This is a genomic window from Salinibacterium sp. SWN248 (assembly GCF_015864575.1).
In the GTDB taxonomy this organism is placed as follows: domain Bacteria; phylum Actinomycetota; class Actinomycetes; order Actinomycetales; family Microbacteriaceae; genus Rhodoglobus.
Map to the genome: position 1 here is coordinate 741,036 of NZ_JADYWW010000001.1, position 57,671 is coordinate 798,706.

General features: G+C 61.3%; 50 protein-coding genes (2 of these 50 cut by a window edge). 26 read left to right on the top strand and 24 right to left on the bottom strand.

The window, feature by feature from the left end:
- The 8 genes from I6E73_RS03410 to I6E73_RS03445 all read right to left on the bottom strand — a co-directional run.
- Nucleotides 1-271, bottom strand: the 5' portion of a protein-coding gene (locus I6E73_RS03410) for a DUF262 domain-containing protein (protein WP_197123155.1). It extends 1,556 nt beyond the left edge of the window; only the first 271 of its 1,827 coding nucleotides appear in the window; it begins with the start codon at nt 269-271; its stop codon lies beyond the left edge, outside the window.
- A 209-nt stretch (nt 272-480) separates the two neighbouring features.
- The gene (locus I6E73_RS03415; RefSeq protein ID WP_197123157.1) at nt 481-930 is read right to left on the bottom strand and encodes a (deoxy)nucleoside triphosphate pyrophosphohydrolase; all 450 of its coding nucleotides are present in this window, start codon (nt 928-930) and stop codon (nt 481-483) included.
- Nucleotides 927-1,592: a hypothetical protein gene (locus I6E73_RS03420; protein WP_197123159.1), complete on the bottom strand. Its 666-nt coding sequence runs from the start codon at nt 1,590-1,592 to the stop codon at nt 927-929. The genes I6E73_RS03415 and I6E73_RS03420 overlap by 4 nt, the downstream gene beginning before the upstream one ends.
- Nucleotides 1,593-1,793: 201 nt before the next feature.
- Nucleotides 1,794-2,561 carry a hypothetical protein gene (locus I6E73_RS03425; protein WP_197123161.1) on the bottom strand — a complete coding sequence of 256 codons (768 nt, stop codon included), beginning with the start codon at nt 2,559-2,561 and terminating at the stop codon, nt 1,794-1,796.
- Nucleotides 2,562-2,724: 163 nt separating this feature from the next.
- Nucleotides 2,725-3,585 (bottom strand): DNA-formamidopyrimidine glycosylase family protein, encoded by an 861-nt coding sequence (locus I6E73_RS03430; protein WP_197123163.1) that lies wholly within the window; start codon nt 3,583-3,585, stop codon nt 2,725-2,727.
- On the bottom strand, nt 3,578-8,347 hold the full coding sequence (locus tag I6E73_RS03435) for an ATP-dependent helicase (protein WP_197123165.1): 4,770 nt from the start codon (nt 8,345-8,347) through the stop codon (nt 3,578-3,580). The genes I6E73_RS03430 and I6E73_RS03435 overlap by 8 nt, the downstream gene beginning before the upstream one ends.
- A 75-nt stretch (nt 8,348-8,422) precedes the next feature.
- A complete protein-coding gene (locus I6E73_RS03440; RefSeq protein ID WP_197123167.1) occupies nt 8,423-9,046 on the bottom strand; it encodes an alpha/beta hydrolase in 624 nt (207 codons plus the stop codon).
- A 23-nt stretch (nt 9,047-9,069) separates the two neighbouring features.
- Complete coding sequence (locus tag I6E73_RS03445) at nt 9,070-9,948, bottom strand: hypothetical protein (RefSeq protein ID WP_197123169.1); 879 nt, start codon at nt 9,946-9,948, stop codon at nt 9,070-9,072.
- A 204-nt stretch (nt 9,949-10,152) separates the two neighbouring features.
- Here I6E73_RS03445 and I6E73_RS03450 point away from each other — a divergent pair, with 204 nt between their 5' ends.
- Nucleotides 10,153-10,692 carry an NUDIX hydrolase family protein gene (locus I6E73_RS03450; protein ID WP_197109458.1) on the top strand — a complete coding sequence of 180 codons (540 nt, stop codon included), beginning with the start codon at nt 10,153-10,155 and terminating at the stop codon, nt 10,690-10,692.
- A gap of 113 nt (nt 10,693-10,805) precedes the next feature.
- Here the strand turns inward: I6E73_RS03450 and I6E73_RS03455 are convergent, their stop codons facing one another.
- From I6E73_RS03455 to I6E73_RS03470, 4 genes are all read right to left on the bottom strand, one after another.
- Nucleotides 10,806-12,452 (bottom strand): DEAD/DEAH box helicase, encoded by a 1,647-nt coding sequence (locus tag I6E73_RS03455; protein ID WP_197123171.1) that lies wholly within the window; start codon nt 12,450-12,452, stop codon nt 10,806-10,808.
- Between the two features lie 297 nt (nt 12,453-12,749).
- The gene (locus tag I6E73_RS03460) at nt 12,750-13,352 is read right to left on the bottom strand and encodes a DUF1684 domain-containing protein (protein ID WP_197123173.1); all 603 of its coding nucleotides are present in this window, start codon (nt 13,350-13,352) and stop codon (nt 12,750-12,752) included.
- Nucleotides 13,353-13,399: 47 nt separating this feature from the next.
- On the bottom strand, nt 13,400-14,395 hold the full coding sequence (locus I6E73_RS03465) for a DNA topoisomerase IB (RefSeq protein WP_197123176.1): 996 nt from the start codon (nt 14,393-14,395) through the stop codon (nt 13,400-13,402).
- Between the two features lie 64 nt (nt 14,396-14,459).
- Nucleotides 14,460-14,960, bottom strand: coding sequence for a hypothetical protein (locus I6E73_RS03470; protein WP_197123177.1), 501 nt, complete (start codon nt 14,958-14,960; stop codon nt 14,460-14,462).
- A gap of 107 nt (nt 14,961-15,067) precedes the next feature.
- Here I6E73_RS03470 and I6E73_RS03475 point away from each other — a divergent pair, with 107 nt between their 5' ends.
- The 3 genes from I6E73_RS03475 to I6E73_RS03485 all read left to right on the top strand — a co-directional run bounded on the left by I6E73_RS03475 (nt 15,068) and on the right by I6E73_RS03485 (nt 17,117).
- Nucleotides 15,068-16,126 carry an NAD(P)-dependent alcohol dehydrogenase gene (locus I6E73_RS03475; protein WP_197123179.1) on the top strand — a complete coding sequence of 353 codons (1,059 nt, stop codon included), beginning with the start codon at nt 15,068-15,070 and terminating at the stop codon, nt 16,124-16,126.
- Nucleotides 16,127-16,240: 114 nt separating this feature from the next.
- The gene (locus I6E73_RS03480; RefSeq protein ID WP_197123181.1) at nt 16,241-16,762 is read left to right on the top strand and encodes a hypothetical protein; all 522 of its coding nucleotides are present in this window, start codon (nt 16,241-16,243) and stop codon (nt 16,760-16,762) included.
- Between the two features lie 52 nt (nt 16,763-16,814).
- On the top strand, nt 16,815-17,117 hold the full coding sequence (locus I6E73_RS03485) for a DUF427 domain-containing protein (protein ID WP_010203891.1): 303 nt from the start codon (nt 16,815-16,817) through the stop codon (nt 17,115-17,117).
- Nucleotides 17,118-17,141: 24 nt separating this feature from the next.
- Here the strand turns inward: I6E73_RS03485 and I6E73_RS03490 are convergent, their stop codons facing one another.
- From I6E73_RS03490 to I6E73_RS03525, 8 genes are all read right to left on the bottom strand, one after another.
- Nucleotides 17,142-17,789, bottom strand: a complete 648-nt coding sequence (locus tag I6E73_RS03490) for a CGNR zinc finger domain-containing protein (RefSeq protein ID WP_231600541.1) — start codon at nt 17,787-17,789, stop codon at nt 17,142-17,144.
- 84 nt (nt 17,790-17,873) lie between these two features.
- Nucleotides 17,874-18,341: a SprT-like domain-containing protein gene (locus I6E73_RS03495; protein WP_197123185.1), complete on the bottom strand. Its 468-nt coding sequence runs from the start codon at nt 18,339-18,341 to the stop codon at nt 17,874-17,876.
- 23 nt (nt 18,342-18,364) lie between these two features.
- The gene (locus I6E73_RS03500; RefSeq protein ID WP_197123187.1) at nt 18,365-19,054 is read right to left on the bottom strand and encodes a signal peptidase I; all 690 of its coding nucleotides are present in this window, start codon (nt 19,052-19,054) and stop codon (nt 18,365-18,367) included.
- Complete coding sequence (locus tag I6E73_RS03505) at nt 19,047-19,901, bottom strand: hypothetical protein (RefSeq protein WP_197123189.1); 855 nt, start codon at nt 19,899-19,901, stop codon at nt 19,047-19,049. The genes I6E73_RS03500 and I6E73_RS03505 overlap by 8 nt, the downstream gene beginning before the upstream one ends.
- A complete protein-coding gene (locus tag I6E73_RS03510; protein ID WP_197123191.1) occupies nt 19,892-20,848 on the bottom strand; it encodes a hypothetical protein in 957 nt (318 codons plus the stop codon). Before I6E73_RS03510 ends, I6E73_RS03505 begins: the two co-directional genes overlap by 10 nt.
- Nucleotides 20,849-20,889: 41 nt before the next feature.
- Complete coding sequence (locus I6E73_RS03515) at nt 20,890-21,471, bottom strand: TasA family protein (protein ID WP_197123193.1); 582 nt, start codon at nt 21,469-21,471, stop codon at nt 20,890-20,892.
- A gap of 94 nt (nt 21,472-21,565) precedes the next feature.
- The gene (locus I6E73_RS03520; protein WP_197123194.1) at nt 21,566-22,117 is read right to left on the bottom strand and encodes an alternate-type signal peptide domain-containing protein; all 552 of its coding nucleotides are present in this window, start codon (nt 22,115-22,117) and stop codon (nt 21,566-21,568) included.
- A 349-nt stretch (nt 22,118-22,466) separates the two neighbouring features.
- Nucleotides 22,467-23,333 (bottom strand): spermidine synthase, encoded by an 867-nt coding sequence (locus I6E73_RS03525; protein WP_197106489.1) that lies wholly within the window; start codon nt 23,331-23,333, stop codon nt 22,467-22,469.
- Nucleotides 23,334-23,412: 79 nt separating this feature from the next.
- Between I6E73_RS03525 and speB the strand changes: the two genes are divergently transcribed.
- From speB to I6E73_RS03540, 3 genes are all read left to right on the top strand, one after another.
- Nucleotides 23,413-24,426 (top strand): agmatinase, encoded by a 1,014-nt coding sequence (speB, locus tag I6E73_RS03530; RefSeq protein ID WP_197123196.1) that lies wholly within the window; start codon nt 23,413-23,415, stop codon nt 24,424-24,426.
- 211 nt (nt 24,427-24,637) lie between these two features.
- Nucleotides 24,638-28,162: a DNA-directed RNA polymerase subunit beta gene (rpoB, locus tag I6E73_RS03535; protein ID WP_197106487.1), complete on the top strand. Its 3,525-nt coding sequence runs from the start codon at nt 24,638-24,640 to the stop codon at nt 28,160-28,162.
- A gap of 44 nt (nt 28,163-28,206) precedes the next feature.
- A complete protein-coding gene (locus tag I6E73_RS03540) occupies nt 28,207-32,088 on the top strand; it encodes a DNA-directed RNA polymerase subunit beta' (RefSeq protein ID WP_197123198.1) in 3,882 nt (1,293 codons plus the stop codon).
- A gap of 87 nt (nt 32,089-32,175) precedes the next feature.
- On the opposite strand, the gene I6E73_RS03545 is transcribed toward I6E73_RS03540, so the two are convergent.
- From I6E73_RS03545 to I6E73_RS03555, 3 genes are read right to left on the bottom strand one after another with little or no spacing between them, the layout of a single operon-like run.
- Nucleotides 32,176-33,174 (bottom strand): hypothetical protein, encoded by a 999-nt coding sequence (locus tag I6E73_RS03545; RefSeq protein WP_197123200.1) that lies wholly within the window; start codon nt 33,172-33,174, stop codon nt 32,176-32,178.
- Nucleotides 33,171-34,370, bottom strand: coding sequence for an ATP-binding protein (locus I6E73_RS03550; RefSeq protein WP_307784213.1), 1,200 nt, complete (start codon nt 34,368-34,370; stop codon nt 33,171-33,173). Before I6E73_RS03550 ends, I6E73_RS03545 begins: the two co-directional genes overlap by 4 nt.
- Before the next feature lie 14 nt (nt 34,371-34,384).
- The gene (locus I6E73_RS03555; protein WP_307784214.1) at nt 34,385-35,002 is read right to left on the bottom strand and encodes a response regulator; all 618 of its coding nucleotides are present in this window, start codon (nt 35,000-35,002) and stop codon (nt 34,385-34,387) included.
- 226 nt (nt 35,003-35,228) lie between these two features.
- Here I6E73_RS03555 and I6E73_RS03560 point away from each other — a divergent pair, with 226 nt between their 5' ends.
- The 17 genes from I6E73_RS03560 to tuf all read left to right on the top strand — a co-directional run bounded on the left by I6E73_RS03560 (nt 35,229) and on the right by tuf (nt 54,324).
- Nucleotides 35,229-35,675, top strand: coding sequence for a hypothetical protein (locus I6E73_RS03560; protein ID WP_197109472.1), 447 nt, complete (start codon nt 35,229-35,231; stop codon nt 35,673-35,675).
- 92 nt (nt 35,676-35,767) lie between these two features.
- A complete protein-coding gene (locus tag I6E73_RS03565) occupies nt 35,768-37,441 on the top strand; it encodes a GspE/PulE family protein (RefSeq protein ID WP_197106481.1) in 1,674 nt (557 codons plus the stop codon).
- A gap of 21 nt (nt 37,442-37,462) precedes the next feature.
- Entirely contained in the window at nt 37,463-39,475 is a 2,013-nt protein-coding gene (locus I6E73_RS14810) for a type IV pilus twitching motility protein PilT (RefSeq protein ID WP_304610968.1), read from the top strand.
- Nucleotides 39,475-40,716, top strand: a complete 1,242-nt coding sequence (locus I6E73_RS03575; RefSeq protein ID WP_197123206.1) for a type II secretion system F family protein — start codon at nt 39,475-39,477, stop codon at nt 40,714-40,716. Before I6E73_RS14810 ends, I6E73_RS03575 begins: the two co-directional genes overlap by 1 nt.
- Before the next feature lie 271 nt (nt 40,717-40,987).
- Nucleotides 40,988-41,419 (top strand): prepilin-type N-terminal cleavage/methylation domain-containing protein, encoded by a 432-nt coding sequence (locus I6E73_RS14815; RefSeq protein ID WP_197123208.1) that lies wholly within the window; start codon nt 40,988-40,990, stop codon nt 41,417-41,419.
- A gap of 140 nt (nt 41,420-41,559) precedes the next feature.
- Nucleotides 41,560-42,939: a prepilin-type N-terminal cleavage/methylation domain-containing protein gene (locus tag I6E73_RS03585; RefSeq protein WP_197123210.1), complete on the top strand. Its 1,380-nt coding sequence runs from the start codon at nt 41,560-41,562 to the stop codon at nt 42,937-42,939.
- Between the two features lie 32 nt (nt 42,940-42,971).
- The gene (locus I6E73_RS03590) at nt 42,972-43,646 is read left to right on the top strand and encodes a prepilin-type N-terminal cleavage/methylation domain-containing protein (protein WP_307784215.1); all 675 of its coding nucleotides are present in this window, start codon (nt 42,972-42,974) and stop codon (nt 43,644-43,646) included.
- Entirely contained in the window at nt 43,643-45,394 is a 1,752-nt protein-coding gene (locus I6E73_RS03595; protein ID WP_197123214.1) for a hypothetical protein, read from the top strand. The genes I6E73_RS03590 and I6E73_RS03595 overlap by 4 nt, the downstream gene beginning before the upstream one ends.
- Complete coding sequence (locus tag I6E73_RS03600; protein ID WP_197123216.1) at nt 45,391-46,194, top strand: A24 family peptidase; 804 nt, start codon at nt 45,391-45,393, stop codon at nt 46,192-46,194. The genes I6E73_RS03595 and I6E73_RS03600 overlap by 4 nt, the downstream gene beginning before the upstream one ends.
- A 19-nt stretch (nt 46,195-46,213) precedes the next feature.
- Complete coding sequence (gene pilM / locus I6E73_RS03605; protein ID WP_197123218.1) at nt 46,214-47,254, top strand: type IV pilus assembly protein PilM; 1,041 nt, start codon at nt 46,214-46,216, stop codon at nt 47,252-47,254.
- A complete protein-coding gene (locus I6E73_RS03610) occupies nt 47,251-47,982 on the top strand; it encodes a fimbrial assembly protein (RefSeq protein ID WP_197123220.1) in 732 nt (243 codons plus the stop codon). Before pilM ends, I6E73_RS03610 begins: the two co-directional genes overlap by 4 nt.
- Nucleotides 47,979-48,683, top strand: coding sequence for a hypothetical protein (locus tag I6E73_RS03615; protein ID WP_197123222.1), 705 nt, complete (start codon nt 47,979-47,981; stop codon nt 48,681-48,683). The genes I6E73_RS03610 and I6E73_RS03615 overlap by 4 nt, the downstream gene beginning before the upstream one ends.
- Nucleotides 48,684-48,800: 117 nt before the next feature.
- On the top strand, nt 48,801-49,637 hold the full coding sequence (locus tag I6E73_RS03620; RefSeq protein ID WP_197123224.1) for a hypothetical protein: 837 nt from the start codon (nt 48,801-48,803) through the stop codon (nt 49,635-49,637).
- A gap of 335 nt (nt 49,638-49,972) precedes the next feature.
- Nucleotides 49,973-50,347: a 30S ribosomal protein S12 gene (rpsL, locus tag I6E73_RS03625; protein ID WP_197106470.1), complete on the top strand. Its 375-nt coding sequence runs from the start codon at nt 49,973-49,975 to the stop codon at nt 50,345-50,347.
- Nucleotides 50,347-50,817 (top strand): 30S ribosomal protein S7, encoded by a 471-nt coding sequence (rpsG, locus tag I6E73_RS03630; protein ID WP_009773140.1) that lies wholly within the window; start codon nt 50,347-50,349, stop codon nt 50,815-50,817. Before rpsL ends, rpsG begins: the two co-directional genes overlap by 1 nt.
- An 89-nt stretch (nt 50,818-50,906) precedes the next feature.
- A complete protein-coding gene (fusA, locus tag I6E73_RS03635; protein ID WP_197123226.1) occupies nt 50,907-53,021 on the top strand; it encodes an elongation factor G in 2,115 nt (704 codons plus the stop codon).
- A gap of 109 nt (nt 53,022-53,130) precedes the next feature.
- The gene (gene tuf / locus I6E73_RS03640; RefSeq protein WP_197106468.1) at nt 53,131-54,324 is read left to right on the top strand and encodes an elongation factor Tu; all 1,194 of its coding nucleotides are present in this window, start codon (nt 53,131-53,133) and stop codon (nt 54,322-54,324) included.
- 54 nt (nt 54,325-54,378) lie between these two features.
- On the opposite strand, the gene I6E73_RS03645 is transcribed toward tuf, so the two are convergent.
- The gene (locus I6E73_RS03645; protein ID WP_197106467.1) at nt 54,379-55,146 is read right to left on the bottom strand and encodes an IclR family transcriptional regulator; all 768 of its coding nucleotides are present in this window, start codon (nt 55,144-55,146) and stop codon (nt 54,379-54,381) included.
- 79 nt (nt 55,147-55,225) lie between these two features.
- Between I6E73_RS03645 and hutH the strand changes: the two genes are divergently transcribed.
- Complete coding sequence (gene hutH, locus I6E73_RS03650; protein ID WP_197123228.1) at nt 55,226-56,770, top strand: histidine ammonia-lyase; 1,545 nt, start codon at nt 55,226-55,228, stop codon at nt 56,768-56,770.
- A gap of 8 nt (nt 56,771-56,778) precedes the next feature.
- A protein-coding gene (hutU, locus tag I6E73_RS03655; protein WP_197123230.1) for a urocanate hydratase crosses the window boundary here: on the top strand, nt 56,779-57,671 show its 5' portion. Its footprint extends 772 nt past the window's final position; the window shows 893 of its 1,665 coding nt (coding positions 1-893); it begins with the start codon at nt 56,779-56,781; its stop codon lies off the right edge, out of view.

Sequence of the window (57,671 nt, forward strand, 5' to 3'; positions counted from 1 at the left end):
TCGTGGTCATTCTCTGCTGGCCATCGATTATCCAGTAAAGCCCGGCTTCGCCCGCGGTCGAAGGGCGTTCGTCGTCGAAAACTAGAGCCCCAAGAAATCTGCCCTTGTATTGTTCGTCCAGAATGGTGTCGATGTCCTCCCAAAGCATGTCAATTTGAGCACGCCCCCAGACGTATCTTCTCTGGAAAAGAGGACAGTACAGCTGTACGTCGTCCTTCAGTCGGTCTCCTAGACTCACTGGGGCCGCTTCGAGCCCGCGCACTTCCGCCATGAACTTCACTCTCGATTAGAGGATTCTTCCGTTTTGCCAGGATAGGGGAGGGCGCTCAGCCGTTGCATGCCCCCAAAAGGGGCTTACCGCTCCTGAGCGAGCTCCGCTTATTCATGGCCACCTGCTTCTTTTAGGCGGCAACGGTTCATCGGACTCCGGCGATCGGACACTCTCGCGCCGCGTACGCCGTTGGCTGCTTGGGCACCCTACTAAAGATTGGTAACGGCAGGCTCGGCGAGTAGTTGATTTGACTCGATGCGGACTGAGCTTGCCGCCGTCGCAATCAGCGCGACCGCGGGGATGTCGGCAGGCGCCCAGTCGAGCGAACTCAGTTCGGCGGGCGCGAGCCAGCGCACCTCCGCGTGCTCGGTCAGCACCGGCGTTCCGGAGAGCAGCCCGCAGTAGAACGTGGTCAGCGCGACGATTCCGAAGTCGTATTCGCGAGTGGTCGTGGTGATCAGCTCGCCTACGGCCACTTCGCACTCAAGCTCTTCGGTGATCTCTCGCGCGAGCGCATCGCGAGGAGTCTCGCCGGCCTCGATCTTGCCGCCGGGAAACTCCCACATCCCGGGCAAGGCTCCGCCGGGTCCGCGCTGGGCGCACAGGATCAGACCATCGCGCACGATGACCGCGCCGACGACATTGATCTGTTTCTTCACTGCTGATCCTTCTTGGCGGCTGATCGATTCCAGAGGCTCTTCTTCTCCGGCTGGTTCACCAGCGGCTCGCCATTCAGCAGAATACCGGGACTGTTGCGCGGGGTGGCGGAGGCGGGAGCGTCTGCCGGTGCGGCGGCGTGAGCATCCGGAGCGCTCGACCCGTTCCAGGTGTCAGGGGGCTGAACGTCGGCAGCTTCGCGACGGGTGGCCAGGGCACTGCGGCCCGCGCTCACCACCAGGATGACTGAGAACACGATCACAAGGAGCGCCGGGATCAGCACCTCGAGAATGCTATTGCTGAGCTGGAGTTCGACCCGGCGGGCGAAGACGCTGCCGAACAGGCCGCCCTTGTCGCCAGCCGAGATGAAGGAGCGGTAGACGGCTGCGAGGTATCCGCTGATGAACCCGAGCGTCACCGCGATAGCGCCAATCAGGGCGCTCAGCGCGAAGCCGGCGCCGCTGATGGCTTTGCGGCGGGAACCGAACGTGAAGAGCGCGAAGACGGCCAGCATCCCGACCGCGGCGAAGGCTGAAGCGAACCCGAAGCCGAGCGACGCCAGCACTGTTGTCACCGCTACCGCCAGCGGGATCGCGAGCAACGCGAACGCGACACCGCGCCCAAAGCTGTAGGGACGCGGGGCGGGGTCAAGAACCTCAGTCACAGCAGGGCCTCCATCGGTATTCATGCGAGCCAGTGCGCGGCTGCGGCTGTTGGACAATCGCTGCAGCGCGAGTTCGGGCAAGGGGCGTTCCCTGCGATCATCATCGAGACTACTGTTCGCGCGCAGTCGCGAGCCACTGTGGGCAGCTCGGGCGCCACCACCGGTAGCGGGTGTCAGTGGCGCCGGTTCCCGCTGCCGAGGCTACTTCTTGGGCTTCTTTTCGTCGAGCGGTTTTCCGTTGAGCAGGATGCCGCTGGAGGATTCGTTGAGGGTGGGGGAGAGTGCGGGGCTGCTCGTTGCCGTTGTCGCATTTTTCTCCCGTGCGGGACTTGGTGCGGCAACCGGTGCGGCACCTGGTGCAGTGAACTCGGAAAACTGTTCAGCCGTCAGAACTCGCACCCGGCCTGTTCCGTTCACTATCTGGGATCTGAGCTGAACTATTCCGATAGCGAGCACGATGCCTACGGCGCACACGACCAGAATTTCGGCGCGGCCCTCGCTCACTCGTTGGCTGAGGACGGTGGCGAAGGTGTCGCCGAAAAATCCGCCATCTCCGGAGACTGCCAAGAACGAGGCGTAGGAATGGGCTATCACCGCGGCGCCGAAGCCAAGCATGACCGCGACCCCACCAATGGCGATCGCGGTGACGAGCGTGCGCCCTCTGAGCGGTGATCGATGCGATCCGAGGTCGAATAGTTTCAGCGCCACCCACATTCCGGAGGCGGCGAAGAATATCCCGATCATTTGCCGCACGCCCGTTGCCAACGCGATCACCGTGGGGATGAGGATCGCCACAGGGATTGCTGTGAGGGCGAGCACGAATCCGCGTCGCGGTGCGTACTGTTTCGCGAGGCGTGCGGGAACCTTTTTCGACAGCCTGACAACGGCTTTATAAGTATTTTTTGTCATGACATCGCTGTTGTCGGTTCGCGACTTGTGGGGGCTAGCGGTGCTCAACACGGTGTCCATTCAGTAGACCTCCGGATGGTGGAGGGGCGCTTTCAGGCGACGGTTTCTGCGCCACGTCTCGGCCTCGCGCATCAGCATAACCGACAGCGAATATAACGCGCGCGACCCTTATTCACCCGTGACGGCGTCAATAGGGAACAGCGGCGATGCTGCGACGGCATCACTACTTCTGGCAGCTCGGGCACCACCACATGTAGCGGGTGTCGGTGGGGCCGGTGCCGAGCTGATCCGACTCGATGCGGGTGCCGCAGCGCAGGCACGGTTCGCCGCGCCGCCCGTGCACCCAGTAGCGGGGCTTGCCGCGCGGCAGGCCCGTGAGGTTGCGGATCGGGCGGTCCTTGTTCACCATGATCGCCTTGTAGCCGAGCGCGACGAGGCGTTTCGGGTCGGCGATGTCGCCGATGGGGGTGTGCGGGCGCACGCCGCGCAGAAAGCTCAACTCGTTCGCGAACACGTTGCCGAGGCCGGCGAGGTTCCGCTGATCGAGTAGTGCGAGAGCGACCGGCCGCTCGGGGTCTGAGAGCAGATTCGCCAACGCGAGGTCGGCATCCCAATCGGGGCCGAGCAGGTCGGGCCCGAGGTGCCCCACAATGCTGTCTTCGGATGCCGTGGGCACCGCCTCAAGCAGCCCCAGTTCAAAACCTACCGCGGTCTTCGTTGCGGTACTCAGCACCCCGCGAGCCAGGTAGGAGGGCTTGCGCCACCGTTCCCCGGCGCCGTAAATCTGCCACACGCCCTCCATCTTGAGGTGGCTGTGGATGGTGAGGCCGCCGCCGGGTTCGACGGCTGCGCCTGTGCCTGAGCCGGTGACTGCGCCCGAGGCTGCTGAAGCGACGGAGTCGGCGGCTGGCGCAACCCGAATCAGCAGGTGCTTGCCGCGCGGCACGACACTCGTGACGGTCTGGCCGCTGAGGTCGAGGGTTGCGAAGGCGGGCACTCGAAAGTCGGTGCGCGTGAGAACCTGGCCGTCGAGTGCCGCCCGCAGCTTCGCGGCCGCCTTGTAGACGGAATCACCCTCAGGCACGAAGCCTCAACCCCTGCGGTGTCGCGACGAATCCAGCCTCCACGAGGGCTTTGCCCACCGGGGTGCCGACGGCGAAGTCGCCATTCACTTTCTCGATGCGCAGCTTGGGCAGGGTTCCGCGGAGGGTGCTCGTGAGCGAACGCGTCGCGGCATCCACGACGGCGGGCTCGAGGTCGAAGGCGAGGAGGGACTTGCCGCCGCGCTCCAAATACAGGGCCAGATGGCCATCGACCATCACCACGACGGCGCCGGCCTTGCGGCCCGGGCGGTGCTTCTTGGGAGCATCCGCAGCGGATTTGGCGGCTGTCGCCCAGCCTTCGTCTGGCGACGAGGGGGCGTCCGAGTCGCTCCCTGCGGGACTACCTGTCGCCGAGCCAGCACCTGCACCAGAACTGCCAGTACCGCCAGAGCCTTCACCGGCATCCGCCCCACCAATCCCGGGCCACCCCAGCGCCGCCCCGTAGGGGTTCGCCGGGTCAGTCGCGGCGAGCGTGATCGCGCGAAGTTCGGGCGCAGCATCCGGATCCCGAGTGAAACCACGCAGGCGGTCAACGGTCGCGCCGGTCGCGAACTGGGCAGCACCGAGACCGTCGATGAAGTAACCGCGGCGTGCCCGACCGGTTTCTTCGAAGCCGCTCAGCACCCGGTACGTCAGGGCGAAGCCACCCCGGATGCCCTCGCTCACGACAGCGCCGCGAGTAACGACCGCGTGCCGTTCGAGCATGAGTTCGGCGGTCGACTTGGCGCGAACGGTGGTGTCGCCCTCCGCGGTTTCGAGGAGAGCCCAGCGGCCGGAAGCGCTCGGCGGTCCGGCTTGAGCCACGGTCGACACGCGTCCCCGGTAGGCGCGAGCGCGGGCCGGTCGAGGCGCACGGGTTGCCCGCACGGTGCCGCTGAGGTGCGATCGAAGGGGAGAAAAGCTGTCGTTGGTGATGAGCGAACGCCACACCAAATCCCACAGCTCCTTGAGCAGCGCCTTGTCATCAGTGCTGCCGACCTGATTCGAGAGCTGCCGGAAGAAGAACGCGCCACCGCCCGCCAGGTCCGCGAGAATGCTCTGCTGCAGTTCGCTCAGCCCATCGCGGTCGGGCTCGGGCAAAGTCAGCGCTGCTGTCGCCGCAGGATGCAGACTGATCCAGCCGTCGTTGCCGGCCAGCGCGCCGTGCCCGGCCCACACCACCTCGCCCGAGGTCGTCAGCTCGTCCAGCCAGGCGGGCGAATAGTCGCGAATGCGGGCGCTCAGAATAAAGTCTTCCCATGCGGATGCCGGGGCCGAATACCCGGCAAGTTGGTCGATCACCTGTGCGAGGCCGTCGATCCCGCGCAGCGAGTCACCGGCAGCGGACACGTGCTGCCACGCGGGCAGGAACCGGCCAAGGGTCGCGTGCGAGACGGGTTCCACTTCTTGGCGGAGTGCCGCGAGGGAGCGGCTGCGCAGGCGTCGCAGCACATCCACGGAGCACCACTCGGTGCCGCTCGCGCCGGGGCGAAACTCGCCATCCACCACGCGACGATCAGCCGCGAGGCGACGCAGGGTGTCCTGCACGACGGCGGTTCCGAGGCCGAAGCGCGCTGCGGCATCCGCGAGTGTGAACGGTCCATGGGTGCGGGCGTAGCGACTCACGAGGTCGCCGACGGGATCGTCGACCGGTTCGATAAACGCGGCGGGAACGCCAATGGGCAACGGAACCCCGAGGGCATCGCGCAGTCGAGCCGAATCTTCGATGACGGCCCAGCGACGTTCGCCCGCGATCGTCACTTCGAGCACACGGTTGGCTTTCGCTAACCCGGTGAGATCGGTCGCGAGTGCCGCCCCGGTCACCAAAGACCGCGCCTCGATCTCGGTGACCGACTGCGGTCCAAGTACGCGCAACAGGTCGACGATCCCTTCCGCATCCCGGGCATGACGTTCGGGAACAAGTCGCTGCAGTTCATTCTCGGTCTGCTCCAAAACTCCGGGGTCGAGCAGTTCGCGCAGCTCAGCACGCCCCAACAGCTCGGCGAGCAGCGCCGGGTCAAGAGACAACGCCGCAGCGCGACGCTCGGCGAGCGGCGAATCACCCTCGTATACGAAAGCGGCCATATAGCCGAACAGTAGGCTGCGGGCGAACGGCGACGGCACATCCGTTTCGGTCTCCATGACCCGGATGCCGCGACTGGCGATGCGCTTCGTCAGCGCCGTGAGTGCCGGCAGGTCGTACACGTCTTGCAGTACTTCGCGCACCGTCTCGAGCACGATGGGGAAGCTCGGGTACTTGCGGGCAACATCCAGCAACTGCGAGGCGCGCTGGCGTTGTTGCCACAGCGGCGAACGCTTGCCGGGGTCGCGGCGCGGCAACAGCAGCGCACGCGCCGCACACTCTCTGAAGCGTGCCGCGAACAACGCTGAGCCGCCCACTTCTTCTGTGACGATCTGTTCGAGCTCGTCAGCGTCGAACACAAAGAGGTCGGCACCGGGCGGCGCGGCATCGGTGTCGGGGATGCGCACGACGATGCCATCGTCACCGGCCATAGCGGCGCCATCCACCCCCAACTGTTCGCGGATGCGCGCCGTAATCGCCAACGCCCAGGGCGCGTGCACGGGCATGCCGTACGGGGAATGTAAGATTACGCGCCAGTCGCCCAGCTCATCCCGGAACCGCTCCACCACGAGAGTCGTGTCGCTCGGAACGTGCCCCGTCGCCGCCTTCTGCTCGGTGACGAGCGCGAGCAGGTTGGTGACGGCATGCTCGTCGAGCCCGATCGATTCGGCCCGTGTGCGCGCATCGTCGGCGGATGCCGTAGCGATTTCTTTAGTGAACGCACCGATGGCCTCGCCCAATTCTGCCGGGCGACCCAGGCCATCACCCTTCCAGAACGGCACCCGACCGGGCTGCCCGAAGGCGGGGGAAACGAGCACTTGATCGTGGGTGATGTCTTCGATGCGCCAGCTGGTGGTACCGAGCGCGAAGACGTCGCCGACGCGCGATTCGTACACCATCTCTTCGTCGAGTTCGCCGACGCGGCGGCCGGGAGCTCCCGCTTCGCCGCCGATCATGAACACGCCAAAGAGGCCGCGGTCGGGGATGGTGCCGCCCGAGGTGACGGCCAAGCGCTGCGAGCCGGGGCGGCCGCTAATGGTTCCAGCAACCCGATCCCACACCACGCGCGGGCGCAGCTCAGAGAATTCGTCGCTCGGGTACAAACCACTGAGCAGGTCAAGGGTTGCGTCGAAGGCACTGCGCGGCAGAGTCGAGAACGGCGCGCTGCGGCGGACGGTGTCGAACCAGTCCTCGATGTCGAGCTCATCCAAGGCAACGGCCGCAACGGTCTGCTGTGCGAGCACATCGAGCGGGTTCGTCGGAACCGAGAGGGCTTCGATCTGACCGCTGCGCATCCGCTCCACAGCAACAGAGGTGTGGATGAGGTCGGTGCGGTGCTTCGGGAACAGCATGCCTTTGGAGATTTCTCCGACCTGGTGCCCGGCTCGCCCAATGCGTTGGAGCCCGCTCGCGACCGATGGCGGCGACTCGACCTGAATGACCAGGTCGACGGCACCCATGTCGATGCCGAGTTCGAGCGAGCTTGTCGCAACAACACAGCGCAGCACTCCGGTTTTGAGGTCGTCTTCGATGATCGCGCGTTGGTCTTTGCTCACGGAACCGTGGTGCGCGCGAGCGAGCAGCGGAGCGGCGCCCATCGTGGAGCCGCCCTGCGCCATCATGTCGGCGGGTGGCTTCCACGGTTGCTGCGGGGCGGCGTAGGCGGCGGCATCCGCACTGGCTTGGCTGCGGGCGCGGGCTTCGTCGCCGTCGACGCTGCCGTCGTTCATCCGTTCGTCGTAAATCTCGTTGAGGCGTGCCGTCAGCCGCTCGGCGAGGCGCCGAGAGTTCGCAAACACAATGGTGGAGCGGTGCTCGAGAATCGCATCCACAATGCGTTCTTCGACGTGCGGCCACAGGGATGCCGCCGACTCGGGCGTTGCCTCGTCGTCTTTGCCGTCGCCACCGCTGGCTTTACCGCGCGCCGACGCCACGGTGCCGGGAATCGTCATGTCGGGCACCGGAACGACAACGCTCAACTCGAACGTCTTGGTCGACGGCGGATGCACGATGGTCACGGGGGAGCGGCCGCCCAGGAACCGCGCAACTTCTTCGATCGGTCGCACCGTGGCCGAGAGACCGATGCGCTGCACGGGTTTCGCGAGCAGAGCATCCAACCGTTCGAGCGACAACGCCAGATGCGCGCCACGTTTGGTGGCGGCGACGGCGTGCACCTCGTCGATGATCACGGTGTCGACGTTCTTGAGCGTCTCGCGGGCCGCCGAGGTGAGCATCAAATACAGCGACTCAGGAGTCGTGATGAGGATGTCGGGAGGCAGCCGGGCGAGCAGGCGCCGGTCTTGCTGGGTCGTGTCTCCCGATCGCACGCCCACGGTGATGTCGGTCTCACCAAGCCCGAGCCGGCGAGCGGTTTGGGTGACGCCGACGAGGGGAGCGCGAAGGTTGCGTTCGACGTCGACGCCGAGAGCTTTGAGCGGAGAAATGTAGAGCACGCGCGTGCGCTGCTTGGGGTTCGCGGGCGGCGGACTCGAGGCCAGCTGGTCGATCGCCCACAAGAACGCGGCAAGCGTCTTGCCCGAACCGGTGGGGGCAACGACAAGTGCATGCGCCCCGGTAGAGATTGCATCCCATGCCCCGAGCTGGGCCGGGGTGGCAGCATCGAACGCGCCCTCGAACCACTCTCGGGTGGCGGGCGAAAATTTGCCGAGCACATCGCTCATGTCTCTATCTTCGTCGCAACCCCTGACAGTGCCCTACGGATTTCGCCGAAGGCGTTCAGCGGGTGCGTCGGCCCGCTACGCGTGCGTGTGCAGAAAGCTCACGAAGTCGTTGAGTTCGTCGGTCGAGATTGCGTGCGCGAGCCCTTCATAGATGCGGGTCTCGGTGCGCGTGTGATCGACAAGCCACTCTTCGGTGCGCTCGATCGCGGCGGTCGGAATAACCGGGTCATCAGTGCCGCGGCCCCAAAACACGGGCGGGCGGATGCTCGAGAGCTTCGCATCTCCCGGGTGCTCGGCACTGGCCACGAACCCGGAGAGTGCGACGGCACAGCTGAAGCGTTCCGGGGCGAGCCGCAATAGTTGGAGCGACATGGCCGCCCCCTGCGAGAAACCGAGGAGGCTCACACTCGTGTACTGCTGGGCATCGAGCCATTCGAGCACGGCGTTGGCGGCGTCATCCACGCCAGAAACCTGGGGGAGGCCGCCACCGCTGAGGTCGATCGGGAACCACGAGAACCCGCCGCTCTCGGGGATCGGCGCGCGCAGCGATGCGATGACCGGACCGAGCGGCAGCGCGGGAGCCAGCGCGAACAGATCGCCCTCGTGCGAGCCGTAGCCGTGCAACAGCACGATGAGCTGACGACCCGCCCGTTCGCGTTCGGGGGCCGACCAGAGCACTGCGGAGGAATCGATCTGCATGACCCAAAGCCTACGCGCCGCGGCTAAGGGAGAACTGTCACGGCGAGGGCGTTCGAGAAGAGTTCAAACTTTGGATCGAACGTCTCGAAGGCAGCAGTGCTGCACGTCAGCGTGGCGACAAGTTCGCTTTCCGAACTTGGCATCGATCGCGCCGCAATCGCTGTTGTCGTGGGCACCCCGTCGGCATTCGTCTGTTCGAGAGTTGCCGTGGCAAATTCGATTGTGGAGTCGCCGTTCGCGGCCGCGAGGGCGAGGTCCGTGGTGCCCATAGGGCTTCGAACCGACAAGTTCGGATTCCTTGCTGTGAAACCCCTAAGCTCCTGATCGACCAGCGCATAGGAAACATTGTCGTCTCCTAAAGAGTCGGGGTTGGAAAAAGCTGTGCGCTGCGAAGTAATGAGCTGACATCCGGTGGCCTCGTCATGAAAGATATTGGTGCCATCGTGACCGACGGTGAGTGGCTGCCATGTCGACTCAAGAGCGAGCGTCCACACGGGGTGACCATCGAAAACCGCTTGTCCGTCAAGTGGAACTCGGTTTGACGGGTCAACCGAGTCGACCGGATCCGCAGTGGCACTCGGCGTCGACTCCGAGCTGCTCCCGAGGCTGCAGTACCCGTCGGCATAACAGATCAGAGCACTCGTCGCCTGGCTAACCAGAACGTTGGCAACGAGCGCTGCGCCCATACCTGAAATCAACATGAAGGGGATTACGAGGACAAGCGCCCAAGCCCACCACGGCCAACGGCGGCGGGCTGCCGGCGCTGCACTGACGGCTGCAGGATCGGTCTGTTCCCGTAGCGGTGTAACGGAGGGCTCAGATTCCTGCACATCAGACGCCGGCAGTTCCCCGCTCGACGACTCAGCACTCGACGGCTCAGAGGAGGGGTTTTTCTCGGTCATGGTTCCCTTTCGCGTGACAGGCGAGTGCCTGAGACCTGAACGCTAATTCGAGGGCTGTTGCCTCCAGCGGGGGTTGCCCGAGCTGTGCACTGCGCGAACGAAAGTGGGATTGTGGACGACTAGTCTCAGGTCCGGGCAGCCCGCCGCGGCATCCGGCCGCCGACATCGTGCACGCCAAACCCGCACGATGGGTGACAATGGAGCATGAGCTCCGTCGGCACACCAGACCCCAACTCGTCTTGGCTTTCAGATGAGGAGCTTGCGGAGACCCGCAGGCGACTGCCGCTGATCTATGTTGAGGCTGTTCCGGTGCGTGTGGATGGGCTGGGTCGCGTCACCGAGGTCGGCACTCTGGTGCGCGGCAACGATGGTGAGATCACTCGCACCCTCGTCTCTGGCCGTGTCATGTTTGGCGAGACGTTGCGCGACGCCCTGTTCCGTCATCTGGAAAAGGATCTGGGCCCGATGGCCTTCCCGCTCCTGCCGGCAAGCCCGACCCCGTTCATGGTCGCTGAATACTTCCCGTGGCCCGGCGAAAGCCAGTTCACCGATCCCCGCCAGCACGCCGTCTCGATGGCCTACGTCGTTCCCGTAACGGGCACCTGCGAGCCGCGTCAGGATGCGCTCGAGCTCACCTGGCTGAGCCCTGCCGCAGCGGTCTCCGACGACGTCACCGCCGACATGGAAGGCGGCCGCGGAGCACTCTTGCGTGCAGCCCTCGCTTCCGTCGGCGTACTGCCGTAACTGCCGAACCCCACCACCCGTTAAACGCCAGAGGGCGACGAACCTCAACCCAGCAATGCTGGGGGAGATTCGCCGCCCTTGGCGGTAAAGCTGTGTTGCGCTGGGCCTAAGCCTTAGCGCCCGCTGCTCGAAGCACGACGGTTGGGTCGGACTACCTGGCCAACGCGAACGGGTCCGCTTCCGGCCTGAGCGCGGCCTTTGCCGCCACGCGGACGCGTGGGAGCTTCAGCCTGCTGCTGGCGCGGCTGCTGAGTCGAACGCTGTTCGCTTGAGCCAGAACCGGCGACGACGGCGCCACGGCCGGAGCCCTGACGATCGTTCCGCTGCTGACCGCCGCGAGCGCCATCACGTGCCTGGCCATCGCGAGCGGCACCGTTACGGCCACCACGAGAGTTGCCTCCGTTGCCACCACGGCCACCGGCTCCGCCACGGCCACCCTCGCGGGCACCGTCGCGTTCGCCTTCGTAGAATCCGCCTTCGCCGTCACGACGTGAACGCTTGCGCTGGGCGTTTGCACCCTGCGAACGTCCACCCTGTGACTGGCCACGGGCGGGGACTGCTGCGCGAGGCGCAGGCTTGACGTATTCGGCTACTTCACCGGTCAGGGCCACGACGGCTTCTGACTTGGCGTTCACGTGCTGCGGGGTCACCGTGATGGCGGCCTTACGCAGCAGTGCTGCAGTGTCTTTGCGCTGGGTCGGAAGAACGATCGTGACAACGTCGCCCTCTTCTCCGGCACGAGCGGTACGGCCACTGCGGTGCAGGTATGCCTTGTGCTCGGCGGGCGGGTCAACGTGGATGACCAGCTCAATGTTGTCGACGTGCACGCCGCGGGCTGCGACGTCAGTAGCAACAAGCACCTTCACGTCGCCAGCGGAGAACGCGGCGAGGTTACGGTCACGGGCAACCTGCGAGAGGTTTCCGTGCAGGTCAACGGCGGGGATTCCGGCATCCGTCAACTGGCGTGCCAGCTTCTTGGCGTGGTGCTTGGTGCGCATGAAGAGGATGCGGCGGCCGGTGCCCGAAGCAAGCTTCTCGATGAGAACGCGCTTGGATTCGACGCTCTCGGTCTCGAAGACGTGGTGGGTCATGGCGGAGACGTGCGAGTTCGCTTCGTCAACCGAGTGCAGAACCTCGTTGTGGAGGAAGCGGCGAACCAGCTTGTCTACACCGTTGTCGAGGGTGGCGCTGAACAGCATCCGCTGTCCATCGCTGGGGGTCTTGTCGAGGATGCGGGTCACGACGGGCAAGAAGCCAAGGTCGGCCATGTGGTCGGCCTCGTCAAGCACGGTGATCTCGACGGCGTCGAGGTTCACGAAGCCCTGCTTCATGAGGTCTTCGAGGCGACCGGGGCAAGCAACGACGATGTCGACGCCGGCCTTGAGGGCAGCAACCTGGCGGTTCTGGCTCACGCCACCGAAGATCGTGGTGGTGTTCAGGCCGTACGCGGCAGCAAGAGGTTCGATCACAGCAGAGATCTGCGTGGCGAGCTCACGGGTCGGTGCGAGCACGAGACCCAGCGGGCGACCCGGGCGACGCTTGCCACCGGAGAGTGTGCCACCGAGGCGAGCAACCATCGGAAGAGAGAAGGCGAGGGTCTTGCCCGAGCCCGTCTTACCGCGGCCGAGTACGTCGCGGCCGTTGAGTGTGTCAGGCAGGGTGTCGAGCTGGATGGGGAACGGCGTGGTCTTGCCGTCGGCTGCAAGGGCTGCAACCAGCGGGGCGGGTACGCCGAGCGAGCTAAAAGTTTGTTCAGTCAAAGTAATGGTGCCTTTCAGGCATAAGTAACAGATGGGCGTTACACCGGAGGCGCACGGGCACAGTTCGAAATGAACGTGGCAGTGCTGATCTACACCGACCCAATCAGGCGTTTCGCACGGGTGCGGCACACAGGTCAGATCTCGAACTTTCGTTCGGCGCGGATTACTCCAGTTCGCCGGAGAAAGTTTTCTACGAGCCGCACGTTTCTGATTGACGTGGGCGAGAAGAGGGAAGCGTTCTACGACGCAGGGAAACACAATTGTTTCGCAAGTAACACCAGCGTAGCAGTTATGCCCCTAGTAGCGCTCGCCTACCGGCACTTGCCCAGCCAGAGTATTGCCGGCCTGCGCCAGCGGGCACGCCCACGCCGGGTCATAGGCGCACGACGGGTTGTACGCAAAGTTGAAGTCGAGCACGAGCGACTCGGGCGTGCTGCCCGGCCCCAGATCTGCACCCTTCACGGTGTCGAGAAGGTAGCGGCCACCACCGTAAGTTCCGCCCTTCACGCGGGAGAGAGCATCCTTCACAGGGATGAAAATTCCGCCGCCATACGACGCCAAGCGCCACACATCGAGCGAGCCAACCGAGTCAATCTCGACCGTGCCCAGCAGGTCGAACGGCACGACACCATCCGTTCCGGTCTCCACATTCATGCGGCGACCGTCACCCGGAACAATGGATGCCTCAAAGCGCCAGTCGGGATTGTACGACTCAAACGGCAGCCCCTTAAAGCCGCGCAGGTCCTCCGGCAAGAGCGGCGAAGCTGGATGCGTGGCAAACATCTCATCTCGTCCCGCCCGCCAAGCGGCGTGCGCGCTCGCGGCATCCGGATTCTCACGGATAGCGGCGTAGAGAGCAAAGTTGCGGCGGCGCCAGTCGGCTACCTGAAGGGCGGTCATGGTTTCAGGCTAACCCTCGCAGCCGACAGTGAGCTTGGTATCAGCCGCTACTTAGTGCGCGTCAGCAGCGCCCGCACTTCACTCTCCGCGGATGCCAACCGCTGCGGATCGATTGTCTCGCCGGCCGAGAACAGGTCAACGATGCGCGGGTCAACGTAGCTCTTCTTCGCGATGGCGGGGGTATTGCCGAGCACGTCGGCAGCGGCTTCCATTGCCTCGCAGATTGCGCGCGATCGTGCCCGCTGGCTCAGTTGCGGCACCGCGACCTCAGCAGCAGCCGCGCTCACCGCCAAACTCGAAGCCGCCGCAATCGTGCCGCGCAGCGTACGAAAGTCCTTAGCCGTGAAGTCACCACCGGTGCGCTCGCGAACGTAGTCATTGATGTCCGCAGCGGTCAGAGACCGGCGCTCGCGGCCCTCCCGCCACGAGAGAACCGATGCATCGGGAGCGCTGCGAAGCCGACGCCGAATGAATTCGGCGAGGTTGGCATCCACAATTTCGCTTTCCCACTGCTGACCGCTCTTGGCGGGAAAGCAGAGCTGCACGCGGTCACCGACGACGGTGACGTGATCGCACAGCAGAGTGGAGAGGCCGTGGCTGCCGTGCTCTTCGGCGTAACGTTCGCTGCCAACCCGCAATGAGCCGGTGTCGAGCATCCGAAAGGCGGCAGCAAGAGTGCGTTGGCGGGGGTCGTCGCTCGAGCGCAGAGTGCGAGTGACGACACCGCGGGCGCCGGGCAAGACCGCCGCCAGTTCGAGGGCCCGGTCGAACTTCACGCGATCTTGACGCTCACGCCAGGCGGGGTGATAGATGTACTGGCGGCGGCCCGCTTCGTCGAAGCCGGTGGCGAGAACATGGCCGTTCTCGTACGGGCAAATCCATACGTCGGTCCAGGCTGGTGGGATGCCCAACCCGCCGAAACGCGTCTTGAGGTCGGCCTCGGTTACTGTTGCGCCATCAGGGTCGCGGTAGCTAAACCCTCGCCCTGATCGCACACGCGAATAGCCGCGCCCTGTTGTATTGCTCCGCCGCAGTCGAGGCACCGCGTGTTCCTTTCGCGCCCACGATTCGGCTCAGAAGCCGACGGCTGAAGCCACAACGGTCAACCTAAAGGTTGAGATTACTTCTTCTTGTTGTGCCCCAACTCCACGTTGGTGCCAAGCGCTGAAGCGCTGCACCCCGCCACTGCCAGAAGGCCCAATAGAGCGGCCACAGAAGGGGAGTGACAATGCCGGCGCTGAAGATCAGTTGATCGCGGTACAGAGTTTTTCCGCCGGGAGCGGGGCTGACAGCCATCGTGTGTTCCCACTCGGTGACGAGAGCGAGAGGGCCGCTGAGCCCACGACCACTATCGCGCACGAGGCGAACCCCATCGGGTGTCTCGATGAACGATATGTCGATCACTTGCTGGCCAACCGTGAACAGCCCTAAGGTCGACATGGTGACCGGATGCTCGCCCGCCTCCCACAATTCAGGAAATCCCCCGACCTCTAACGAGTTGAAGGTCGTCAGCGGAGCCGAAACTTCCTGAAAAACGTGCGGGCTGCGGATGGCACGCCACGCGTCGTCGGGGTCACAATCGAGTACGAGCTTCAGTAGAACGCGCATAGTCATAGTTTCTACCAGTGCGATTCAGGAATCCAGAGTGGAACGTAAAAGAGCGCGCAGGCGAGAGTGAGCAGTAAGCTGTGCGCACCGATTCGGCAGGAGCCTTGATGTCTATTCCTCCGCACGCGAGCTCGAACTCGAGCACCGCAGTGCCTATTCCCGAGACCATGACGGCGGTGACTGCTCGGCGCTATGGCGATACAGATGTGCTCGCGATCGAGACCATTCCGACTCCCAGCGCCGCGCCGGGAAAGCTCCTTGTGCAGGTCTTGGGCTCCTCCGCCAACGCGCTCGATTGGCGCCTGCTGAGTGGCACCCCGCTCTTTGTGAGGCTCGTGATGGGGTTGCGCAAACCGAAGCGTCTCAGTCCGGGAGCGGATGTCGCTGGCCGCGTCGTTGCGGTCGGTAACGACGTCACCGGCTTCGCGATCGGAGACGCTGTCTTTGGCGAGGCAGCCGGCGGAGCCTTCGCCGAGTACGCCGCCGTGAGCGCTAAAAACTGTGTGACTCTGCCCGAGGGAGTCGACTTCGTGGCGGCCGGGGCAACGCCGGTCGCTGGCCTCACTGCTCTGCAAGGATTGCGACGCGAAGGCGCAGTGCAGCCCGGCGATCGCGTGCTCATCAATGGTGCCGCGGGTGGGGTGGGCACCTTTGCCGTGCAGCTCGCCCGCATTCTCGGCGCAACGGAGATCACTGCGGTCTGCAGCGGCCGCAACGCCGAGCAATCGCTAGCTCTCGGTGCGACTCGAGTCGTCGACTACGAAACCGAGGACTACATCGCGGTCGGCGGCCAGTACGACGTCGTGTTCGACCTCATGGGCAATCGAACCGCAGACGAGCTGCGCACCATCCTCGCTCCCGGTGCCCGTTTCGTGGGCGTCAGCGGCCCCATGACCAACCGGTGGGTTGGCCCCGTCTTCCACCTCATGCGCATGGGCCGGGCCTTCAAGGGGTCGGATGTCTCCTTCCACCAGTTCACTGCGGCACCCACGCCCGACGACCTCACCTACCTTGCCGAGTTGCTCGCTTCTGGCGAGCTCGTTCCCGCAATTGAACGCGTTGTCGGGCTCGACGGAGTCGTTGACGCGATCGACCAGATCGCCTCCAGTCATGGCAGGGGCAAGGTGGCGGTCGTGCCGGGCGGGGCTTCGAATGCTGGTGAATAGCTGCGTGATCTCGCCGTTGTGGCGATGCAGCAGCCAGCATCCGCCCGCCGGCGTCTGATGTCACATTCTGTAACCCAACGTGACCGAGACGACCGCCGCGTTTAGCCTCATGAAGTGAACGATCCCCGCACCCAACCCCAGTACCAGGTTCGCTTTGGCTTCGGTCGTGCCCAAGCGCACGAACTCAGCGCGAGTGCCGACGTTGTTGTGTGGGCGGATGCTCTCGCCGACGGTTCAACGCCTGCCCCCGAGTTGCCCGGAACATTCTCGATTCTCAGCGCCGGCACCGGGGCCGCCACGGCCGTCGCCGAATGGGTCATCGCGCAACAAGAACTCAAAGGTGACCGCTTCACCGTCGCCGTCATCGCTGCCGGAAACGCGGACGGCGGGTTCACCGTCGACGACCTCCTAGCGGGGGGTGCGATCGTAGATGCTCTCGCCGATGCCGGCATTGACTACATTTCTCCGGAAGCGGCATCCGCTGTCGCAGCGTTTACCGGGCTCAAGTCTGCCCACAACCACCTTTTGTCGGCGAGCACGGCAGGTCAGCAACTGATTCTAGATGCCGGACGCGGCGCCCTCGATGAGGCCATTGTCAGCAACGGTGCAGCCAGGTTCGCCATCGTTCGGGAATGACGCTTGCTCCTCGAGCGTTGTTCTGACCAACACCGACTTAATGGAGGACAGTATGAAGGCAGTAATCGGCGACACCGTCATCGCAGAAGCACCCAAGGAAGATCTCCTCAAGATTGAGGGCAACTGGTACTTCCCGCCGGCCAGCGTGAACCACGAACTGCTCGAGAAGAGCCCCACCCCGTACCACTGCCCGTGGAAGGGTGACTGCCAGTACTTCGTCGTCAGCGCCAACGGCCAGCAGTACCAGGACCGTGCGTTTAGCTACCCCAACATCCTCCCTGGCGCAGCAGAGCGCGTCGGCAAAGACTTCTCCAACTACGTCACCTTCTGGAAAGAGGTTCAGTTCGTCGACTAATCGACGACTTTCTCTAGTGCGCAGTTAGCGTGCCGCAGTGCGGGCACGGTGGCTGCGCACTTTTGCGCGGTTACCGCAGCGCTGCATCGAGCACCACCGGCGGTTATTGGAGCGTGACTCGTCGTAGAAGACGAGCGCGCAGTCATCGGCAGCGCATTCCCGGATTCGCTCGTGCTGCTCGTTGCCGAACAAGAAGACGGCTTCACGGGCCATCGTCGCAAGGGCTTGGCCGGTGCGAACGCGCGTGCGGCCTGCCTGCAGGTTTCCTCCCGCTAGCCGCGGGGGAACATCCGGTGTCGCCGCGAACAGGTTGATGATGTCGATCTGCTTCGGGTCGGGCTCACCGCTCACGCTCAGCGTGCTGGCGATCGACGCAATCGCTTCGCGTAGACCCTTCGCATCCGTGAGGTCACGATCGGTGACGGTGCCATCGCAGGCTTCGAAGCGGCCCTCAAGCCACGTCGCGAGATCGGCTGGGGTGTGCAGGCGCTCCCACTCGGGATTGTTGCCCATCGCGCCGGTGTAGGCGAAGTCGAGCGCGCGGGCGCCAGAATCGAACCACCACTGACGTGACGTGCGCGACTTAAACCATTGCCCGGTCACGCCGCCAGCGTTTTCGCTCGTAGGCGCAGGCGTAGGCGTAGGCGTAGGCGTAGGGCTGGCTGCGGGCATGCCAATAGGGGACGCGGTTTCGGGATGATGCACCTAACCATTATCGCCGGTTACGAGACACCCCGTGACCGGGTGCGCTCGCGGCTACCCTCGCGGGCGTGACACAACCCGGTGCACCCACTCGATGCGGTTGGCTGTGCTGAAACGACGCGAACACAGTCCACACGCGAGAGGCCTGGTCGGTTTGCGATAGCGAAAGTGTTTGTGGCCGGCGGGGCACGTGCCTACCCACGGGGCGAACTCATCGGCGATCGCGCCGCCATGGAGGCGCTTGCCCTCATAGCCGAGCTCTTTGGCGACGGCTTTCCACTGCGCTCCATGGCCGGCACCGGGGCCAGCCATTGCGTGCGCAATCTCATGCAGCAGGATTTGGTGGATCTCGTCATCCTCATACCGCGCAGCCAAATACCGAGACACGGAGATGCGTTTGTGCGTGTAGTTGCAGAGCCCCGCGCGCGTCTTGGCGTTGTCGAAGGTGAACTGCCAGCTGTCATCCAAGTGCAATCGGATGAGCGCATCAGCCCACACGCGCACTCGGGAAAGTTCAGCCACCTGTTGAGGCTAATCGAAAAGTTCTAGCCCAACCGCACGCGGTTATCGACCGGCTCGACCGCATCCGCGTCAGTTGCTGCTTCGATGGATGCCGCCCGATCAGCTTCGCGCTGAGCTCGCGCCCGGCGACGCTTGCGCTTGCGGGCGCTTGAGATGATGCCGCTGGTGATCATGAAGCCGGCATAGACGAAGAGGGCAATAGCGATGACGGGAACAAGCCAGGTCTTGGCGTTGCCGTTCACGAAATTGCTGACGTAACCAATCCACGGGACGCTATACCAAAGCTTGCCCTGCACCTGAACGGGCAGTACTTGCAGATCGTCGGCGACGTCGTTGTTGTCGCCCTGCAACGTGAAGGTGCGGCTGCCATCGCTCGAGTTGGTGATTGCGGTGACGCGGTGAGTAATCACACCGGCTTTGCCCGACTCGATTTGGTAGGTGATCACGTCCCCGACAATGATCTCGTTGGTGTCGATGGGCTTGACGACGATGAGCGTTCCCGGGGGAAGGCTCGGTTCCATCGAGCTTGTCAGCACGGTGAGGGGCTGCGCGCCCGCGAGGTTGGGGATGATGATGACGAGGGCGCCGACGAGCAGCACCAGGGCGAATAGTCCTCCGCTAATACCCATGCCGAGGTAGTAGAGAACTCCGTGCGATCTTTCATCGTCTGTGACGTTGTTGCGAGCGTCTGCGCGCGTCGAAATCTTAGACATCGTCAGTCTCCTTTCGCGAGCGACGACCGACGAGCCACGAAATGCCGGCGCCGATCAGCGCGGCCAAGAACAGGATCAGTACAAGGTACTCCTGGTAGAGCCGCCACGAGTTGGGGTCAAGGTTGAATGAGGTGGGAAAAGTGGGGGTGAGGCCTGACGCCGTGCCGTCCGCAGAGTCGGCTATCGCAGGGCTGGGGCTCGGAGTGAGGATAGGCAGCGTTGATGAGCTTCCGGCTCCCGTAGCTGTTGTACCGGTTCCGTTCGTTGGCCCGGGAACGGCGGGAACCACCGGAACAGTCGAGCCTGAGTTCTCGCACTGCGTTGCTGGCAGGGTTCCCGGCGTCGTATCCGAGAGGGTGAACCGCAGCGATACGGATGCCGTCGCTCCTTGACCCTGCGAGCCAGTCAAGTTGCCGAGGGCGAGAGTTGCGGTCACGGGCACGGTCTGTCCGGCGGCAATGGTCACGCCCTCGTTGGTCACGAGGCAGGGCGAGGCTCCGCTGATGGCGTGGGCTGAGCCCGCATTGCTGGGAGTACTTGTTGTCACGCTGAGCGCGTTCGCAAAGGTGGCATCCGAGTAGGACACATCTTGCATCGTGACGCGGAGGAAGCCCGCGGCGGTGCCGGTGTTGCGCACGTACACGATGTCACTTTGGCTGTCACCGGGGCTCAAGAGTGCGATGCTGTCGAAGATCACACCAGGGTAGGTGCGGGCGAACGAGACGCCATCATCGCTGACTTCAACCACTCCAACGCCGGTCGCGGCGCTCGCGGGAGTTGCCCCGAGAACGACGCCCAGGGCTACTAGTACTGCGAGGCCGGATGCCCGGCGAAGTCCTAGCCGCATGCGATGCCACTATTGCCATTGCGTGGTTGCAGCGAGATCGCAGCTGAGCTGGCAGAGGTGGATCCATTGGAAGCGACCGCTCGCACGGTCAGGCTTCCAGAATTCCCACCGCTTGCGCCATTCCCGGTATCAGTCACGATTGCGTTGCCGCTATTGTTTCCTCTGTTGGAGATGAGCGTGCTTGTGTTCGTCGTGTTGCCAATCAAGACATTGTCGAGATAGACGTTGTAGCCGCCGTTGGGTGCTGTGAAGCCGCTCGGAGTAGTCCACGAGAGGGTGATGTACTCCTTGTCGTTCTCCACGTTTTCGCACGAAATGGCGGTCGGTGCGTTCGGGACAGTGGACTCGAACACGCTCTGCGTGATCGTGCGTTTCGCTTCGGTCTGGCTGTCAGTTGCAATCCACGAAGTTCCAGCGTTCGTGCGAACAGTGAGCGTCGCAGTGAGCGACTTTCCGGCGTCAGCAGTCATGTTGCCGGTAAAGGTTGTTGAAGCACAAAGAATGGCGGAACTAGAGGGATTGATCGAAACAGGGAGCCCGCTGAGCGACACCGTCCCGGAGCTGAGCGTGGTGGACACGATTGGGGTGCTGGTGGCGCAAGCGGTGCTGCTGCCGACCCAGAGCTTCAGGCTTACGAGTGATCCGGTGAGCGTGCTTGTGCTGCTGCGAGCGATGACGAGGTCTTTCAACGATGTCGCCACCGAACCCGTGTTCTGAACAACGATCGATTTCGTGACCGTTTGATTGCTCGCGGTGTAGGTGGATGGCCCGAGGGTAGAAAACGTGGACGCTCCAGCGCTGGTTCCGGTGGTAACTGCTACGGATCCGGTAGTCGCGGTCGCGGTTGTGGAGGACGATGCAGTCCAAGCGGCAAAGCTGATGCCAGAGACCAGAGTAAGAAAGACGGCAACACCCGCGATGATCGACACCCGGGTGGAGCGTTTCATGCCTCGGTATCCCACCGTGGCGGCGCTTTCTCCTGATCGGATCACGGCTGCACCCCCGAAATCGTTGCGGTGATGGCAACGTTAGTCGACTGGGCACTCGCAGGAGCGTTGTCGGGAAGGGCAACAACGAGGCAGGCGCTCGCGGAGGCGCCAGCGGCGAGCGTGCTGCTCAGCGTTCCCGTAGGCGTTCCGGAGGTGGGGCATGCGCCGTTGGCGACGGAGATCGTGAAGGGGTTCGTCGTTGAGGAACCCGTTGCGGCAGCAGCGATCGCTGCTGAAAGCACGAGGGGCACGTCACCCGTGTTGGTGATGGTGAAGGTGCCGGTGACGGAGTTGCCTGGTGCGAGTGTTGACCAGTTCAACGACTGCGTGCCGACCGTGAGCGCAGCTGTTCCGGCGCTCAGAGTCGGCTCGGGCGTCGCGGTGAGTGACGAGTTGAGGTAGGCGTAGGTTCCGCCAGTGCCAACGAGACCGAGCGAGACGGCGATGGCGAGGACGGTGAGTGCCTTCACGACGCCCAGGGCTCCTCCGCCGAAGATGGCGAGAGGTGATGCTGCACGGCGTTGATGGCGACCGTTAACCATGTCAAGGCGGTGCGATCCGCGAACTGTTGAAGAGTTCATGGTGCACCGCCTTTCGATGAGAGAAAATTGCTAGAAATGTGAAGAGGATTGTCGGGTGTGCGTCCCCCCAGGCCGCACACCCAACTGGGTAAAACTAGTTTTGCGTGAGCGTGATGGTGAAGCCGCTGAGCGATACCGCGCCGAGCTTCGAGGTGTTCTCGGCTCCGGCAGTGGCGCTCTTCGGGTACGTGATAGTGACGGTGACCACGACGGGCTGCGTGCCAGTGGCTGCAACGACGCTTGAGGTGGATGCTCCGTTGACCGTGAAGACGGCGGACTTGGTGAGTGCTGCTGCAAGCGCGGTGTCTGCAGCAGATGAGCTTGCTGCGGTGATCGCGGTTGCGCCGAGTGCGGCGGTAGCAGCGAGGTTGTCGCCGGTCGCGGTCACGTTGAAGGTCTTGGTGTAGGTGACAGTGTCACCGGGAACGATCTTGAAGCTGGCGGGCGACGCTACGGTCGATGCGGTGCCGAGCTTCCAGCCGTCGGTCGAGCCGCTACCGGCTGCGATGTCGAGCGTGCCGGCGGCGATGCTGCCGGGCGAAGCGACGGTTACTGACGAGTTCCACGTAGCGAGGGTTCCTGCACCGCCGAGGAGAAGAGCGATTCCTGCTGCACCTGCGATTGAGCCTTTGACGAGCTTGTTCATGATTTCCTTTCGCGGCGCAGCAAAGCAGGCCGGGGCGAGTGTGGTTCGGGTAGTTCGGGTTATCAGAAGCTGTGTGCTGGTTTCGGGTTCCTGCATCTCGGACTGAGCAAACGCGAGTTTTTTGGGCTCACGCTCAACTTCCTAAGACGAACCTACATGTCCGCACTATGGAGGACAGGCCCCAGTAATGGGGGGCAGGCTATGTCCGCACCATGGGGGACTAGACGATCCTGTTTGGGGGACGAAATACCCCGATTTTGCAGGGATGTTCGTCAAAACCCGCGGAAAGGGTACAAGCGTTGTACCCCGAAAGTATCAAAACAATCGGGGTACAAGGGGACAGATCTGTCTATCCTCTACCCGGTTTGACCTGAAAAATACTTTTCGCGGGAGGGGGAGATTTCACCGCAGTGGCGTCTGTGACCACCGGGGAGCTGCCAATAAAGTCCAAAAGTTCGACCCCGGCGATCACTTTCGAGGGGTGCGGGCCGCTCGCAAGCAGGCGCGGCATCCAATGCAGGGGGAGTGCGGATGGCGACCCCACGAGCACAATGTTGCCGAAGCGGCGTCCTTTCAGGATTTGGGTCTCGGCCAGCGCCGCGACATGGCCGACCGTGTGCTTGAGGGTGGCGGCCTGGCTGCGAGCAAAAGCGAGCCCTGGGCCATCGGCAACATTGACGACGACGATGCCGTCGGGCGCGAGCAGCGTCATTGCTTCGGTATAGAACTCGATGCTCGTGACGTGGGCTGGCGTGCGCGCTCCGCTGAAGACGTCGACGACAAGAAGATCAACGGCGCCGCGCATCCCGGCCGGAAACTTTGCCAGCACTTCACGCGCATCGCCGTGACGAACGCGGATGGATGCCCGCTTCGACCACGGGAGTTCCTTGCGAACAAAATCCACGAGATCCGATTCCAGCTCCACGACCTGTTGGCGCGAGCCTGGACGTGTGGCCTCGACATAGCGGGGAAGGGTGAGGGCACCGCCGCCGAGGTGGACGGCGGTGATCGGGGCGCCGGGCTCGGAGAGCTGATCGATGACGTGTCCCATGCGCTGCACATATTCGAAGAACAGCTCGCTCGGGTCATCCATGTTGACGTGGGATTGCGGGGTGCCGTCAACGGTGAGGGTGTACGCGCCGTCAATCCACTTGTCTGGTGCAATTTCTGCATAGTGGCCGCTTAGTTTCAGGGTGGTGCTGGGGTGCTCGGCCATGGCATTGACTTTGCCACACTCCGGTTCGCCATGCAGCCACGATCGAGAGCGCTGAGGGTAGAGCGCGATACGGTGAACCATGGCCTATGTGAACCGCGAACTTCCTCCCCACTTGCAAGCGCAATTGAACGCGCAGTCCTATGTGGGGCCGGCCACCTTTGGCATGCGGCCCATGTTGAGCGAGCCGGAGCAGTTGGATTCGTGGCAGCCCGATGTCGCTGTGGTTGGCGCACCCTGGGATGACAGCACCACGAACCGCCCCGGTGCCCGCTTCGGGCCTCGTGCTCTGCGCGCCAGCGCCTACGACCCCGGCACCTATCACCTCGATCTTGGCGTCGAGATCTTCGACCACCTCAACGTTGTTGACTACGGGGATGCCATCACGAGTCACGGAATGTGGGAGCTATCGAGGGCGGCCATTTTCGATCGCGTCTCTGAAGTTGCCAGTCGTGGCATCATCCCGTTCATTATTGGCGGAGATCACTCCATCACGTGGCCGGCAGCCACGGCGGTTGCCGAGCATCATGGTTTTGGCAATGTGGTCATGATCCATTTCGATGCGCACGCCGATACGGCGAACATCCTCGAGGGCAACCTTGCCAGCCACGGAACCCCGATGCGTCGTCTCATTGAATCGGGCGCCATCCCCGGTCCTAACTTCGTGCAGGTCGGGCTGCGCGGCTACTGGCCAGGTGAAGAAGATCAGAAGTGGATGCGCGACAACGGCCTCAAGCACTTCATGATGCAGGAGTTTTGGGAGCGCGGCGTCAAGGAGATGATTCCCGAGATCATCGCGGCGGCGAAGGCTCGAGCATCCAAGGTCTATATCTCGATTGACATTGATGTGCTCGACCCCGGCTTTGCACCGGCGACAGGAACGCCCGAGCCTGGCGGCTTCGCGCCCATTGATTTGCTGCGCATCATCCGGCAAATTGTGCTCGAAACGGATGTCGTTGGTTTCGACATTATGGAGGTCGCGCCGGCCTATGACCACGCCGACATCACCGTCAATAACGCTCATCGGCTCATCTGGGAAGCCTTCGGGGCGATGGCCGCGAAGAAGCGTGCGGCGGGACTCACAGCAAACCCCTAGTCGAATTTGCGATTTAGGTCAAGAATCGAGTGGACACGGCGCGGCATCGAGGCTTATAGTAGATCCTTGCGCTCCCAGACAAATTAAGCGGTCATATTGCGGACAGCTGGGTGCCCCGAGTATAGCGGCGGGGTGTTTCTGGTGAGCATTTCATTACCGACCGTCAATTATCTTGACAGACGAACCCGACGGGGTTCACGGAGGTTGTTCCTTGGCTGCTGCGCGCGATGCGTCCACCAATAAGTCCCCGAAAAACGGCCGCTCAGCTTCGCGGCTTTCTTTCGCAAAAATCACTGACACGCTCACGGTTCCCGATCTGCTCGCCTTGCAGACCGAGAGCTTTGATTGGCTCGTCGGAAACGACATCTGGAAGAACCGTGTAACTGACGGTGTTGCCGCCGGTCGTACCGATCTGCCGACTCGTAGTGGTCTCGATGAAATCTTTGAAGAGATTTCACCGATTGAAGACCTCGGCGAGACGATGCAACTGTCGTTCACTGATCCTGAGCTTGAAGAACCCAAGTACTCGATTGACGAGTGCAAGGAGCGCGGCAAGACTTTCGCTGCGCCTCTCTACGTAAACGCTGAGTTCATGAATCACCTCACCGGTGAAATCAAGACTCAGACCGTTTTCATGGGCGACTTCCCCCTCATGACCGCTCGCGGTACCTTCATCATCAACGGAACCGAGCGCGTAGTTGTTTCGCAGCTCGTCCGTTCGCCTGGTGTGTACTTCGACCGCCAGCCAGAGAAGCTGTCCGACAAGGACATCTACTCGGCTCGTATCATCCCGAGCCGTGGTGCTTGGCTTGAGTTCGAGATCGACAAGCGCGACCAGGTCGGCGTTCGCATCGACCGCAAGCGCAAGCAGTCGGTCACGGTCTTCCTGAAGGCCCTCGGCCTCTCGAGCGAAGAGATCCTCGAGGAGTTCAAGGGCTTCCCGTCGATCGAGGCCACCTTGGAGAAGGACAACATCCTTACCAAGGAAGAGGCCCTCAAGGACATCTACCGCAAGCTTCGCCCCGGCGAGCAGGTTGCTGCTGAAGCCGCACGTGCGCTTCTTGACAACTTCTACTTCAACTCCAAGCGTTATGACCTCGCGAAGGTTGGTCGTTACAAGATCAACCGCAAGCTCGGTCTCGACACTGACATTAAAGAGTCGGTACTCACCGTTGAAGACATCATCGCGACCATCAAGTACATGGTTTCGCTTCACGACACTTCGGCACCCAACGTTTCGGTAAGCGACAGCGGTGTAGCCAGTGTTAAGGGCGTCCGCGATGGCAAGAAGGTTGCCGTTCGTCTCGACATTGACGACATCGACCACTTCGGCAACCGTCGTATCCGTGCTGTTGGTGAGCTCATCCAGAACCAGGTTCGTACCGGCCTCAGCCGTATGGAGCGTGTTGTTCGTGAGCGCATGACCACACAGGACATCGAAGCGATCACCCCGCAGACCCTGATCAACGTGCGCCCCGTCGTCGCCGCGATCAAGGAGTTCTTCGGAACGTCGCAGCTCTCGCAGTTCATGGACCAGAACAACCCGCTCGCGGGACTGACCCACAAGCGTCGCCTTTCGGCGCTGGGCCCAGGTGGTTTGAGCCGTGAGCGCGCTGGTGTTGAAGTTCGAGACGTTCACCCCTCTCACTACGGCCGTATGTGCCCGATTGAGACTCCTGAAGGCCCCAACATTGGTCTGATTGGTTCGCTCGCATCGTTCGCACGTATTAACGCATTCGGTTTCATCGAGACCCCGTACCGTCGCCTCATTGACGGCGTTGTTTCGACGACCATCGACTACCTGACTGCAAGCGACGAAGACGACTACATCGTCGCGCAGGCAAACGCACCGCTCACGAAGGACATGAAGTTCGCTGAGCCTCGCGTGCTTGCACGTAAGAAGGGTGGCGAGGTTGACCTCGTTCCCGTTGAAGACATTGCCTACATGGATGTCTCGCCGCGCCAGATGGTGTCGGTAGCGACCTCGATCATCCCGTTCCTCGAGCACGACGATGCAAACCGCGCACTCATGGGTGCCAACATGCAGCGTCAGGCTGTCCCGCTGCTGCGCAGCGAGAGCCCGCTTGTCGGAACCGGTATGGAAGCCTTCGCCGCAATTGACTCTGGTGACGTTGTCACCACGCTCAAGGCTGGTGTTGTCTCTGAGGTTTCAGCAGACGTCGTTGTTGTTCAGCTCGATGAGGGCGGAACGCAGGAGTACTTCCTGCGCAAGTTCGACCGCTCTAACCAGGGCACGAGCTACAACCACCGTGTCATCGTTAGCGCTGGAGAGCGCGTCGAGGTTGGCCAGGTCATCGCTGATGGTCCTGCAACCGAGAACGGCGAGCTCGCCCTCGGAAAGAACCTCCTCGTGGCATTCATGCCGTGGGAGGGTCACAACTTCGAGGACGCGATCATCCTGAGCCAGAACCTGGTCAAGGATGACGTACTGTCGTCGATCCACATCGAAGAATATGAAGTGGATGCTCGCGACACCAAGCTCGGTAAGGAAGAGATCACGCGCGATCTGCCGAACGTCAGCCCAGAACTTTTGGCTGACCTCGACGAGCGTGGAATCATCCGTATCGGTGCTGAGGTTCGTCCAGGCGACATCCTCGTCGGCAAGGTCACTCCTAAGGGTGAGACTGAGCTTTCGGCTGAAGAGCGCTTGCTCCGTGCCATCTTCAACGAGAAGAGCCGCGAAGTTCGCGACACCTCGCTGAAGGTTCCCCACGGTGAGCAGGGCACAATCATTGCTGTCAAGGAATTCTCCGCAGACAACGATGACGAGCTCGGCTCGGGTGTCAACCAGCGTGTTGTTGTGTACATCGCCCAGAAGCGCAAGATCACCGAAGGTGACAAGCTCGCTGGTCGTCACGGCAACAAGGGTGTTATCTCCAAGATTCTGCCTGTCGAAGACATGCCGTTCTTGGCCGATGGAACCCCGGTCGACATCATCCTGAACCCGCTCGGTATCCCCGGTCGAATGAACTTCGGTCAGGTACTCGAAACTCACCTCGGTTGGGTTGCGAAGCAGGGTTGGGAAGTTGAAGGCAAGCCGGAGTGGGCGAAGAACCTTCCTGAGGAAGCGTTCAGCGCTGCACCAGGAACCAAGGTTGCTACCCCTGTATTCGACGGTGCGTACGAAGAGGAAATCGCGGGTCTTCTTGACTCCACGACTCCTACTCGTGACGGCGTTCGTCTCATCGACCACACGGGTAAGACCCCGCTGTTCGATGGTCGTTCGGGTGAGCCGTTCCCGGCTCCCGTTTCAGTCGGTTACATGTACATCCTCAAGCTGCACCACCTCGTTGACGACAAGATCCACGCTCGTTCAACCGGTCCGTACTCCATGATTACTCAGCAGCCACTCGGTGGTAAGGCTCAGTTCGGTGGACAGCGCTTCGGTGAGATGGAAGTGTGGGCACTCGAGGCCTATGGTGCCGCATACGCTCTGCAGGAGCTTCTGACGATCAAGTCGGATGACATCCTCGGTCGCGTCAAGGTATACGAAGCCATCGTTAAGGGCGAGAACATTCAGGAGCCCGGTATCCCCGAGAGCTTCAAGGTTCTCATCAAGGAAATGCAGTCGCTGTGCCTCAACGTCGAAGTTCTTTCGGCCGACGGTTCAACGGTCAACCTGCGCGACACGGACGATGAAGCGTTCCGTGCCGCTGAAGAGTTGGGCATCAACATTTCCGCGCGGTTCGAGTCCTCGTCTGTTGACGAGATTTAACTCGACCGACCACGACTGCAGAACTTTCGAAGAGAGAAGATAAATTGCTCGACGTTCACGCGTTTGATGAAATCAAAATCGGTCTCGCTACCGCCGACGACATTCGTCGCTGGTCGCACGGTGAAGTAAAAAAGCCAGAGACCATTAACTACCGCACACTCAAGCCGGAGAAAGATGGTCTGTTCGGCGAACAGATCTTCGGACCTTCGCGCGACTGGGAGTGCTCCTGTGGCAAGTACAAGCGTGTCCGCTTTAAGGGCATCGTTTGTGAGCGCTGTGGTGTTGAAGTAACCAAGTCGGCTGTGCGCCGTGAGCGCATGGGCCACATTGAGCTTGCTGCTCCGGTTACCCACATCTGGTACTTCAAGGGTGTTCCGAGCCGTCTCGGTTACCTGCTTGACATGGCACCGAAGGACCTCGAAAAGGTCATCTACTTCGCTGCATACATGATCATTTCGGTTGACGAAGAAGGCCGTCACGCTGACCTGCCCGCGCTTGAGAACGAGATCCGTCTCGAAATCAAGACGCTTGAGGGACAGCGCGATTCCCGCATCGCTGACCGCTTGACCAAGTTCGAGGAAGACCTCGCCGCTCTTGAAGAAGAGGGTGCGAAGGCCGACCAGAAGCGTCGTGTCAAGGATGCTGCTGAGAAAGAAATGTCTCAGCTGCGCAAGTCGATCGATGAGCAGATTGCTCAGCTTGAGCGCGTGTGGGAAGACTTCCGCACCCTCAAGATCGGTGACCTGAAGCCTGAAGACTCTGTCTTCCAGGAACTGCAGGACCGTTTCGGTAGCTACTTCGAAGCATTCATGGGTGCCGAGGCAATCAAGAAGCGCCTTCAGGCCTTCGACCTTGCTCTCGAGAGCGTTGAACTGCACGACCAGATCGCGAACGGTAAGGGTCAGAAGAAGATCCGCGCCATCAAGCGCCTGCGTGTAGTCAACTCGTTCCTTCAGACCGGCAACTCGCCGGCCGCGATGGTGCTCGACGTTGTTCCGGTTATTCCTCCGGAGCTGCGCCCGATGGTTCAGTTGGATGGTGGCCGCTTCGCGACCTCCGACCTCAACGACCTCTACCGTCGTGTGATCAACCGCAACAACCGTCTGCGTCGACTCCTTGACCTCGGTGCTCCCGAGATCATCGTCAACAACGAGAAGCGCATGCTTCAGGAAGCCGTTGACGCACTGTTCGACAACGGTCGTCGTGGTCGCCCCGTCACCGGTACTGGCAACCGTGCCCTCAAGTCCCTGAGCGACATGCTCAAGGGTAAGCAGGGTCGTTTCCGCCAGAACCTGCTCGGAAAGCGCGTTGACTACTCCGGTCGTTCGGTGATCATCGTTGGACCGCAGCTCAAACTGCACCAGTGTGGTCTCCCGAAGCAGATGGCTCTCGAGCTGTTCAAGCCGTTCGTTATCAAGCGCCTGATCGACCTGAGCCACGCTCAGAACATCAAGAGCGCCAAGCGCATGGTTGAGCGTGCACGTCCGCAGGTCTGGGACGTACTCGAAGAAATCATCCGCGAGCGTCCCGTGCTGCTGAACCGTGCACCTACACTGCACCGTTTGGGCATCCAGGCATTCGAGCCTCAGCTCGTTGAGGGTAAGGCTATTCAGCTTCACCCCCTCGTCTGTGCTGCGTTCAACGCTGACTTCGACGGTGACCAGATGGCTGTTCACCTTCCGCTGTCGGTTGAAGCGCAAGCTGAAGCTCGCATCCTGATGCTCGCAAGCAACAACATCCTCAAGCCGTCTGACGGTCGCCCAGTGACTCTGCCCACCCAGGACATGATCATTGGTCTGCACCACCTGACCACGCTCAAGGAAGACGTTGCTGGCGAAGGCCGCGCGTTCTCGTCGGTTGCTGAAGCGATCTTCGCGTTCGATCAGCACTCGCTTGACCTCAACGCCAAGGTGCGTCTGCGTCTCGACAACGTGTACCTCTCTGAAGAAGATGCCCCTGAGTGCTTCGTTCAGGGTCAGTCCAAGCTCATGGAGACGACCCTCGGTCGTGCCCTCTTCAACGAGGCGCTTCCGAAGGACTACCCGTACATTGAGGCACTCGCTGACAAGGGCCAGATTTCGGCCATCGTCAACGACCTCGCTGAGCGGTACGTGAAGGTGGATGTTGCATCAGCTCTTGACGCGATCAAGGATGCTGGATTCCACTGGGCTACTCGCTCCGGTGTAACCGTTGCGCTGTCTGACATCGTGACCCCGCCGAACAAGCCGGAGATCATTGGCCGCTACGAGAAGATCGCAGCCAAGGTTCAGGGCCAGTACGAGAAGGGACTCACGACCGACGCCGAGCGTCGTCAGGAGCTCATCGAGATCTGGAACAAGGCAACCGCAGAAGTAGCGACTGCCATGCAGTCCAACTTCCGCACCGACAACAACATCAACCGCATGGTGTCGTCTGGTGCTCGTGGTAACTGGATGCAGGTTCGTCAGATCGCCGGTATGCGTGGTCTGGTATCGAACCCGAAGGGTGAGATCATTCCTCGCCCGATCGTCCACTCCTACAAGGAGGGCCTGACTGTAGCCGAGTACTTCATCTCGACTCACGGTGCTCGTAAGGGACTGGCTGACACCGCACTGCGTACTGCAGACTCGGGATACCTCACGCGTCGACTCGTTGACGTGTCGCAGGATGTCATCATTCGTGAAAACGACTGTGGCACCCGCAAGGGACTCGACATGCCGATCGCAGCGCAGAACGCTGATGGCAAGTGGATCCTCGACGACAACGTTGAGAACTCGGTCTACGCTCGCAGCCTTGCTGCGGAGGCCACCAACGATAAGGGCGATGTAGTCGCTGCTGCTGGTGCAGACGTCGGAGACGTTCTGCTCGAGAAGCTCGTTGCTGCTGGTGTTCACAGCATCAAGGTTCGTTCGGTACTCACGTGTGAGTCCGCTGTTGGTGTGTGTGCAGTCTGCTACGGCCGCTCGCTCGCAACGGGACTCCTCGTTGACATCGGTGAGGCTGTCGGAATTATCGCCGCACAGTCGATCGGTGAGCCCGGTACCCAGCTGACCATGCGTACCTTCCACACTGGTGGTGTTGCTTCGGCAGACGACATTACGCAGGGTCTTCCTCGCGTAACGGAACTCTTCGAAGCTCGTACCCCCAAGGGTGCAAGCCCCATCGCAGAAGCCGCTGGTCGCGTCACGATCGAAGACACCGACCGCAGTCGCAAGCTGATCCTCACGCCAGACAATGGTGACGAGCCCATCGCTTACCCGATCCTGCGTCGCGCAACCCTCCTCATCGAGGATGGCGAGCACGTCGAACTCGGCAAGCAGCTGCACGTGGGAAACGTTGACCCGAAGGAAGTTCTTCGTGTTCGCGGTGTCCGTGCCGTTCAGCAGCACCTCGTCGATGGTGTCCAGGGCGTTTACCGCTCGCAGGGTGTACCGATTCACGATAAGCACATTGAGGTCATCGTTCGTCAGATGCTCCGCAAGGTGACTGTTGTTGACCACGGTGACACTGGACTCCTCCCGGGTGAGCTGGTCGACCGTTCGAAGTACAACGAGCTCAACCGCGGTGTTCTCACCGAGGGCAAGGCAACGGCATCCGCGCGTCAGGAGATCTTGGGTATCACCAAGGCTTCGCTGGCAACCGAGTCGTGGCTGTCGGCTGCGTCGTTCCAGGAGACCACCCGCGTTCTTACGCAGGCGGCCATGGAAGGCAAGTCCGACCCACTCATGGGACTCAAGGAGAACGTCATCATCGGTAAGCTCATCCCGGCTGGTACGGGATTGCCGCGCTACCGCGATGTATCGGTCGAGGCAACGGAAGAGGCGAAAGCTGAACGTTACCCCAACCGCATCTTCGCTGATGATGCAAGCCTCACCGAGAGTGACTTGAGCTTCGTCGACTTCGACAGCTTCAGCTCGAATGATTCCACGCCGGGAACCTACAACTAAGTAGTCTCGGCATCACCTCCGGGTGATACCACAAAGGGCCCTCGTCATTGCGACGGGGGCCCTTTGTCGTGCGACTGAAGTTCGCCGCTAGAGCGACGGAATCTCGATGCGGGAGTACTCATCGTCATCCGCCACGAGCGTGGCGAGCAGCGGCCGGCCAGCGGGCAGCAAACGAATCGTCACCGCTCCGGTGCTGGCGGAGTCCAGAATTCGCACCGCAGCCTCCGTGATGAGGGGCAGTGTTCCATGGGGGAGAGGATGCGGGTAGCGGTCATCGAGCAAGACCACCGAAATCCCGCGCCGACGAGTGCGTTGCACTGCGGCCACAATCTCGGGCAGGTCGAGCTGACGTGCGCGCAGACTGTCTCGCAAGCGAGCCTCAGCGATGAGCAGTTCATCGCGTTCTGCCGTCGTCAACTCAACTCCATCCGCTATGCGTTGCAGCTGGGGCCCCACGGCGGAGTCGAGAGCAACGAGCCGGCGGGAACGTTCTGCTGTGCGAGCGAGTGCCGCAGCTTCCGCGGCGGCGCGGGCAGTCTCAGCCCCATGGATGCCGTCCAAGCGTTGGCTGGTGCGGCGCATGCCGAGCGAAAACAGAGATCCGACGAGCACGAATGGGCCTTGACGGGCAACGAGCACAATTGCTTCGAGAAGCCGGTCGTCGGTCGTGAAGCCCCACAGGATGACGGTAGCGCCGATCGCGGCGAATCCGATCCACGCGAGAAGGTCACGGCGGCGCAAACTGAGGTAGAACATGGCGATGGCTCCGGCGCCGACGTACCACTGCGAGAAGCCACCAGTGATGGCGTTGTCAGAGGAGATGGCAGAGGCGGCAACGCTGGCGACGATGACATACACACTCACGCCGACACCTACCCGCGGTTGAGTGTCTCGGGTGAGAACGAGCCAGATGGTGGCGAAGAGTCCGATGGATATATAGACGGGCACAGGGGAGCGCACGTCGTCCAGCGAGAGCAATGCGAGCGCTGACATCGTGACGAAGTAAATCCAGATCAAGGCGTGGGCGCCGCGGCCCGTAATCTGGGGCAGCTCAAGACGTCGGGATTGAGTAGCGTCTTGCCTCATTCGATCCAGCCCACCGTTACGCAGGTACCTTCGCCTGGTTCGGACTGCACGGTCGCGTACGCACCGGGTAGCGCCTTCACGCGGCCGAGGATGCTCACCACGATGCCGAGGCGGTTGGTGGGAACCCTGTGCGGCTCAAAGCCTTGGCCATCGTCGGTCACCGTGATTTCGACTCGGTCAGAGTCGAGGCGTAACAGCACGCCCCGACTGACGGGCTCAACGGCCGCTGCCGCATGAACCACGCTGTTGCGCAAAGCTTCGACGGTGGCTTCGATGAGCGCACTCGCGATCGACGACGGGAGCGGCGCTCGACGGGTGCCCTCGACGACGAGAGCGGCGGCATCCGTGATCTCGCTGATCGACGATGTCAGCCCCTGAATTAGGTAGTCGACATGGATGAGCTCGGGCACGCTCGCCGTGGCGTGCTTGAGTTCACTTAGCCGGGCGATGGTGCGGGCAGCCTGAACTCGGGTGGAGGTGGAAGCACTGCGGCCGGCACCCGCCGCCGCAAAGATGGTGGCGATTACTTCGTCGTGAACGAGGGCATCAAGGTGCGCCTGTTCTTCGCCTCGGGCGGTGAGGGCTGCGGCTCGCATGGTTGAGGTGCGGGCGGCGGTTGTGGCGACGTCCACTTCCCGTCCTGCCGTCATGGCGACGGTAGCTACCGCGGTGAAAGCGGCGCACACCGTGATGGTGAAGAACGCATATTGGATAGCGAGAGAGACGTCAGCACCTCCGTCAGCAAGAATGCGGATCGGGGTTATCGCGAACGAGTTTCCGAGCAAAAACGCCCACGCTGCGGCAGGACGCCAGGCAATTGCTGCGGGGACGGTGCCGAGGGCGGTGAGCCCGACAGTCCACGGGGCCATCTCAGCGGGCATCGGTCCGTTGATGAAAGCGGGAACCCAGCTGAGTACTGCCACCGTGAAGATCACGGCATATGCTCCGTGGAGAATGCGAAGCTGGTGCAGTGAGCTCCATGGGGCCACTGCCACCATCACCATCGGCGTTGCGAAGACCGCGATCCCGGCCACGAGCTGCCAATACGGGTAGGCATACTGCGCTTGATCGAAGAATGAACTGATGGTGAGCGCCAAGAAGAAGAGGGTTGCCGCCGCCAGCACGGTGGTCATGCTGCGCACGACCCCGAGTTCTGCGCCGTCCGCCGTGGGCGACAGGCGGGTGAAAGTGTTCACACTACGGCGGTCTGTCATGAGCTCGGTGGAGGCAGGATGCCGTCTTCGACTGCGCGCTTATAGAGGTCTACTTTGGTGTGGGCGGGGCGCCCCGCCATCGCGTACTTGTGGCGGATGCGGCGAACGTACTCTGCCACGGTGCTGGTGGAAAGCCCGGCACGGTGCGCGACCGCCACTGACTTATCTCCCGACGCATAGTGGGCGAGCACCTCTTGCTCTTTCGGGCTCAGGCCGGCAGCAGGCAGCTCCGGATCGGAGTCGAGTGCGGCGGCCCAGTCCGTGGTGACGACGGGGTTACCGAGCGCGGCTTCGCGCACAGCATCCACAATGACGTCTCGCGATTCAGACTTGCGCACAATGCCAAGCACGCCAGCCCGGGATGCCGCCCGCACTTCAGAGGCGTTGTCTGCTGCGGTGAAGACCAGGACGTTGAGACCGCGCTCGCGCAGCCACGCGACGTTCTGTTCGACGGAGCTGCCGTCAGAGAGGCGCACGTCGAGCACGACAAGGTCGAGGAGATCAATAACCGACTCGAGCTCGGCCACGCTCGATGCGGAGGCGAGGAGCGTGATGTCGGAGCAGTGACCGAGAAGAGACGCAAAGCCGAGCTGAACTGTTTCGTGGTCGTCCACATGTGCCACCCGGTAGGTGCGTGGCGGTTGATCCTGCGTTGTCAATGGTGCCCCGTTCGGATCAGGGTAAGCGAGTGGTTGGCAAAGAATTTGCAGTTACCCCACACAAATCTACCGGAACTTTCAGTCTGTCCCCCAAACGGGTGTCATTGATAATGACGACTGTCAGAAGTGGGCACCCAGTGACACGATCAGTCTGTAGGACTACCAAGGGGGCAGAAGGCTCGTGAATCGTCACGCCGTAAACGATCTGATCGACTGCTCGCTTCACCGTTGGTACCGCATGGTGTCGGAGTGGCGCAGCCCGGCTCCCGGAAGCGAAGCAGGATGCGTGGCTTGTCGCGAATCTGAATTTGCCACGGTGGACCGTCGCGGCCACTGGCCGCACGACCTCATCCACTCGTTCGTGGAAACTCTCGAACTTGTGACCTTTCAGCTGGCAGTCTCGATCCACGAAGAGCGTCACTGCCCCGGTACGGATGCGCGTTCGACGAAGCCGTGCTCGACCTGCCTGGCTGCGGCCCGGTCTACGGTGCAGGCCTGCGCTCACCGCCATGCGCAAGACATCTCTGACGTAATGACGGAATGTGCGCTGCCGCGATTGGCTGTTTACGTCGAAAAAAACATCAATTTGGCACTTAATGCTGCGACTCGCGGCGAATGGGCTTCCTGAAACGTCCTGACTACCCCTCACAAGTGGGGCTAGTGGTGCAGATGTGAGTCGATTAGCGTTGGACTCCGCTAGGACCTTGGGGGGAGGCACGCGTGACAACACTTGCTGAAGTATTGATTCTTCGCGGAATGATGCCGATTGAGAGCATTGATTCTGTAGGAACTTCGCACTCTGATGAGGAAGCCCTCGTCAGAAATCTACTCGACAGCGGAACAATTTCGCCGGCACAACTCGCGTCCGCGCGTGCTGCGCAGGCCGGAGTGCCGTTCGTTGAGCTCGTTGACTTTGCGGTTGACCACCAGGCTGTTGCGCTTGCACCGGCCTCGATTTGCCGCCGCCACGAGGTTTTGCCCATCGCGTTCAGCGAGGGATACCTCGTGCTCGCCATGGTTGACCCCGGCAACATCTTTGCCCTCGATGACATTCGTGCAGCTACCGGTCGCCAAGTGCGCACCGTCGTTGCTGAGCGCAGCGACCTCCAAGCAGCCCTCGACCGGTTCCACCGCGCTGATGGCGAACTCTCTAGCCTCTCCAGTGAACTTGAGCAAGAAGCGACCTCCACGGATGTCGCGCTCGCCTCGAACAACAACGAGCCGACTGAAGACGACGCCCCTATTGTTCGCTTCGTGAACCTGCTGATTAGCCAGGGCATCCAAGACAAGGCGTCGGATATTCACATCGAGCCCGGTGAGCATGACCTCGGCGTCCGCTACCGTATTGACGGCGTTCTGCACGAAATGCAGCGAGCTCCGCGTCAGATTCAGAACGGTGTTATCTCGCGCCTCAAGATCATGGCCGAGATGGACATCGCCGAGCGTCGCAAGCCTCAGGATGGCCGTATCTCGGTCATCCACGGTCAGAAGAAGATCGACCTTCGTGTCGCGACCCTGCCGACCGTGTACGGCGAAAAAGTCGTTATGCGTATTCTCGACAACTCGAACACGACGCTCGACCTCAGCCAGTTGTACCTGCTCGAGCACAACGCCAAGATTTACAAAGAGGCGTACACGAAGCCGTACGGCATGATCCTCGTTACCGGTCCTACGGGTTCCGGTAAGTCGACGACGCTGTACACCACGCTTAATGCCGTTGCTCGCCCGGAGATCAACGTCATCACGGTTGAAGACCCGGTGGAGTACCGCATGGCGGGCATCAACCAGGTGCAGGTCAACCCGAAGGCGGGGCTCACGTTCGCGAGTGCGCTGCGCTCGATTCTGCGTTCTGACCCGGATGTTGTTCTCATCGGTGAGATCCGAGACCAAGAGACGGCACAGATTGCGATCGAAGCCGCGCTCACGGGCCACCTCGTGTTGAGCACCCTGCACACCAACGGCGCACCTGCCGCTATCACTCGTTTGATCGAGATGGACATCGAACCATTCTTGGTCGGGTCGGCCATCGACTGTGTCGTCGCTCAGCGACTTGCGCGACGCCTCTGCGATCGATGCAAGCAGCCTGCGGCTCACAACCCGCAGGATCTCGTGAACTTGAAGGTCGGCTTCAACCCAGAAGGTCCGATGCCGACCCTGTATGCACCTGTCGGGTGCACCGTGTGTTCCAAGACGGGATACCGCGGTCGAATTGCACTGCACGAAGTGATGGCAGTGTCCGAAGAGATCGAACGTCTCGCTGTTGCTCGTTCGTCAAGCGCGGAAATTAGCCGCGTAGCGATCGAGCAGGGGATGCGCACTCTGCGCATGGACGGTTGGGCGAAGGCTCAGCTGGGCTTGACGTCCATCGAAGAGATTTTGCGCGTCGTCGCATAAGACGAAGTACCTGGGGGAATTATGGCTAAGCGGATCTACGACATCCCGTCGCAATCGGTAGACGAAAGTTTGTTCACACCGAAGGGGCAGAGCGCACCGTCGGCTCAGAGTGTCCCTGCGGATGCTCCACCGCCCACACCAGGAACCAGTGTTCCCGGTGTTGGCAGCCCGCAGGCGTCAGCGGCATCGTCGTTCCCCGAGTGGGCGCAGACGGGTACTGCGCCGTCGGCTTCGGCCGCAACGGTGCCGGCATCGCCCCTTCCGACGATTCCACCGCCGTCTGGCTCGATCAAGAGCACCGACACATCTGCCGCTTCGGCACCTCCCGCACCGCCTGCCCCGCCTGCACCTGCAGCGCAGGCTCCGGCTGAGCCCGCCGCTACGCCATCAGCGGATGCCGCTGCCGAGGGTGGGCGTCGTGCACGCCGCATGGCTACCGAACCGGTCACTTCGATCGACTCGCTCGACGAACTGTTCCGCCAGGCCGCCGCCGGCGCGATGTCTCAGACGTCGGCTGCGACCTCAGCCGCGGGTGCTTCGATGCCGGTGCCAGAGGCTGCACCTGTTGCCGAGGCTCCGCCTGCAGCACCCGTTCCGTCGCCGACAGCTGCCGAGGTTCCGTACTTCACGGAGGACTCCTCCGGCGCCGGCGATAGCCCGACCGAAGTTCTGAACGAGGTCCCGTTGGATCCACCCACGATGGCATTCCCGCCACCGTCGGCTGCTGCCCAGGGAGGCCTTCTGGATCTCCCGGACGCCGCGCCTGAGGTTGATGGGGCGCTGAACTTCCCGCCGCCCGGAGTGGACGAGGGGCTCTTGAGCTTCACGAGTGGTTTCGGTGCTGCCGAGCCAACAGCTTCGCGTGAGTCACAGCTGCTTGCTGTTCCAGAGATCGTCGAAGAAGCGCGCGAACCGCGCCCTGACATGGAACTCACGGCGCGTGAAGGGTCGAGCCCTGAACTGCTCGACGCGCTCAAAGAAGTCGTCTACACCGGCGCTTCTGACCTCCACATTTCCTCTGGTGCTGTTCCCATGATCCGTGTGGATGGTGGGCTGCAGCCGTTGAAGGGAATGGGTGAGTGGGATAAGGACCGCACTCGCGAGGCACTCTTCAGCATCCTGGACGCAAAGCAAGAAGAACAGTTCCTTGAAGTACTTGAGCTCGACTTTGCTTTCGAACTGTCTGAAGCTGCTCGTTTCCGCGTGAACTTCTACATGGATCGCGGAAATCTTGGAGCGGCCTTCCGAATCATTCCTACCGAGATCAAGCAGCTCAAGGATCTCGGTATCCAGGAGTCCGTGGGCAAGTTTGCTGGCCTGCCGCGTGGACTCGTTCTCGTGACAGGGCCGACCGGTTCGGGTAAGTCGACGACGCTCGCCGCGTTGATCGACCTCGTCAACCGCACCCGTGCTGACCATATCGTTACGGTCGAAGACCCGATCGAGTTCTTGCACGGCAACCAGAAGTCACTCGTCAACCAGCGTGAAGTTGGCCGCGATACTCACTCCTTTACGGCAGCGTTGAAGCACGTTCTGCGTCAAGACCCCGATGTCATTCTGATTGGTGAGCTTCGAGACCTTGAGACGATCTCCATTGCGCTCACCGCAGCAGAGACCGGTCACCTTGTGTTCGCAACCCTGCACACGCAGGATGCTGCTCAAACCGTTGACCGCATCATCGACGTCTTCCCGCCGCACCAGCAGGGCCAGGTCCGTACGCAGCTTGCGGCCGTGCTGCAGGGCATCGTCTGCCAGACGCTCGTGCGTCGAGCGACAGGCAAGGGACGTGTGGCGGCGACGGAAGTTCTCACCATGACTCCTGCTATCGGAAACCTCATTCGTGAGGGCAAGATCTACCAAATTCCGTCGGCGATGCAGGCGGGTCGGAGTGGCGGTATGCACACGATGGACCAGCACCTTGCCGGTCTGGCTAAGTCGGGCGCTATCACCGAAGAAGCCGCACTTGCAAAGTCGCATGACCCTGAGGGCATGCATCGATTGATGAGCGATAGCTCGACGAGAGTACCCAACTAATGGCTGCACCTTCTTCCACCACCAAGTCGTATGAATACAAGGCTCGTGACCACTCGGGCAAGGTCGTCAAAGGCCGGATCGACGCCTCGAGCGAGAACGCCGTGCTCACCCGCTTACGCTCGATGGAGATCAGCCCGATCTCGGTCACAGAAGCAGGCGCCGGCACTGGACTGAACAAGGAGATCAATATCTCCTTCTTCCAGAAGGGTGTTGGTCTTGATGATCTCGCAGTGATGAGCCGTCAGATGTCAACGATGATCTCCTCGGGTCTCTCTTTGATCCGCGCGCTCGTCATTTTGTCGGAGCAAACCGAGAACCCGACCCTGGCTAAAGCCTTGGCTGAGATTCGCCAGGATGTCGAAACCGGTGGCACGCTCTCGGACGCGTTCGCGAAGCACGGCACTGTCTTCCCGCCGATCATGATCCACCTCGTTCGCGCGGGTGAAACCGGCGGGTTCCTCGACAACGCACTTGAGTCGATCGCTAACAACTTCGAGGGTGAGGTTAAACTTCGCGGAACTATTAAGTCGGCGCTGACCTACCCCGTCGTGGTGCTGATCATGGCTATTGCGGCTGTCGTCGGCATGCTGCTCTTCATCGTTCCGGTCTTTGAACAGATGTTCGCGGACCTCGGCGGTGAACTCCCGCTGCTCACCCAGATGCTGGTGTGGATGTCGGATGCTATGACGATCGTCGCACCGATCTTGGTCATCGGAGGGATAGCCTTCAGCGTCTGGTGGGGCAAGAACAAGCACACCGAACGAGTGCGTAAATTCCTTGATCCTTGGAAGTTGCGGATGCCGGTCTTCGGCCCACTGTTCCGCAAGGTTTCCATCTCACGTTTTACCCGCAACTTCGGCACCATGCTCGGCGCCGGCGTGCCTATTCTTCAGGCACTTTCGATCGTGGGAGAGACCTCGGGCAACTATGTGATCGAGGAAGCTCTGCGCCGGGTCGCGGATGCTGTTCGCTCGGGTCAGTCGGTTTCGGCCCCTCTCGCAAAGGAGTCGGTGTTCCCGTCGATGGTGACCCAGATGGTCGCCGTGGGTGAGGACTCCGGTTCGATGGAGGTCATGCTGTCGAAGATCGCTGACTTCTATGACGATGAGGTTCAGAAGACTACGGAACAGCTCACAGCGCTCATTGAGCCTCTCATGATTGGCGTGATCGGTGCGATCGTTGGCGTCATGGTTATCGCCCTGTACATGCCCATCTTCGCAATCTTCGATCAGATTAATTAGCGCCTAGCAGCCCCAGGCGGGGGCATCGCGACCCGAGTCGCGGTGCCCCCGTTTGGTCTTTAACAGGCGCTCTTACCCGCGAACGGGGCGCATATTGTGGTTCGACGCGCTTGTGACCCCTCAGACTGGGGGCGTGATTCGGGCAGTTCACCCCCGTTTGTGGGATTCTCAGGTAGCCCACATGTTGAGAGTATTTTTTGTGGGGGGCTGAGAAGCTAATTTTTTCTGGGGGCCCCTGTCCAAGATCCGAACCACAGACAGGAAATCCAAAATGATTGCACGTTTGAATGACGCACTGCGCAGCAAGCGCTCCGACCTCGAGAACGACCAGAAGGGCTTCACCCTTGTTGAGCTCCTCGTTGTTGTTCTGATCATCGGCATCCTCGCCGCGATCGCTATCCCCTTCTTCCTCAACCAGCGCCAGGGCGCTTGGGAATCACAGGTCAAGTCGGATATCGCCAACTCCGTTATCGCAGCAGAAACCTTCGCTGTGAGCAACAACGGTTCGTTCACTGGTCTCGACGAAGATGCACTCGTAGCCAACGGATACAAGCAGACTCCGCGAGTTGTCCTGGACAGCGTTGCAATCACTGACGCAACGTCATACGTTTTGACCTTCTCTCACGAGGACTACGTCGACGAGACCTGGGTCTACACCAGCTCCAACGGAACAACCGTATTCTCCGGTGACCCGACTCCGTAACCCTTAGCTAGACCGTGAACGGGGCGTCGCCAAGCGGCGGCGCCCCGTTTTCACACCTCGAGAGTGATCGCTCTCACCGGGAGAACCGATCTCCCCAGAACGACTTTCATACCCTTAACACCCGCAAGAAAGGGCTCATCATGCTTAAGGTTCTACAGCGTCTTCGTAGCTCCGACGCAGGAATGAGCCTTCTTGAGGTTCTCGTCGCAATGATGATCTTCGCGATCGTCTCGCTCGGCGTACTGCAGACTCTGACAACGGTGCTGGCTATCACCCGCGACAACCGCGCTCGCGTTGTCGCCACCAACTTGGCTGCTCAAGAAGTTGACCTGGCGCGCGACGCTGGCGACGTCTTCACACTTTTCGACGACACCTACACCAAGACGCTCAATGGCGACGTCTTCACCGTGTCTCGCTCAACGGCTTGGGTGCCATCGAGCAACGCCGACGCGACCTGCGGCTCGGGTGGCGGCACGCTTCAGTACAAGCGCATCAATATCGCCGTCACATGGCCGAACATGCGTGCGGGCACCGAAGCAGTGCAATTTGACACACTTCTAGCTCCGAATGACCGCATCAACGACCCTGACCTCGGCACTATTCTCGTCTCCGTCATTGGCGGTTCTGGTGAAGGTTCCGAAGGCGTAAGCGTCACCGCGACTCCGGCATCTCCGTCTGAGGGCGCTCAGAGCCTCGCCACGTCGCCCGCTCCGACAGATTCAGATGGCTGCACCTTCATCTTGAAAGTCGCGCCGGGCAACTACAACGTGGGCGTCTCACGCTCGGGCTACATCACTGATGACGGGCAGACCAGCTCACCCAGCCAGCTCACTCAGGTCGTGGCGGGAACCGCAAGCTCGGTCTCGTTCAACTACGACGACGCGGCTAGTTTCGATGCGAGCTTTATCGCTGCTTCCGCACCCGCTGACGTCGAGATTTCGCGAAACATGGATCTCTCCTTCCTCAGCTCGTACGGCGTTCACACCGAATCGAGTACTTCCTCGAGCTTGACCCGTAGCGTGGATCTGTTCCCGTGGCGTTCAGGCTATGTAGGAATCGCGGGCACCTATACTCCGAAGCCGGAAGACCCAGACAGCACGGCGGAGTACTGCGCCTCGCCGAATCCAGCACTGTGGCCAGAAGAGGAAATCGCCGGCGTCACCTACCGATCTCCCGACCCCACTCCCGTCGCCGCGAATCCCGGCGGAAGTGTCGACATGGTCGTTCCCATGGGGCTCGTCGATGTGAGCTCGCTTGCGGGCACGCGAATCAGAGCGACGTCCACAGATCCGGTCCTCGGCAGCGGCGATCCTGGCTGCACGGAGTCTGTCAGATTGAATTTTCGGACTCTGAATTCGAGCACGCAGAACATAGCATTGCCCTACGGCACGTGGGAGATCGAGCAGCGCATTGGCAGCTCGTGGGTCCCCGTGGGCCTAGGTGACATTCTGAGTCCGATCATTGGACCGACGGAAACAGTAGCGGGCATTGTTACGGTCGATCCGCGGGTGGCTTCCTAATGACAAAATTGCGCACACTAGTCTTTAGCCGCGTGTCTCGCCTTCAGCGTGAGCAGACGGGGGTGACCTTGGCTGAACTCATCGTGACCATTGCACTGATGGGCATGTTGCTGGCGATGGTGATGACGATCTTCATCACGTTTACGCGCACCTTCGCTGTCGAGCGGTCAGCTACGGCAAATACGTCGGCGGCCACGATTGCAATGAATGAACTTACGCGTGTAATCCGCTCCGGCACAGAGAATCCTGTCGCCTCGGTCACGTTGAACGAGCCGGTTTTCAGCGTCGCCAGTCCAGAGAACATCGTCTTGCAGGCGTACCTCGATACTGACGCGCTCAACCCGGAACCAGTGAAGGTTCAGTTTCAGATCACTTCGGATCGCACACTGGTAGAAACCCGGTGGGATGCTCGGGCACTCTCTTCGGGATATTTTTCGTTCTATAACACGCCGTCTTCCGAGCGAACCGTCGTCCGTCAAATCGCGACCGGCAGCACACCCGTTTTTCAGTTCTACACGGAAGACAACGTTGAGTTGACGATGCCCTCGAGCGGTGATCTTTCTGACGCCAATCGCCGGCTCATTGCAGCAGTCAAAGTGACGATGACGGTGCAAACCGACGAGACCGGTGAAGCCAAGACCGCGACTCTCGAAAATACCGTAGGTATCCCGAACCTAGGGTTCTCCAGGATTGGAATCGACCGATGATCCGTTTTCTTCGCGCTCGCCTCGGCGGTGAGCAGGGCGCCGCCCTTCCCATGGTGATTGGTATCACCGTGGTCTTGGGCCTGCTGGTTACCACCGCTGTCGCCTATGCCACAGGCGGTTTCCGCCAAGCAGCGGCGACTCAAGAGTGGTCCGCCTCACTTGCTGCCGCCTACGCCGGCGTTGAGGACTACCAGAGCCGGCTCTCCGAAGACACCTCCTACGTGCAATACGGCAACCCTGCCGCCGAATTCTCCGTCACCAGCGACGTGCGGCTTCCGACGGGCACGAACGCGAATGCAGCGTTCAACGTAACCGCGGGCGACCCTTGGGTGAGCATCGCTGGAAGCGCGGACAATTCAGCCTTCCGTTATGAAGTCGACAATTCTGAATACCAGAGCAGCGGCACCATTCGGGTGCGTTCCACCGGCAAGGTCGGCAGCGAAACTCGCACGATCGTGGCCGACCTTCGTCAGTCTGGATTCATCGACTTCTTGTATTTCACCGACTACGAGATCATGGACCCGACCTTCAGTAGCGCGAGCACGAACTGCGTGAAGTATTGGTGGGATGGCCGAGACAGCATCTCCGGCAACTGCGGCGAGATCGCATTCTCCGGTGGCGACACCATCGACGGTCCCGTTCACTCGAACGACACGATCCGTATCTGCAGCGCCAGCTTCCTTGGTGCTGTCACCACGAGCTACCGCCCGTCAAGCGGAGTGAGCTACAACTCACGCGACTCAAACGGCAACTATTGCAACGGTCAGTACTTCGAGGTTCCGAACTCGCCGAGTTTCAGCCCTGTAATCGGAATGCCAGCGACGAACTCGCAGCACTTGCGCGAAACTCGCTCGGATCTCACGACCGACGGTGTCGCCCGCCCTGGATGTCTCTACACCGGGCCCACGTCGATCACCCTGAACTCGAACGGCACCATCAACGTCCGCTCGCCGTGGACTAAGAAAACCCAGATCACGGGCTCACCGGCGACTGGCGGTAGCACGCCTGCCACATGCGGCAGCATCACAGCGCTGAACAGTACCTCGGGAGCAACCTTCACACTGCCGCCAAGTAACGTCATTTACATACAGAATGTGCCAAGCGTGTCCAGCGACCCCAACTACTGGTCGAGCTCCAGCCGTCCGAGCGGTTTGAGCTGCGTAGGTGCCAACAACCACACCGACTCGAACGGCAACGGCAATGGAATCGGCTATCCGATCAGCTCGGAAACAGCTCCGAGCGGAAGCTACGGATGCCGCAACGGCGACCTCTTCGTCAAGGGCACCCTCAGCGGCCAGACCACGCTGTCGGCGGAACATTACATCTATATCACCGGCGATATTAAGTACAACAATGCAGACGAAGACGTCTTGGGCCTAGTCGGAAACGACGCGGTCTGGGTCTGGAACCCGACTACCGGCGACAACCGCTACTACCACAGCACCTTGCTGAGCGGCACGAACCGTCGTATCGATGCGGCTATTCTCTCCGTCGGCCACACCTTCGCAGTGCAGAACCCGAGTATCGGAAGTGGCCGCGGAACACTCACGGTCAACGGTGCTATCGCGCAGAAGTTCCGTGGAATTGTACGCAGCGGTAGTGGTGGATATGTCAAGAACTATGTTTACGATGGACGCCTCAAGTACATCGCTCCGCCGAAGTTCCTTTCGCCCGTGACCACCACCTATGGTGTGAACGTGTGGATTGAGGTGGAGCCAGCCTTCGAGGCATCGGGTGCCGCTCGATGACAGCAACTGCCCTACTCGTCATCTTCGCTGTGATTCTTGGTCTAGCCGTCGGCTCGTTCTTGAACGTCGTGGTGTGGCGGCTGCCGCGTGGGGAAAACCTCACGTCGCCGCCGAGCGCGTGCCCGAAGTGTGAACACCGCATCCGCTGGTACGACAACGTTCCGGTGTTCGGCTGGCTGATGCTCCGTGGTCGTTGCCGCGATTGCTCCGAGCCCATCGCAGTTCGTTACCCCCTGGTCGAAGCAGCGACGGCAATTGCCTTTGGGCTTGTCGCGGCGGTAGTCGGCGCCGAAACCAGCCTTATTTGGGCATTGCCAGCATTCCTTTACTTGGCTGCCATTTCAATCGCGCTGACTCTCATCGACCTCGACACGCAGACGTTGCCCAATCGAATTGTGTTGCCGTCAATCATCGTCGGTATTGTGCTTCTGGCTGTCGCCAGCGCTGGTACCGCAGACTGGGGAGCGCTCATCGGAGCTCTTCTCGGCGGCGCTGCACTCTTCACTTTTTACTTCGTCGTCGCCATCATCCAGCCTCGCGGTATGGGCATGGGCGACGTCAAACTTGCCGCCGTGCTTGGCCTCTATCTGGGGTGGCTCGGATGGGGGGTCGTAGCAGTGGGTGCCTTTGCGGCATTCTTGCTCGGGGGCATATTTGCAATCGCACTGCTCATTATTCGACGAGCAGGCCGACGCACAGCCATCCCATTTGGGCCGTGGATGATCGCGGGCGCCTGGGTAGGCATTGCTTTCGGTTCACAACTGTGGAATGGATATATGGTGGCCGCCGGTCTCGTCTGACCGCGGCCCGGGGGGAACTATGGGAAAGAAATTAGTGGGGCTGGATATCGGCTCAACAGCAATCCGTGCTGTTGAAGTCGAAAACCCGCACCTTCAGAAGCCAACGGTGCTTCGCTTCGGCGAAGTGTCTCTGCCCGAGGGCGCCGTTCGCGCCGGTGAGGTCATCGACTCCGCCACGGTAACGGCATCTATTAAGAAGCTGTGGTCAGCGAATGGTTTCCGCACTCGCGATGTTGTGATGGGCTTTGGCAATTCCAAGGTCGTCGCGCGCGATGTGAAGGTGCCACGGCTGCCCCTGAATCAGGTGCGTGAGTCGCTACCCTTCCAGGTGCAGGACCTTTTGCCGGTTCCCGCGTCGGATGCGCTGCTCGACTTTTACCCGGCTGCTGAGGCGGACGGCGAGAACGGCCCGATGTTGCAGGGCATGCTCGTGGCCGCGATCAAGGCTCCCGTCTTAGTGAACGTGAATGCTGCATCCGCAGCGTCGCTTGCCCCCGTTAACGTCGATCTCGCGCCTTTCGCGCTCACTCGTTTGTTCTCCACGCCAGAGCTGTCGACGATGACCACACTGTTGGTGGATATCGGAGCTTCAACGACCACGCTGGTCGCGTTGGAGGGACACGTTCCTCACTTCATCCGTTTCTTGCCTAACGGCGGTGCGGATATTACGAAGGGCATTTCGCAGCGCCTCGACATCTCGACGCGCGACGCAGAAGCGATCAAGCGTTCGGTCGGCGTCGTTGCGGCTCGCGCCACAGCTGAGCAGCGGCCCGCTCTCGAAGTGTCGTTCGAACTCGTCAATGAGACCTTGATGGCAATCCGTGCCACGATCGCGTACTTCCAGAATGCGCGCAACAACCGTGCAATCGATCGCATCGTGATGACCGGTGGTGGCTCGCAACTCTTGGGCCTCGTGGAGACTGTCTCAGAATTCACGAAAACGCCGGCATCGTTGCCTGACCCGTTCACTATGACCACGGTATCTCGCGGTCTCAAGGGAACCGGGTCGCCGTCTGATATGGCAGTGGCACTGGGATTGGTTACGGGGGTCTCCGCATGAGCGACGACAAGAAGAAGGCGCCTAAGGCTCGTAAAGAGCTGAAGGTCCCCACTGCGTACCCACCGTACGTCAATCTGCTTCCACCCGAGGTCGGCGAGAAGAAAGCCGCAGCTCGAGCACGTGGGCGGGCAATCTTCGTTGCCATCATCGCGATAGGTGTCGTAATCCTCGCTTCAGTGGGAATGAACCTGTACGCCCTCCAACGCTACTTGGCGCTCGAAAACGCGCGTTCGCTTACGCAGAGCTTGCTTACGCAGCAGGGCGAGTACAACGACGTTCGGGTTGCGGATCAGATGGTGCAGTCCGCCACGGGCGCCCAGATCTTTGCGACTTCCACGGAAGTTTCCGTGGAAGAACTCGTTACGGCTCTCCGAAGCAAGCTTCCCGAGAGTGCCCTGGGCATCATTGCCTACAGCTTCGAGACGGCCACGCCTCTGCAATCGTTCGGCGAGGCCCTGTCGGTGCTCGAACCGGAACGAATTGCTCAGTTTGCGATGGAACTCAACTTTGCGAGCGTTGCTGACGCTGATACCTGGCTTCGCTCGGTCGCCGATATCGACGGTGTCCTTGACGGGACTCTCGTGAGTGCTGAGTACGAAGAAGAGCTAGGCAGCTACACCGTGAACGTCGTCGTGTACATCGATAGCGATGCTCTCGTGCACCGTTTCGATGAAGTCGAGGCTGAGACACAAGTTGAGGAAGCCACTGAAGAGGGGAGCGGATCATGACCATGACACGCTTATGGACGTTGATCGGCGTGATCGCCGTCGTGATTATTCTCGCGGCCGGCTACGCCGTCGGAGTTGGTCCGGCCTACAGCGCCGCTGGCGATTCAGATAGCCAACTGGCTGATGTGGAAATTCAGAATCAAGTGCTGGCTGCTGAGCTCGCACGTCTGAAGGGCCTCGACGATGATTCCGCGGATCTTTTCGCGGAATTGGAAGAGCTGCAGCGCGCGATTCCCGCAGCGCACAACACCTCAGTTTTTGCGGCGCAGGTCGCGACTCTGGCGATGAACGCGGAAGTCACTCTGCTCGACATAAGCTACCTCAGTGCGGAAGAAGCATTGGCGGTAGAAGCTGAAGCTGCCGCCGTCACAGAAGCTGAGGGCGACGAGACCGACGCTGACGCGGAGGTTGCTGCCGAAGCTGGCGCGGCTCCCGGCACCCAATCGGTGTCGTCCGTGCCCGGCCTAGTGGCAGTAGCCGTGACCATCAGCCTGGACGGCGACCCGGTCGCGCTCCACCAATTCTTGGAGAACAGCCAAACAGGACTACGCACGCTCACCTTGAGCACAGTCACAGTCGATAACGGAAGTGGTGAGGGAACTTTCGAGATGCAAGTAAGCGGCTTCGTCTATGTCCTTCCTGGCGCTGACGTCTCGACCTTGAACGCCGACACTGGTGCTGACGGCACCACAGTTGGCTAGTCTTTCCGCACGCTGAAGAAGAACGCCACGACCTTTGGGTCGTGGCGTTCTTCTCGTTTCTGAGGGTTGCTTCGGTAGACTGAGCGGATCAGTCGCTGGCACGAGGAGGCATCAGTCATGACCGATCCATCTGTAGAGCGTGGTTCTTCACCGGAGAACGACGACAACATTGAGGATGCTGTGGTTGTCGACGAGACCCCCGCGGCTTCCGAACCCGTCACACCTCTAGTCGATCCCGTTGAGGCGCCCACGGCATCCGCGGAGTCCGCTGCGTACGACGACGCCACCCTCGAAGCTGAAGCGGAGCCCGTTGTTGAGCCAACGCTCGCTGCTGAGCCCGAAATTATCGCCGAGCCCGAGCCCGAGCCGGTAGTAGCCGAGACGACGGGAGCCGCTGCATCCGGTGAGCCCCGCGTCGTTTATGTGACTGCGCCGACGCCGCCGAAGGTTGCCGGAAACCGTGGATTCGGTATTTTCATTGCGCTGGCATCGACCGTCGCCTTCGCGATTGTTTTCGCCATCGCTGTCGTCATCATCGGTGCAGCAGCATCCGGCCGAGTCGCGGTCGCTTTTGTGCAGGCGCCGTCGTTCTACGTTCCCGTCGCCTTCTTCGCACTTGGCGCAATCGTGATTGCGCTCATTGTGAACCGCGCAGGCTGGGCAGCGCACGTCTTTTCGAGCATCATCGTCGGGCTTGTCGTGTACTTCGGTACTGTCGGTGCGCTCCTGCTGATCAACGGAGTCATTCAGAACACTCCGGAACAAGCACATGCAATGTTCGTCGCAGCGCTGGCGGATCCACTAGTCATCGCAGCAGGTTTGCTGGGCCGTGAGGTCTCACTGTGGACGGGTGCGCTGGTCGCGAGACGAGGCCGCAAGGTCACGCAACGCAACGTGGATGCGCGTGCCAAGTGGGAAGCCGAGCTCGCGGAGAAAACTGCTGCTCAGCGCTAAAGTCTCTACCGTGCTCGCGTGCCCCGTTCTGGAGCCTGCGTGTGGGCTGTGACCATTTGACCCCGGCCTGTCCCGGGGGCTATTCTTTCTGAGGTGTGCGCTTTGTCGTGCGCTTAAGCCATGCCTCTCGAGGATTACCGCTCACGCGGGGTTTAGGTGCGAGTCACTCCACACCACAGGGTTCGACCTTCCGGTTGGCCCCCACGGCATACCCGCAAACCAACCGATCAGTTCGGTAGGGGCGTGGGTCCAGATGAACTCGGTGTTCTGAAAAGAACGTCGAATGCTAACCATCATGACGCTGTCACCGTGCAGCAAAATCAAGGAGTAATTTAGTGCCCACCATTCAGCAGTTGGTGCGTAAGGGACGCACGCCAAAGGTCGTCAAGACCAAGGCTCCCGCCCTTAAGTCCAACCCGCAGCAGCGCGGCGTTTGCACGCGCGTCTACACAACAACTCCGAAGAAGCCGAACTCGGCTCTTCGCAAGGTTGCTCGTGTCAAGCTTTCTAACGGCACCGAGGTCACGGCCTACATTCCCGGAGAAGGTCACAACCTTCAAGAGCACTCGATGGTGCTCATCCGCGGTGGTCGTGTAAAGGACCTCCCCGGTGTTCGCTACAAGATCGTTCGCGGAGCGCTCGACACCCAGGCCGTTAAGAACCGTAAGCAGGCTCGTAGCCTCTACGGCGCGAAGAAGGATAAGAAGTAATGCCTCGTAAAGGACCAGCACCAAAGCGTCCCGTAGTCGCAGATCCGGTTTACGGCGCACCCATTGTCAGCCAGCTTGTCAACAAGATTCTTCTTGATGGCAAGAAGGGCCTTGCTGAGCGCATCGTTTACGGCGCACTCGAAGGGGTAACAGAGAAGACCGGCCAAGACGCCGTTGTCACGCTCAAGAAGGCTCTCGACAACGTTCGCCCGACCCTCGAGGTCAAGTCGCGTCGTGTCGGTGGATCGACCTACCAGGTTCCTGTTGAGGTCAAGTCGCACCGTGCTAACACGCTCGCATTGCGTTGGCTCACGAGCTACGCAAAGGGTCGTCGTGAAAAGACGATGACTGAGCGTCTCACCAACGAGATCTTGGACGCATCGAATGGCCTTGGCGCCGCTGTAAAGCGCCGCGAAGACACCCACAAGATGGCCGAGTCGAACAAGGCATTCGCTCACTACCGCTGGTAGTCAGCACCTCGCAGTGAGGCGGGTCAGACGCTGTCTGGCTCGCTTCACTCTTGAGATTCTCGCTTCACCAACATACTTCGGAGGAACCTGTGGCACAGGACGTGCTCACCGACCTGACTAAGGTCCGCAACATTGGCATCATGGCTCACATCGATGCCGGCAAGACCACTACGACTGAGCGCATCCTGTTCTACACGGGTGTAAACCACAAAATTGGTGAAACTCACGATGGTGCGTCGACTACTGACTGGATGGAGCAGGAGCAAGAGCGTGGCATCACGATCACGTCCGCTGCTGTGACCTGTTACTGGGACAAAAACCAGATCAACATCATCGACACCCCCGGCCACGTTGACTTCACGGTTGAGGTGGAGCGTTCGCTCCGCGTTCTCGACGGTGCAGTCGCTGTGTTCGACGGTAAAGAGGGTGTGGAGCCGCAGTCGGAGACTGTATGGCGCCAGGCCGACAAGTACGACGTTCCTCGCATCTGCTTCGTCAACAAGATGGACAAGATGGGCGCGGACTTCTACTACACGGTAGACACCATCGTGAAGCGCCTCGGTGCTCGTCCCCTCGTTATTCAGCTCCCCATCGGACTCGAGTCTGAGTTCGAGGGTGTTGTTGACCTCGTTGAGATGCGTGCACTCACGTGGCGCGGAGACTCCAAGGGTGACGTTCAGATGGGCGCTAAGTACGCCATCGAAGAGATCCCCGAAGACCTCAAGGAGAAGGCTGCGGAATACCGCACCGCTCTGCTCGAGGTTGTCGCTGAGACCGACGACGCCATCATGGAGCGTTACTTCGCCGGCGAAGAGATCAGCGTTGCTGAGATCAAGGCTGCGATCCGTAAGCTCACCGTCAACAGCGAGATCTACCCGGTTCTCTGTGGTTCTGCTTTCAAGAACCGTGGCGTTCAGCCGATGCTCGACGCTGTTATCGACTACCTTCCTTCGCCGGTTGACGTGCCTCCCATGGAAGCACGCGACCCCCGCGATGAAGAGAAGATCATCATCCGCAAGCCTGAGGCTTCGGAGCCGTTCTCGGCTCTGGCCTTCAAGGTTGCAGTGCATCCCTTCTTCGGTCGACTCACGTACATTCGCGTGTACTCGGGACACCTCGACTCTGGTGGAGCTGTTGCTAACTCCACTAAGGGCAAGAAGGAGCGCATCGGAAAGATCTTCCAGATGGCTGCCAACAAGGAAATCCCTGTCGACAGTGTTACCGCTGGACACATCTACGCCGTCATTGGCCTCAAGGACACCACGACTGGTGACACGCTGTGTGACCCGAACGACCAGGTCGTTCTCGAGTCGATGACGTTCCCTGAGCCCGTGATCGAGGTAGCGATCGAGCCGAAGACGAAGGCTGACCAAGAGAAGCTTGGTATTGCTATTCAGAAGCTCGCTGAAGAAGACCCCACGTTCCGTACCGAACAGAACCAGGAAACTGGCCAGACGGTAATCAAGGGAATGGGTGAACTTCACCTCGACATCCTCGTAGACCGCATGAAGCGCGAATTCAACGTTGAAGCCAACGTTGGTAAGCCGCAGGTTGCGTACCGCGAGACCATCCGCCGCATTGTGGACAAGCACGACTACACCCACAAGAAGCAGACGGGTGGATCGGGACAGTTCGCTAAGGTCCAGATCTCGCTCGAGCCGATGGAGGTTGAAGGCGACAAGATTTACGAATTCGTAAATAAGGTCACCGGTGGCCGTATTCCTCGTGAATACATTGGCTCAATCGACCAGGGTTTCCAGGCATCGATGAACGTCGGAATCCTCGCAGGATTCCCGATGGTCGGCGTCAAGGGAATCATCCTCGATGGTGCTGCTCACGATGTTGACTCGTCAGAAATGGCGTTCAAGATCGCGGGAACCATGGCATTCAAAGAGGCAGCGCGCAAGGCTGACCCAGTTCTCCTCGAGCCGCTCATGGCGGTCGAGGTTCGTACTCCCGAGGAGTACATGGGAGATGTCATCGGTGACCTTAACAGTCGCCGCGGACAGATCCAGTCCATGGAGGACGCGACCGGCGTAAAGGTCGTTCGCGCCCACGTACCACTGTCGGAAATGTTCGGCTACGTCGGTGACTTGAGGTCCAAGACTTCAGGTCGTGCGGTGTACTCGATGACGTTCGACAGTTACTCTGAGGTTCCCCGCGCGGTAGCTGACGAGATTGTTGCAAAGAACAAGGGCGAGTAATCGCCGCACTACCAGCGCGCAACTAACATAGATACACACCAACTTGCGAAACATTCGGCAGTGAAAAGTCGTCGGGTGCAGAGCAACCGAGTCCTGAGGAGGACCCACAGTGGCTAAGGCCAAGTTCGAGCGGACCAAGCCGCACGTAAACATCGGAACCATCGGTCACGTTGACCACGGAAAGACCACGCTCACGGCAGCGATCTCGAAGGTACTTGCTGACAAGTACCCTTCGGCGACGAACGTGCAGCGCGACTTCTCGTCGATTGACTCGGCTCCGGAAGAACGTCAACGCGGCATCACAATCAACATCTCGCACGTTGAGTACGAGACCCCCAAGCGCCACTACGCACACGTAGACGCTCCGGGCCACGCTGACTACATCAAGAACATGATCACCGGTGCAGCTCAGATGGACGGTGCAATCCTCGTGGTTGCAGCGACCGACGGACCGATGGCTCAGACTCGCGAGCACGTTCTGCTCGCGAAGCAGGTTGGTGTTCCTTACCTGCTCGTTGCACTCAACAAGTCCGACATGGTAGATGACGAAGAGATCCTTGAGCTCGTTGAGCTCGAGGTTCGCGAACTCCTCTCCAGCCAGGGCTTCGACGGTGACAACGTTCCTGTTGTCCAGGTTTCAGGTCTCAAGGCTCTTGAGGGCGACGAGAAGTGGACCCAGTCCATCCTCGACCTCATGGATGCTGTTGACGAGAACGTTCCTGACCCCATCCGCGACAAGGACAAGCCGTTCTTGATGCCGGTTGAAGACGTCTTCACGATCACTGGTCGTGGAACCGTTGTTACGGGCCGCGCCGAGCGTGGAACGCTTTCGATCAACTCTGACGTTGAGATTGTTGGAATCCGTCCGACCCAGAAGACCACGGTCACTGGTATCGAGATGTTCCACAAGCAGCTCGACGAAGCATGGGCTGGCGAGAACTGTGGTCTGCTTCTTCGTGGAACCAAGCGTGAAGATGTTGAGCGTGGACAGGTTGTTGTTAAGCCTGGTTCCGTTACTCCTCACACGAACTTCGAGGGAACCGCATACATCCTGTCAAAGGATGAGGGTGGGCGTCACAACCCGTTCTACGCGAACTACCGTCCGCAGTTCTACTTCCGTACCACCGACGTCACCGGCGTCATCACGTTGCCTGAGGGCACCGAGATGGTTATGCCTGGCGACACCACTGACATGACCGTTGAGCTTATTCAGCCCATCGCCATGGAAGAGGGCCTCGGCTTCGCCATCCGTGAGGGTGGACGTACCGTAGGTGCCGGTAAGGTAACCAAGGTTCTGGCGTAAGCTCAGTAACCAATTACGACGAGGGTCGAGCCGAAAGGCTCGGCCCTTCGTCGTTTAACCAGCGCGGCCGGTGAGCCGCGAGGTTAGCGCGCGAGCGGCGGCCACGGTGGCCTGACCGAGCTCGTCCCACTGGTCATCGACGGCATCCGTTCTGAAGGTCAGCCCGATCGCTGCCGAAGGGTAGCCATTGCGGTCGAACGCTGCAGCGCCCACCGAGGCATACTCCGCAGTGATGTCGCCCACTTCGCTCGCCCAGCCGCGCTCACGAGTCGCAGCCAGCAGCCGGTCGAGTTCTGCCAGTGTGTTCGGCCCTGCGGTCTGGCGCCGGGTAAGGCTGCTGCGTGAGGGATACAGCGCCCGCACTTGCGGAGCTGTCAGTTGCGCGAGCATGGCTCGACCGGTCGCAGTCAAATGCGCGGGGAGTTTTACACCAACAGCCGAAACAGTGGTGGGCGCCCGGGTTCCTTGCACTCGGGCGGCGTAACTGACATCGGCACCGCTGAGCACGGCAAGGTGCGCGACAACTGGGATTGGGGCTTCGGCGGCGAGGCTCCGCATGAGCGGGCTAGCGAGTGCGGAGAGTCGTTCGCTACGCAGCGCAGACGTGCCGATCTCGGAGACGAGGGAGCTCAACCCATAGGTGCGGTCTTCGGGGTAATGCACCACGAAGCCTTCGTCGATCATGACGGTAAGTAGTTGGTAGACGGATGACCGGGGGAGCGCTAGCTCGCGCGCCAAAGCAGAGGCGGGCACGGGCCCTTTGCGGGTCGCGAGGTGTCGCAGCACGGCCATGGTGTTGCGCGCGGCAGGAATGTTGGACACAGGGCTCCTGTCTGGTATTTCAGACACCATATCCTGATATCCGCTCGTGGTGGAGGGTCGATGCGCGTTCACTGGGATCATGACCTCAGCCTCCAGCCAGACAGTGACCATCGGCGTCGGCCCCGTGAGCATCTCCGATGTTGTGGCGGTCGCGCGCTACGGTGCGCCAATCGCGATCTCGGCCGAGGCGACGAACGCAATGGCGGCGTCGCGCGCGGTGATTGACGCGTTGGCCGACGACGTGCGCCCTCACTACGGCGTCTCCACCGGTTTCGGCGCGCTGGCGACGAAACACATCGCCCCGGAGCAGCGGCTGCAGCTGCAGCGGTCACTCGTGCGCAGTCACGCCGCAAGTTCCGGTGCAGAAATTGCGGACGAAGTGGTGCGTGCGACGATGTTGCTGCGCCTTTCCACAATGGCCACCGGGCGCACGGGTGTGCGGCCCCTCGTTGCCGAAACCTATGCGGCAGTGCTCAATGCGGGCATCACCCCAATCGTCGGTGAGTACGGCAGCCTCGGCTGTTCCGGTGACCTCGCACCGCTCGCGCACTGCGCGTTAGCGGTGATGGGCGAAGGCGGCGTACGGGTTGCGGGCGAGCAGCTGCCGGCATCCGCAGCTCTCAGAGTTGCCGGCATTACCCCCGTTATCTTGCACGAAAAAGAGGGCTTGGCGCTGATCAACGGCACCGATGGGATGCTCGGCATGCTGTCGCTGGCGATTGCTGATCTTGAGGCGTTGCTCACCACCGCCGACCTGTCCGCTGCCATGAGCGTGGAGGGCTTGGCGGGAACCGACCGAGTCTTCGCGGCGGATCTGCACGCCCTTCGTCCGCATCCGGGCCAGGCGCAGTCGGCGGCCAACATGCGCGCGGTGTTGCGCGACTCCGACACGATCGCGGCCCACGCCACGAGCGGCTTCACGCGAGTGCAGGATGCCTACTCGTTGCGGTGCGCGCCCCAGGTCCATGGCGCGGCTCGCGATACGGTCAACTACACGCGTCAAGTGGCCGAGCGCGAGCTTATGAGCGCGATCGATAACCCCGTGGTGACGGTGGATGGCCGGCTGGAATCCAACGGAAATTTCCATGGGGCGCCGGTGGGCTACGCTCTCGATTTCCTCGCGATTGTTGCCGCCGATGTTGCGAGCATGAGCGAGCGACGCACTGACCGATTCCTCGACAGCAATCGCAGCGGCGGGCTCAACGCGTTCCTAGCCGATGATCCCGGGGTGGACTCGGGGCACATGATCGCGCAGTACACCCAGGCGGGAATCGTCAGTGAGATGAAGAGATTGGCGGCTCCGGCATCCGTTGATTCAATTCCGACGAGCGCGATGCAGGAAGACCACGTCTCGATGGGGTGGAGCGCTGGTTTGAAGCTTCGCCGCAGTATCGATGGGTTATCACGCGTGATCGCCATTGAGTTGCTGACGTCGGCACGCGGGATTGAGATGCGTGGCGAGCGACCGTCACCGGTATCAGCGGCGGTAATCGCGAACTTGCGCGAGCACGTTCCCGCCGCCGGCCCCGACCGCTATTTGGCTCCTGACATTGCGGCGAGCGTTGCGCTTGTGCAGTCGGGTGCACTCTTGTCCGCCGCACGCACTATTACCGAACTCAGCTAGGAGACGTCATGATTCAGGCACACCGCGGTTCCACACTCAATACTCTCGGCTGGCAGCAGGAGGGTGCTTTGCGCATGCTCCAGAACAACCTCGACCCGGAGGTCGCCGAACACCCGGAAGACCTCGTCGTCTATGGCGGCACGGGCAAAGCTGCGCGTAACTGGCCCAGCTATCACGCGATTGTTCGTTCGCTCACGACACTCAAAGGTGACGAGACGCTGCTTGTTCAATCAGGCAAGCCCGTCGGTGTGATGCAGACGCATGAGTGGGCTCCACGGGTGTTGTTGGCGAACTCCAACTTGGTTGGCGACTGGGCCAACTGGGATGAGTTCCGTCGGCTCGAGCAGCTTGGCCTCACCATGTACGGCCAAATGACAGCAGGATCATGGATCTACATTGGCACGCAGGGCATTCTGCAAGGCACCTACGAGACCTTCTCTGCAGTCGCGGCTAAGCGATTCGGCGGCACTCTCGCTGGCACCATCACCCTCACGGCTGGCCTCGGAGGCATGGGTGGCGCTCAGCCGCTCGCCGTAACCATGAACGACGGTGTTGCGATCTGTATTGATGTTGATCAGAGCCGCATCACGCGTCGCATCGATCACGGCTACCTCGACGTTGAGGCGAAGTCGCTCGCGCACGCGGTAGAACTCGCTGTTGCCGCGCGCGACGCGAAGAAGCCGCTCTCGATTGGGGTGCTCGCCAATGCGGCTGCTGCCGTCCCTGAGTTGCTGGCAATGGGTGCGCCGATCGATATCGTCACTGACCAGACGAGTGCCCACGATCCTCTCGCTTACCTTCCTCTCGGCGTGGACTTCCATGACTGGCAGAGCGCCCGCAGCCATCCTGACTTCGCTCAGCGTGCTCGCGAGTCGATGGCAATCCATGTCGAAGCGATGGT

What these genes read in the sequence shown, in the direction of transcription:
- I6E73_RS03585 (WP_197123210.1), top strand. Translation starts at nt 41,560, where the DNA reads ATGCTTAAGGTTCTACAGCGTCTTCGTAGCTCCGACGCAGGAATGAGC.
- I6E73_RS03490 (WP_231600541.1), bottom strand. Translation starts at nt 17,789, where the DNA reads ATGCCCGCAGCCAGCCCTACGCCTACGCCTACGCCTACGCCTGCGCCT.
- I6E73_RS03435 (WP_197123165.1), bottom strand. Translation starts at nt 8,347, where the DNA reads ATGAGCGATGTGCTCGGCAAATTTTCGCCCGCCACCCGAGAGTGGTTC.
- I6E73_RS03615 (WP_197123222.1), top strand. Translation starts at nt 47,979, where the DNA reads ATGACCATGACACGCTTATGGACGTTGATCGGCGTGATCGCCGTCGTG.
- I6E73_RS03545 (WP_197123200.1), bottom strand. Translation starts at nt 33,174, where the DNA reads ATGAGGCAAGACGCTACTCAATCCCGACGTCTTGAGCTGCCCCAGATT.
- I6E73_RS03460 (WP_197123173.1), bottom strand. Translation starts at nt 13,352, where the DNA reads ATGACCGCCCTTCAGGTAGCCGACTGGCGCCGCCGCAACTTTGCTCTC.
- I6E73_RS03450 (WP_197109458.1), top strand. Translation starts at nt 10,153, where the DNA reads ATGAGCTCCGTCGGCACACCAGACCCCAACTCGTCTTGGCTTTCAGAT.
- I6E73_RS14815 (WP_197123208.1), top strand. Translation starts at nt 40,988, where the DNA reads ATGATTGCACGTTTGAATGACGCACTGCGCAGCAAGCGCTCCGACCTC.
- rpsG (WP_009773140.1), top strand. Translation starts at nt 50,347, where the DNA reads ATGCCTCGTAAAGGACCAGCACCAAAGCGTCCCGTAGTCGCAGATCCG.
- I6E73_RS03595 (WP_197123214.1), top strand. Translation starts at nt 43,643, where the DNA reads ATGATCCGTTTTCTTCGCGCTCGCCTCGGCGGTGAGCAGGGCGCCGCC.
- I6E73_RS03440 (WP_197123167.1), bottom strand. Translation starts at nt 9,046, where the DNA reads ATGCAGATCGATTCCTCCGCAGTGCTCTGGTCGGCCCCCGAACGCGAA.
- I6E73_RS03475 (WP_197123179.1), top strand. Translation starts at nt 15,068, where the DNA reads ATGTCTATTCCTCCGCACGCGAGCTCGAACTCGAGCACCGCAGTGCCT.
- I6E73_RS03510 (WP_197123191.1), bottom strand. Translation starts at nt 20,848, where the DNA reads ATGAAACGCTCCACCCGGGTGTCGATCATCGCGGGTGTTGCCGTCTTT.
- I6E73_RS03445 (WP_197123169.1), bottom strand. Translation starts at nt 9,948, where the DNA reads ATGACCGAGAAAAACCCCTCCTCTGAGCCGTCGAGTGCTGAGTCGTCG.
- I6E73_RS03485 (WP_010203891.1), top strand. Translation starts at nt 16,815, where the DNA reads ATGAAGGCAGTAATCGGCGACACCGTCATCGCAGAAGCACCCAAGGAA.
- I6E73_RS03600 (WP_197123216.1), top strand. Translation starts at nt 45,391, where the DNA reads ATGACAGCAACTGCCCTACTCGTCATCTTCGCTGTGATTCTTGGTCTA.
- I6E73_RS03425 (WP_197123161.1), bottom strand. Translation starts at nt 2,561, where the DNA reads ATGGACACCGTGTTGAGCACCGCTAGCCCCCACAAGTCGCGAACCGAC.
- hutH (WP_197123228.1), top strand. Translation starts at nt 55,226, where the DNA reads ATGACCTCAGCCTCCAGCCAGACAGTGACCATCGGCGTCGGCCCCGTG.
- I6E73_RS03515 (WP_197123193.1), bottom strand. Translation starts at nt 21,471, where the DNA reads ATGAACTCTTCAACAGTTCGCGGATCGCACCGCCTTGACATGGTTAAC.
- I6E73_RS03575 (WP_197123206.1), top strand. Translation starts at nt 39,475, where the DNA reads ATGGCTGCACCTTCTTCCACCACCAAGTCGTATGAATACAAGGCTCGT.
- I6E73_RS03610 (WP_197123220.1), top strand. Translation starts at nt 47,251, where the DNA reads ATGAGCGACGACAAGAAGAAGGCGCCTAAGGCTCGTAAAGAGCTGAAG.
- I6E73_RS03505 (WP_197123189.1), bottom strand. Translation starts at nt 19,901, where the DNA reads ATGCGGCTAGGACTTCGCCGGGCATCCGGCCTCGCAGTACTAGTAGCC.
- I6E73_RS03500 (WP_197123187.1), bottom strand. Translation starts at nt 19,054, where the DNA reads ATGTCTAAGATTTCGACGCGCGCAGACGCTCGCAACAACGTCACAGAC.
- I6E73_RS03470 (WP_197123177.1), bottom strand. Translation starts at nt 14,960, where the DNA reads ATGCGCGTTCTACTGAAGCTCGTACTCGATTGTGACCCCGACGACGCG.
- I6E73_RS14810 (WP_304610968.1), top strand. Translation starts at nt 37,463, where the DNA reads ATGGCTAAGCGGATCTACGACATCCCGTCGCAATCGGTAGACGAAAGT.
- I6E73_RS03525 (WP_197106489.1), bottom strand. Translation starts at nt 23,333, where the DNA reads ATGGCCGAGCACCCCAGCACCACCCTGAAACTAAGCGGCCACTATGCA.
- pilM (WP_197123218.1), top strand. Translation starts at nt 46,214, where the DNA reads ATGGGAAAGAAATTAGTGGGGCTGGATATCGGCTCAACAGCAATCCGT.
- I6E73_RS03520 (WP_197123194.1), bottom strand. Translation starts at nt 22,117, where the DNA reads ATGAACAAGCTCGTCAAAGGCTCAATCGCAGGTGCAGCAGGAATCGCT.
- speB (WP_197123196.1), top strand. Translation starts at nt 23,413, where the DNA reads ATGGCCTATGTGAACCGCGAACTTCCTCCCCACTTGCAAGCGCAATTG.
- I6E73_RS03620 (WP_197123224.1), top strand. Translation starts at nt 48,801, where the DNA reads ATGACCGATCCATCTGTAGAGCGTGGTTCTTCACCGGAGAACGACGAC.